Here is a 41,777-nt window from a genome sequence, read left to right as displayed (position 1 = left end):
AACGTTTCGCACGTGCGTGCGCCGGCGAGCCCTCCCCGACCACGACAATTGTGCTCATCAGTACATCGGTGCCGCGAGGGCGGTGGAGGCAGCCAGCGCTTCACCGTCGGCAAGAATCTTCCTCCCCGGTGTGAAGTGCGCGGGGATCCGCTGCCAGCCCATATTGGTCCCCTGGTGCGGGTAGCGCTCGAGCTTGTCTCGCTCGATCGTGTAATCGGGCATGCGCTCGAGAATTTGAGAGAGCAGCGACTTCGCCATCAGCCGACCGAGGTGAGAACCAGAGCATCGGTGAACTCCGATGCCGAATGCGGTGTGGCGGTTGGGCCACCGATCGATGTCGATGTCATCGGGATTCTCGAACAACGCTTCGTCCCGGTTCGCCGACGCCCAGGACAGCAAGACTCTGTCGCCCTTCTTCATCGGGCATCCCTTGAATTCCACATCGTCGGTGACGGTTCGAGCGAGAGCCTGAGTCGGCGAGAAGTAACGCAGGAATTCTTCGACGGCGTGGTCCATGAGTGACGGATCCTCGATCAACCGCTGACGAACATCGGTGTGATCGGCAAGCCATACGAGGGTTTGACTGACCAGCGACGCGGTGGTGCCTGTCCCGCCCGCGACCAGTAGTTCGACCATTCCGAACACCTCGACGTCGTCGAGCACTCGCCCGTCGACCTCCTGCTGCACTAGGTAGCTGATGACATCGTCGGTAGGGTTCTCGCGCCGATCCGCGATGATCGAACGCATCTTGGCCGAGAGGTAGGGGAAGTCGACCTTCATCGCATGCTCGTAGTGCTCGCTGCCGGGGACTCCTGCGAGAGCCTCGTGGTGCGCGGAGGCGTACGTCTTCCAGTCCTCGATGCCGAGCCCGAGCCAGTCGACGGTGACGATGGCGGGCACGCCGATGACCGACGTGAAATCGCACTCGCCCTCTTCGATCACGCTGTCGATGAACGCCGTCGTGTGATGCTCGACGAGATCCTTCATCTTCTCCACAGCTGCCGGAGAGGTGATGGGGTTGACGATCTTGCGGTACTTCCGGAACTCAGGCGGGTCGAGCTCGATCGGAATGTGAAAGTGCATCGGAGTCTTGGGGATGACCACCGACAGTCCCTCGCCGCCGTATTCGTTTCGCGCCGAAGAGAACGTGTCGTCGTCGCGTGAGGCATCGAACACGGCGTCGTAGTCGGAGAGCACCCAGTAGCCGCCGTGCGCTTCCGACCAACCGCGCTTCTCTGCGTTTCTCAGCTTCCGGTAGGAGCCGACGGGGTCCGCGGAGTGTTCCTGCGAGTTGTGGTCGAAGTGAATGACCGGGCAACGGCCGCTTTCCGTCATGTCTTTCAGTCCTCCTACAGGCGAAATCTGATGTAACCGTTTCGAGCGATGTCCTGATAATGGTTATACTAGATTCACCTGTTGTCAACATCACAACAGTGGCAGCATAGGTACGCGGTCACTGAGGTGGCCAGAATCGAGCAGAGCCTCGAACAGTTTTCGAAGGAGGAATCGTGAACGTATCGGTCGACGCGAACCAGTGCCAGGGCCACGGACTGTGCCAGATGACATCGCCCCAGGTCTTCGCCTTGCGCGATGAGGACGGGCACGCGTATGTGCTGCCCGAGGGACAAGAGCCGAACCATCTCGGCGAGGCCAGGGCAGGCGCGGACAGCTGCCCGGAGCGCGCGATTTCGGTCGAGTAGCGCGGCTGCGCCGCTCGTGAGTGGAAGTGCGCAGCAGGGGTCGCACTTCCATTCACGTGCGTGGGGTGTCTACAGCGCGCGATCCCACTGAATGACCGAGCTCATGACGCCCGGGAACTTGCGCTCCGCATAGCGGACGTACTCGTTGATGTGCTGCGCCATCCGCTCCTGCGAGAGCTCGGGATCGCGCACCAGAAGAGAGTCGTAGATCGATTGATGAGCAGTCAGGATTGCGGCGCGACGCGGTGCCGGGTAGTCGATGCCGATGATGGTGCCGTCCATGATGCCCAGCAGCGAATCGACCAGATACCCGAACAGTGGGTTGCCCGAAGACCAGGCGATGATGTCATGGAACTGCTTGTTCGCCTCGAGGAAGATGTACTGGTCGTCCAGAGAACCGCGCATCGTCTCGATAGTGCCGTTCAGCTCGACAAGGGATTCGTCCGAGATCCGCTCGGCAGCAAGCCTGCTGATCATCGGCTCCATCGCGACGCGAGCCTCGGCGATTGCTTTGAACGGCGCGTTCTTGAGCTGCATCAAGAGAATGACCGTGCTCGCCAGGTGCTGGGCATCGGGATCGAGCAGAACTGGACCGCCCTTGGGACCAGGCTTGAGCGCGATGACACCCTGAAATTCGAGAAGCCGAAGCGCTTCGCGGAGCGTGCCGCGGCCGATCTGATACTTCTCCAGCATGGCCTTCTCCGGAGGAAGAAGGTTCCCGACGGTGAGGCCTTGCCGCAAGGTGTCGCGGATTATCTGCTGCGCGATCACCATCGCCGCCTTCGGGGCACGATTCGTCACGGTCATGAGTGCAGTCCTCCCAGCTGAGCGCGGACTCGGCATGCAGTCCGCAATCGCCTCGCAAATCGAGGCAAATGATTATAACAATATAGTCTGAGCTGGCCTTACATGCCGAGTTCGCTATCCGAATTGGACACTTTTCAACCCCGACGTCGACCGAGAAGGAAATCCCATGCCCGACGTAATCATCGAAAGTACACCGGCGACCCTGTGGATCAGGCTCAACAGGCCTGAACGACGGAACGCATTCGATCCCGAGATGTCTGCGGCGATAGCCGATGCACTCGACGACGCGTCGGCTTACCGCTCTGTCGTGATCACCGGATCAGGGGGCAGTTTCTGCGCCGGCGGATCGCTGGCCAAGCTCAGCGAGCCGTCCCCCAAGGAGATGCGTCGGCTTTATCGCGGTTCGCTGAGGCTCTTCGACTCCATTCGAAATTGCCCGAGGCCCGTCATTGCCGCCGTCAACGGGGCCGCGGCAGGTGGAGGGAACGAGCTGATCGTGGCATGCGACTTTGCCGTCGCAGCTCGATCGGCCACGTTCGGGCAAACCGGCCCGAGGGTTGGCAGCGCACCGGTCACCGGAGCGACCAACGTGATGGGTGTGCAGATCGGAGAGAAGCGGGCCAAGGAAATGGCCATGCTGTGCCGTCGGTACTCGGCCCAGCAGGCGCTGGACCTCGGCCTGATCAACGAGGTGGTCGACGACGACCGACTCGAAGCGACGGTGCAGTCCTGGTGCGACGAGATCTCCGCACTGAGCCCTCGCTACCTCGAGATCACCAAGACGAGCTCGAACCTATGGTGGAACGCCGCCCGGGACTCGTTCTCCTCGGGCCTGGGCATGTTGAATCAGGCAGTCGGCAGCCCGGACATGATCGAGGGCGCGACGGCCTTCCTCGAGAAGAGAAAGGCCGTCTTCCCCGATCCGCAGTGATCTACTTTTCCGACAGCAGGACTTCTTCGGTTCCGTTCCATTGCACGAGAGCACCGTCGACGCGCATGTCGTTGCCGTCGAAGGTGATCTCTCCTTCGGCACCGGTGAAGCCCTCGGCCACCAACTGTTGCAGTCCGTTCTGAATATCTTCTCGAGACGCTCCACCCGACTTGTCGATGGCGCGGGCGATCATCCACGCGGCGTCGTATCCTTCTGCCGCGTAGTTGTTCGGATTTTCACCGTCGTACTCGGCTCGGTAGGCCTCGACGAACTCCTGCGTCGCGGGATTCGTTCCGTGATAGGTGAAGTCGGTCGGCCAGGTCATGCCGGCACCCGCTGGGCCTGCAGGCGTGAGATTGCCTGCGCCAGAACCGGTATGTGTGATCAGAGTCCCGTCGAAACCAGCTTGTCGAACCTGCCCGACGGCGGTTGCATTCTGGGCGCCTGCCAGCATGATCGCGATTCCGTCGGGATTGGACGCGAGAATCTTCGCGATCGGGGCGGTGAAGTCCTGCGTGGTGTTCTGAACCCCGGACGTCGCGGTCACCTCGAATCCATATTCCTCGGCCATCCCCGGGATGACCTGCTCGGAGAGCTCGGTCAGAGTCGGATTGGCGCTGTTGTACAGAATTCCGAGCGTCTTCGCACTCTGGCTTTCCAGGTACTCACCCGCCTGGTCGTAATAGGTCGCCATGGGAGCCGTCGCGCGATAGGTATGGTCGCCGACGAGGACGCCCTCGCTACCGGACTGAGTGAAGACGATGGGAATTCCGGCAGCCTGCGCGAGCGGTGCCACGGCAATGGACTGGCTACTGGTGACGGTACCCAATATGGCAGCGACCTGCGGATCGACGGTTGCCTCGGTCACCTGGCTGGCGGCAGTCTGCGCATCACCCGCGGCGTCGCGGCTGTCGAGCGAAATCCTCGAATCCCCCAGGAACTGTTGATCGTTGACCTCCGCGATAGCCAATTCGATACCTTTGAGCTGATTCGTGCCCGCGAGAGACAGCGGACCGGTTTTGTCGGTGACAGAGAACAGCGTGATGTCGCCGGGCATCTCGCCCGACGCGGTCGCTCCCCCTCCCCCGCCGCTGCACCCCGCGACGGTCAACACCAGAGCGACGATCCCCACCGGGCCGCGTAGCAATCTCATCCGAAACCTCATTTACTCATAATCATGCGCATAGACTGGACACCACCATGATGCGGGTTCGGACAGCGCATGTCCTGATTACCGTGAAATCGCAGGGAGGCAACAGAATTGAATGGTATCGAGCTTGCCGAGCGCCTCGACCGAATCGAATCCCGGGCTGCTATCCAAGAACTTCCGGTCCTCTACTGCCTCGTCATGGACGAACGAAACGTCGACGGAATCCGTGCGATCTTCTCCGAAACAGCAACGATGCGGTCCATCGACGGGGTCTTCACGGCCGAGGGTCGCGAAAAAATCGTCGAGACGTTCCGGAGCCGGTTCGACTCCCTCGGCCCGACCAATCACTTCACCCACGGCCACATCGTCCGATTCGACGACCATGATCCCGATCTCGCCTACGGCTCGCTCGGGGGGCACGCCGAACTCGTTCGCAATTCGGTTCCGATGGTCGTCGCCCTGCGCTACCGAGACATCTACCGCCGGTACGACGGCATCTGGCAATTCGAGGATCGCCTCATGTCGTACATGTACTACCTCCCCGTCGGAGAATACGAAGCCGGCCTGGGTGATTCGAAAAGCATGCGCGCATACGGCGATCATCGATCCGCTGATTGGCCTGACGCCCTCCACGACGGCGACGGCAGTTGGTTGGCTCGCTACTTCCCAGTTCCGACTCCCGGCGGGACCTCACAGCCGTAACCTCGCCTAGACGGCACCGGGCGCTGCAACAGTCTGCGAGACAGAGATTTCCACAGCTTTCGGCACATCCCAGCGGTCACGCCCGAGTATCGCGACCGTGGTGCACAGCGCCACGAATACGACACCTGCAACGGTCATCCCTGCCCCAGTACCCCACGCCGTCGACACCGCGCCTGTCCCGAGCGCGAGCACAGCAGTGAGCCCGTAGCAGAACGACGCGAATCGCGAGGCGGTGCGACCTTGTTCGACTGCCGACAAACCGCGGGTGAGAATACGCAGACCGCAGGCGTAGGCGAAGCCCTGACCGAGGCCCCAGCACACACACCCGGCAATGACCAACGGCAGACTCGCCAGCACCACTCCCATTGCGCAGAGAACAGCTCCGAGACCGATCAGAGCCAGCGACTGCACGGGGCGAAGCGCTGTCCGGAGTGCTGCGAAAGCGAACGGTGACAACCACGCGATCGACAACAGCACAACTGGCGCGAGAGCCCCGACAACCAGCGACTCGCTACCCGTCTGCTCACGTACCGCTGTCGGCAGAATCCCGACGGCTATGCCGCCGATCGCCCAGCCTGCCAACCCGATTCCATATCCGGCGGCACGCGCCCTCGGGTCGACGGGAGGTTCAGACTCGGGGGTGCCGCCGACCACCGGCTCGTGCAACGCGACTCGCAAAGTCTCGCGAGCCGAGTAGAGCGCGATCACCAGGACTACCGCCACCACCGTGAGCAGAGTCATGTGAACGAGATACACCGTGACTGTCGGCCCTGGAAGATACTCGGCCACCACAGCTCCCAGAATCAAACCGACGAACGATCCGAAAATGGCCCCGGAAGACGCGATGGTCCGACCCTTCTCACCGCGTGCTGCGACGACAATGGTGGCGGTCGCTCCGGTTGCCACGCCGACGCAGGTGCCCGTCAGGAATCGCCCGACGAAAAGGAATACGACATTCTCGCCCCCGGAGAGCAGCGACAGATCGGCTACGACGCCGCCGAGCATCGCAGCAGGCAACAGCGCCCATGCATATCGGGTCAGCCGGGTCCGGGCCATGAGCGTGAACGTCATCACCAGTGCGACGAGGTAGACCGCGAACAGAGCCGACACGGCGAACGTCGACAAAGACATCCGATCGGCATACAGCGGAAGCAGCGGGCCAGGCACGTTCGACCCCACGACGAGCGAGGCGAAAGCGCCCGCCGCGGCCGCGCCCAGCATTCGCTTTCGGCGAGTCCCAACAGCGCCGGCCCCGGACGGTCGACTCACGGACGGTCGAGTGACTCGAGAGCCGCGCGCAGGGCATCGGGAATCGGGGCCTTGAGCCCGTCGTGGCCGCGCACCGCGTACTTGATTTTGCCGTAGGCAACCCGCTCGTCGCCGCGGGTGAACGGGAATCCGATGACGTAAGAGGTGGTTCCCAGATGTTCGAGTTCCATGCCGCAGACGATCTCGTCGAATACCCGGCAGGAGGTCAGATAGCTGCATTCGGACGCGAACCCGACGGTGCCCGCGCCGACCGTCTCCATCATGGTGTGACTGTCCAGACCATAGGTGTGCAGCCACACGCTGTAGGTGCGCTCCATCCACGGATAGTTCATAGCGAAATACGAGATACCGATCGCATCGCAGTCTCCGTAGGCGAGCGTGAACGTCTGGCTAGTCGGATGTTCGACCATCTTCGCACCTCTTTCTACCCTCATTGTCCAGCATCCAGCTCTTTACACTAATCATTATCATGGTTATGGTGACTGCAGTCACATCAAATAATGCGCATCAATTCAACAACGCACGTGCACAACAGCGTTCGTCTCGAAGAAGGAGCATCAATGAAGACCATCGGAGCCTTGATCTGGGAACCGGGCACTCGCTCGGGCTGGAGCGTCGAAGAAATCGAGATCGATCCACCCAAGAGCCGCGAGGTCCGCATCAAACTCGCAGCCTCGGGCATCTGCCACAGCGACGATCACGTCGACACCGGCGACATCCCGCTCGACTGGGCTCCCATCATCGGTGGACACGAGGGGGCAGGCGTCATCGAGGAACTCGGTCCCGACGTCACCGGCTTCGAGGTGGGCGACCACGTCGTACTCTCGTTCCTTCCCTCGTGCGGGCATTGCCAGATGTGCACTGTCGGCCGTTCCAACATGTGCGAGATGGGAGCAGGCGTTCTCGCCGGCTTCGCCCCCGACGGCACCCACCGCGTTCACGCCCGTGGTCAAGGCGTCGGACCCTTCTCCTTCCTCGGCACGTTCTCGCCCTACCTCGTCGCCAACATCGACTCGTGCGTCAAGATCGGCAAGGACATCCCGCTGGACAAGGCCGCGCTCATCGGTTGCGGCGTGCCCACCGGCTGGGGTTCGTCGGTGTACGCCGCCGAGATCACCCTCGGTGAGACCGTCGTGATCATCGGCACCGGCGGCGTCGGCATGAACGCCGTCCAGGGCGCACGCCACAAGGGCGCGAAGACAATCATCACCGTCGATCCCGTCGAGTACAAGCGCGACCAGGCCAAGCTGTTCGGTGCGACGCATTCCGTCGAGAACCTGGACCAGGCCAAGGAACTGGTCGACAGCCTCACCAACGGTCAGGGCGCCGACAAGGTCATCATCACCGTCGACATCGCCTACGGACACCTTCTCAATCCCGCCCAGGAAATGACCAGACGCGGCGGCACACTCGTCCTCACGTCGGCAGCGCCCGTCACGCAGCGCGACGTTCCGTTCGACCTGTTCACCTTCGCGATGTCCGGAAAGAGGTTGCAGGGCACGCTGTACGGCACCACCACTGCGCGGCGCGACATCCCGTTGATCGCGGACATGTACCGCCGCGGCGAGTTCATGCTCGACGAGTTGGTCACCAAGACCTACAAGCTCGAGCAGATCAACGAGGCCATCAAGGACATGCGCGACGGCAAGAACATCCGCGGCGTCATCATGTACGACGAGTAGGAGATCGAAACATGCGAGAAGACATCATCGCGGCAACACATACGTACGCACTCGGGTTGGACAAGTTCGATCCGAAACTCGCACTGAGTGCGTTCGCTGCAGACGCCGTATGGGACGCAACTCCGGTGGGCTTGGCACGCTACGAGGGACACGAACAGATACTCGACTTCTTCGAGCGCGATGCGGAGCAGATCGAGGATCAGTTCCACATCATCACCAACCACCTCGTGCACGTCGATTCGGACACCACGGCCCACGGAACCAATTACGTGTTCTCCGAGGGTCACACGAAAGGTGGCGCCGCGTTCAAAGCCATTGCGCTGAACGAGGACACGTATGTTCTGACCGAGGACGGGTGGAAGATTTCTTCCCGTGTGATCTCGCCTCTGACGCCGCCGCAGATGGACGGTTTCGAGGCCTGACAACAAGCGAACGTACGTGCGTGTGTGCTGATACTCAGAGCACACGCACGTACGTTTCGTGCTGGAACGGAACAACCATGGACCCGCTCGACACCCTGATCGCCAAGGATGCGATTCGAGACCTCGCCGGTGCCTATTCGATGGCCGTCGACGATCACGACATCGAGTCGGTACTCGAGATGTACATGCCCGATGCAACCTTCACGGTCGCAGGGAAGACCCTCACGGGCCACGAGGAACTGCGCGCGTTCTACGTCGACAGTATGGATCGCTACACCACGATGCTGCATACGCCCGAGATACACCTGATCACCGTCGACGATCCGCACCACGCAGCAGGCCGCATGACCGGACATGCCGAGCTGGCTGTCCGAGACACCTTGATGATGAGCGCTTTTCGCTACGCAGACCGATACGTCATGACCGATCGCTGGCGTTTCCAGCACCGCCGGGTGACGTTCATGTACGCGGTTCCGTTCGAGGCCATGGGTGCCAGCTTTCGCACCGACCAGCGCATCCGCTGGCCGCAGACCAGGTACGCCGGCGCGGATTACCCCGAGTCCGCGCCGACCTGGTTCACCTACCGAGACCGATAGCCGCCCCGGCCGTCACCGGGCATCTTGGTCGAATCATGGCTCACTGCAACGCGAACTGCCTCCACCTCGATGACGACGCGCTGCGGGCTGTTCAGCAGTATCGCGAACGCGTCCGGATCTCCGGGCGCGAGGTGGCGCGAGAACTCCGGGTAGAACCACGACTTCACTGCCTCGTCCGAATGCACGGTGGCGGTGCCGCGAACGGACAGCATCTGCCGCCCCGGCAACGTGGTTCCTGCATTGGAGATCACCAGCGTCACCCGCGGGTCACGGACCGCACCCCGCACGTGGGCGCGGCCCGCTGCCGCTGTCAGCCAGAAGCGATCGCGAGTGAACAGATAGCTCATGACGACCCCAGCCGGCCACCCGGCCTCGGTGGTGAACGCGAACGTGCACTCGGTCTGCGTCGCAATCAACGTCGAGCGGCCCTCGGCCGTAGCCCGGACCGACTCGAGGTTCTCGTTGTCGTCGATCCCCACCCTGCTCACGACGAGGCGGAACCGTACGGGACGAACGCCGACGTCGCTACAGGCAAAGCCATCACTCGGTCGACCAGAATGCGCTTGTGTGCCAATTTGAGCTCCCCGTTCACCTCGACCAGGGAGTCCGAGTACCTACCGAAGATGCGCGAGGTGTTCTCGGCATCGAACAGGGTGGCCTCGAAGTACGCATCGATGCGAACTCCACCGTCCTCCTCGCTGACCAGCGCGTTGGTCACGATGTGCCGCGAGACCTCGGTGTCGGATGCAGCAAATGCCCGATAGATGTCTAAAAATTCTTCCATTCCGTGCTTGGTCTCCGACGTCTGCGTAACACTGACGTCCGCCATCGCGAGACTGCGAAGGGTGTCGAGATCGCCTGCATCGGCGGCCCAGGCGTACCGGTAGAGAGCCTGCTGTGCGCGGTGGGCGAGGTCCTGGGTAGCGAGAGTGGTGGTCATGACATTCCCTTCACTTGACGTAGGCACCCGCATCGACGGGCAGGGTGACTCCGGTGATGTAGCGACCCTCGTCGCTGGAGAGGTAGAGCACGGCGTTGCTGATGTCGATGGATTCGATCCACGGGACCGGAAGTGTGTTGAGCGAGGCGAAACCTGCCATTGCCTTCTCTTGTGTGGGTTCCGGATCACCCGGCGCGAACATGGAATACGTTCCCGGATTCTGGATCATGATGGTGTCGACATTCGTCGGATGGACGGTGTTGACGCGAATACTGTACTGGCCCAGCTCGTTCGCCATCGTGCGCATCAGACCGACCATGCCGTGCTTCGCGGCCACGTAGTGCCCTACGTGCTGGACTCCCTTGAGTCCGCCGATCGAGCTGGTGAACACGATGGATCCGCCGCGGCCCGCCGCGATCAGTGCGGGGATGGCCACCTTCGCGGTGTGGAAGACACCGGTGAGGTTGACGTCGATCATGTCCTTCCATTGCTCGCTCGTCAGCTCCCAGGAGAGCCCGTAGGTTGCGATTCCGGCGTTGGCGACGACGATGTCGACGCGGCCGAGCTCGGCGACACCCTCGTCGAACACCGATTGCAGATGCTCCAGATCACGCACATCGGCGCGACGAGCGAAGATACGCCGGCCGAGCGCCTCGACCTGCTTCACCGTTTCCGCCAGCTCGTCCTCGGTGGCGAGCGGGTAGAACGGCGTGACGGTATCGATGTTCTCGCAGATATCCACCGCAATGATGTCAGCGCCCTCCTGCGCCAATCTGATTGCATGGCTGCGTCCCTGGCCGCGAGCGGCTCCGGTGATGAATGCAACTTTTCCTTCGAGGCGGCCTGGCATATTCACTCCTTCTCGAGCGTTACGGTTCCGGTGCCGGTCAGAACTTGGGCACCGTCGATCACGGTCAATGTCAGCGAGCACTCCACCTCGAATGCGTCCGAAGTTTCGTGGACTGCGGTGATGATGCCGCCTGCTTCCAGTCGGTCACCTTCGAATACGTTTCCGAGAAAACGAAAGCGGTAGTGGGTTATTCGGTCGACGCCACCGGCCCACGCACCAAGCATCGACAGGACATAGGCCATGTTCGACGGCCCCTGGTTGACGGTCTTGTCCCCCATACCGAGTTCGGCGACCGCTGTGCGGTCGAAGTGAATCGGGTTGGGATCACTCATCAGCGCCGAGAGCAGTTTCATCTTCTCGGGATCGACACCGTCGATGATGCGTGACGGAAGCACCTGTCCCACTTCGATGCTCATGCGGCCTGCTCCCGCCGCGGGAAGACGATCGAGTTGGTGGTGGAAGCCACAAGCGTTTCATCGGCATCGTGGACCTCCAACCGATATCCGACGATGTCGAACACCCCCGTCTTCTTACCGACTTTGCGAGCGGCGGAGACGATCTCACCGGTCACCGCATACGTCGCACCGATCAGCAGTGGGACGTGGACGACCGTATCGGTCTCGCCGAACATCGGGCCGTCCGCGTCGGTCGCAGAGAACACCGCGAACAGTTCGTCCCACGTCCACCCCATCGACCCGGTGGCGACCAGAAATACGAAGGTCGGGTGAGCCGCGCCGTCGTCGGCCGAGCACTCCATCGCGTCGAGAACGAGGCTTACCCACCACTTCTCCAACGTTCGGGTACCGCCTGGCATACGGGTACCGATGAGCGCGTGCAGTTCTTCCTCGGTCATACGGTGCGACCTGCGGCCTCCCAGTAGGGCGTCCGCAGATCACGTTTCATGATCTTGCCGGTGGGCGCCTTGGGTAGTGCGGTAACGAAATCGACCGATCGCGGTTTCTGGTACGACGCCAGGTTCTTCTTCGCGACGTCGATGATCTCCTGCTCGGTGGCATACGTTCCTGGTTTGAGCACGACGACGGCTTTGACGGCCTCGCCCCATTCGTCGTCGGGGATGCCGATGACGGCGCATTCCAACACCGATGGGTGTGCGCCGATGGCTTCCTCGACCTGAACACTGAATATGTTCTCGCCGCCGGAGATGATCATGTCTTTCGCTCGGTCGACGATGTAGACGTATCGGTCCTCGTCCCAGGTTGCGATGTCACCGGTCCACATCCAGCCGTCGCGCAACGTGTCCTTGGTGAGTTGGGGACGGTTCAGGTACCCGATCATGTTCGATTCGGAGCGCACGACGATCTCCCCGGGCGTCTTGCCGTCCCGTGGAACTTCTTCACCGAACGCGTCGACGATCCGAATGGTGGTAACGAATCCTTCACGGCCACAGGACTTCAGGCGGTGAGCATCGATACCTTTGACTGCGTTGAGATGATCCTCCTGCGAGAGGAAGGACATCGTCGTACCCTCGGTCTGTCCGTACCCCTGAATCAGGGTGCACGGGAACGAATCGAGCGCGGCACGCACGATGGTCGACGGCATCGGACCGCCGCCGTACTGAATGTTTCGCAGACTGGAGAGATCGTAGGACGCGAAGTTCGGAACCGCCATCATCCAGTTCAGCATCGTGGTGATACCCAGGAACGCCGATACCTTTTCGGTCTCGATTATTTCGAGAGCCTGCTTCGCCTCGAAGTTCACCAGGACGACGGGGCAGCCGTGCTTCATGTAGTTCATCGAAAGTACCACCGGGATGTGGTACATCTGCCCGGTCAGCATGTAGACATCGTTGGGGACGATGCGTTCTGCCACCGTCTGATTGAGCATTCCGTTGGCGGCACTGGTGTGGGTGTGGATCGCGCCCTTGGACTCCCCCGTCGTGCCCCCGGTGTACAGGATGAAGAACGGGTCGTCTCCGCCGATCGACGGCGTCCAGATCGGCTCGTCGGCACTCGACCGAGCAAGCAGCTCGTCGTAGCTGCCGTCGGAATCAGCACCGAATTCGAGCCAATGGTCGACGTTCACCGCGCGCTGGAGTTCCTGCTTCGTTTCCGACCACTCCGAGGCGGTGATGATCACCTTGGGGGTTGCATCCGCGATCAGACCGATGAGCTGCTTGACACCGAGTCGCCAATTGAGCGGCTGCAGAACGAGACCGGCGCGGCCGGCTGCGAAGTACAGCTCTTGGAACTCGACGCTGTTGCGGGTCAACACCGCGACCCGGTCGCCCTTCTCGAGCCCGAGTCCGCGAAGACCATTGGCCAGCCGTCGAACACGCGCGTCGAGTTGGGAAAAAGTGATGCGCCGATCGTTCGGCACGTCGAACACTGCCTGCCGGTCAGGCGTCAGTGCTGCCCATTTGGCGGGGATCAATCCCTGATTTTGCATGAAAGATTCCTAAGCTCGATACCGCAGGTCTGGCTCAGTACGGAAGGTCGAGAGCGATGTGACGCTTGGCGATCAACCAGGTTCCGTCGACCCGAACGAACTCGTCCTCGTATTTTCCGGTGGACAGGACAGTGAGCTTGCCGTCGGCGACCGAAATTATCGTCAGGTAGGCAACAACTTTCGCATGATCATCATCGACATCATCGATCAGGATATTCGTCGTGAGGTGGCGGCGCTGATCCGACTGCGAGTGCGCGGAGCCGTTCATCAACTCCATGATGGCGTCGATTCCGTCGAACGGGCCGATCAGATCACCGTCGGCGATTTTCATGGTCAGGACGGCATCCTTGGTGAACGACGCAACGATCATCTCGGGATGGTGATCGTCGTATCCGAGGCCGTATCGGCTGAGCGTGTTCTCGATTCCGGGGCGGGACGACATGAATTTTCTCCTCGAGTCGGGCGTGACGGCAATCACAACAAGGCCAATCATAATCATGAATCATGTTGCGTCAAGGGCGATTTGATTGCCGAACACATTGGCCGACACACGACGATTCCCGCCCGGCGTCGTGCACTACCGGACGGGAAATCGTGCTGCGGTGATCTCTAGAGCGTGCCGTCCTTGACGAGTTGCTTCGCCAGGGAGTCGAGGATGACCTCGGTCGAGCCCTCGTAGATCCGCATGGGTCGGGCTTCGCGGTACAGACGTTCGATGGTGCTACCGCGGGAGATGCCGTAGCGGCCCATCACCTGGACTGCGCGATCCACGACCCGGCCGGCAACCTCGGTCGCAGCAACCTTGGCCATCGACGACAGATGTAGATTTGCCCTCGCGTCGCGCGCCGAAGCGGCCGCGGCGCGATAGGTCAACGAACGCGCCATCTCGATGTCGGTCCAGCACATGGCCAGATGCTCGGGCACAGAGCCGAGACGAGACAGACTGACGCCGAACTGCTCTCGGCCGTTCGCGTGGCGCACAGCCTCCTTCAGAGCGGCCTCGGCAAGACCTACCGCCGCACCCGCAACCGACACCCGGAAGGTCGCGAGAGTTGCCAGAACCAGCGAGAAGCCTTTGCCCTGCTGGCCGATTCGGTGATCGAGGGGAACCCGTACGTCCTTCAGGATCACGTCACTCAACACGTGCGGAGCGATGATCTGATGCGGTCGTTCGGTGGTGACACCGGGCGTGTCCGCAGGGATCAGAACGAGGGAGTAGCCCTCGCCCTCACGGCCGAGGATGCTGTAGAAGTCTGCATCGCCACCGTTGGTGATGAAGGACTTGTGGCCGTTGACCACAAGCTCGCCGTCGACCTCTTCGATCGACGTCGTCAGCGCCTTGAGGTCCGAGCCGACATCCGGCTCGGTGAGGCCCAGGGCAGCAATGGCATCGAGATTCGCCACCCTCGGGAGCCAGTACTCCTGCATCGCAGGCGTTCCGCCGACAGACAATCCGTAGCTTCCGATGCCCTGCATGGCAAAGAGCGAATCGAGGTGTCCGCATTCAGCGGCGAGACGCTCACGGATCACTGTGACGGCAAGCGAGTCGACCTCCTCGAAGCGGCCGCCGAACCGGGACGGGACGGTCACGTCGGCCAACCCTGTCGCCTGAAGCCGCTTGCGTACGTCCACGTCGATGCCGTCGGACTCGTCGGCGCGCGCAGCGATATCGCGGACGGATTCTGCAAGCGCCCGCGCTTCGACCTGCAATTCGAGATACTTACTTGGGAGCTCGAACAGTCCCTGTTCCGATTCCGGCACTATGTCTCCATTCGTCAATCTATGATTACCATACTAAGGAATTGCCTGACGCGGTACAGATCCAGGAGAACAGATGCCCCAGTTCGACGCCCCATCCCAGTTCGATCTCAGCGGACGCGTCGCCCTGATCACCGGCGGTAGCCGTGGCCTGGGCAAAGCCATGTCCTTCGGCCTCGCTCAGGCAGGCGCCGATGTGATCATCGCCAGCCGCGACTTCGAGTCCTGCCGCACGACGGCCGAAGAAATCGAGAAAGCGACCGGGCGTCGCGCATTCCCTATCGCCGCCCACGTGGGCAAGTGGGACGCACTCGATGCGCTCGTCGACGCGTCCTACGAGCACTTCGGCAAAGTCGACATCCTGATCAACAACGCGGGCATGTCGCCGCTGTACGACTCGGTGGACACCATCTCCGAGGCACTGTTCGACAAGGTCCTCGGAGTAAATCTCAAGGGCCCGTTCCGCCTGGCCGCACTGGTCGGAACCCGGATGGCCCAGGGCGACGGCGGCTCGATCATCAATATTTCGAGCGCCGCATCGACCAAGCCCCGACCCGACGTGCTGCCCTACGCCGCAGCGAAGGCGGGCCTCAACGCCATCACCGTCGGTTTGGCGAAGACGTTCGGGCCGAATGTGCGCACGAACGCGATCATGGCGGGCACGTTCCTGACCGACGTTTCCAATGCCTGGGACATGGAGGCTTTCGGTAGGCGCGCCGAGACCTTCGCCGCCAAGCGAGGCGGCGACCCCAACGAAATCGTCGGGGCTGCTCTGTATCTCGCCAGCGATGCCTCCAGCTACACAACCGGATCCATCATCACGGTCGACGGGGGGATGTAGTCGGCGGCCCCGCCGGCCGACACCTGGAGCGGCTCAGGTCACGATCGCAAGCCCCGCCAGGCCATCGTTCCGCCATCGACGGGAACGTTGGTCCCCGTCATGAACGACGCCGCATCCGAGGCCAGGAAGCACGCAACCCGCGCGACCTCCACCGGGTCACCGAGTCGCGGGATCAGATGGGCACCGCTCATGTGGCGCTCTTGCTCCACCGGATCGGCGGCGGCATCGATGTGCCTCTGCGCCATGGTGGTCCGAAAGCTTCCAGGGCTGAAACTGTTGCATCGAACCTCGTTGGCCAGCGAGATCGCCGTGGTCCGCGTCAGCTGAATCACCGCTGCCTTGCTGACCGAATATGCGGGAGTCTTGTAACCCATCATCCCCGACACCGAAGCCGCATTGACGATGGACGGGCCGCGATCCGACGCCCGCAGATGTGGCGCAGCATATTTGGTCGCCAGCCACATCGACTTCACGTTGATGTTCATGACGGCGTCCCACACCTCCTCGGGGAGGTCGACGATGTTCGCCTGCTCCCCCGGCACGAAACCGGTATCGATGACGCCGACGTTGTTGACCAGAGTGTCGAGACCTCCTGCGGCAGCAATGGCAGCGTCGATCATGTCCCGGACTTGCTGTCCGTCGGCCATGTCGATCCGCAGCGCAACGCTCTTCGCTCCCGCCGCCGCGATCAGCGCTTCCGTCTCCGCGAGCAACTCCGGAGAGATGTCCGCGACAATCACGGTCTCGGCACCCTGCGCCGCCGCCTCGACGGCAATGGCCCGTCCGATTCCCGAGCCGCCGCCCGTCACCAGTACTCTTTTGCTCTTCATGGTCACTACTTACTGACGACTCCTCGCCCGGCCAGATCTGCCAGTTCCTCTGCACCCATCGACAACTCGGCCGCCAGAATCTCGGCAGTGTGCTCGCCGATGCTCGGCACGCCGTCGTACACCGGCCCGTCGTAGCTCTTCATGTGCAGGACGGGCCCTGGCATCAGCACTTTGCCGAGGACATCGTTGCCGGTGATCTCGACGAGTGTCCGTTCGAGGAAGTGCGGATCCTGCACCACATCGGAGGCGTCGTTGACAGCGGCGCTGACCACCTCGAATTTTTCCAGGGTCGCGAGGATCTCGGCACGCGGCATGGATGCGCACCACTCGATCACCATCTTCTGCACATCCTCGTTGTTGCGCAGTCGATCCGCGTTGGTTGCGTACCTCGGGTCCTCGATCACCTCGGGCTTACCCATGGCCGCGAACAGCCGCGTGGCAATGGTCTGATTCGATGCGGCTATCGACAGGAATTTCCCGTCGGATGCCTCGTAGATCCCGCGAGGCGAGGCCGCTCCGGTGGAATTTCCGATGCGCTGCTGGATCTCCCCGGTCGCGGTGTACTTCAGAAACATGTCGCCGACGATGAACATCAGTGGCTCGTAGAGCGCGACATCGACTTCCTCACCGAAACCGGTCTTCTCGCGTTTGAACAAGGCCATCGCCACACCCATCGCCGCGGACAGTCCGGCGATCGAGTCGGCAAAGCCGAACGGCGGAGACGTAGGCGGTGAATCGGGCCACCCGTTGACATTCGCGAAGCCGCTGGCGGTCTCGGCAACCGTGCCGAACCCCGGCAGCAGACGATTCGGGCCGGTCTGACCGAATCCGGAGACACGAGCCAACACCAAACCTGGGTTGATCTTCGACAGTTCTTCGAATCCGAGCCCCCATGCCTCGAGCCTGCCGGGCCGGAAGGATTCGATGACGACATCGGCTCCGGCAATGAGCCGCTTCACCAGCGCTCGCCCCTCCTCGTCACGCAAGTCGACGCCGACCGAGCGTTTGCCTGCATTCAAACGAGAGAACCCGAGCGAGAGTCCATCCTTCTGCGGAATCCACTGGCGCGCATAATCGCCTGATGCCGGGTCCTCGACCTTGATGACCTCGGCTCCGAAGTCGCGCAACATACGGCCGGCCGTCGGCGCGGCATACATGGTGCCGAGCTCGATTACCTTGATGCCAGCGAGTGGCCCTTCGGCGCTCATCAGACCCTCCACTGGATGTGCTTGACCTCGAGGTATTCCTTCATTCCCCACTCGCCGAGTTCGCGGCCCACTCCGGACTTGCCGTAGCCGCCGAAAGGAGCGTCGGGTCGCATCGAACCCCCGCCGTTGATCCACACGGTTCCGGCACGCACTTGCTCGGCAACGCGCCGTGCTTCGATCGGGTCGTCACAGTAGACGTTGGCGGCAAGGCCGTATTCGGTGTCGTTTGCCAGACGGATGGCTTCCTCGGTGTCCTTGAACGGGACTATCACGGCGACCGGTCCGAAAATCTCCTGCTGCACCGCGCGTGCACTGTGTGGAAGTCCGCCCAGTAGAACCGGATTGACGAACCATCCTTTCTCCGGAAGCGGCTTGGTGACCTCGAGCAGTTTGGTCCCACCCTCGGCGACCGAACCGTCGATGAACCCGTTGACGCGAGCCTGGTGGTCGGGCCGGATCATCGGTCCGATGTTGGTCGCCGGGTCCCACGGATCTCCCACGATCATCTGGTCGAACGCCGAGGCTCCGGCTTCGAGGAACTCGTCGTACACGCTGTCGTGCACGAGAAGCCGAGCCAGCGCCGCGCAGCCCTGGCCACCGTTGCGAGCCCAGCGAAGATGCATTTCGACGGCGATCTTCTTGACGTCGACGCCCGGGAGGACGATGTTCGGGGACTTGCCACCGAGTTCGAGCGTCACACCGGCGAGGTTGGCCGACGCCTGTTCCATGATCTTCGCGCCGACGCCGTCGGAGCCGGTGAAGGACACACGATCGACGCCGCGGTGCGATGAAAGCTGCTGTCCCACATCGGCACCACCGATGATGACGTTCATGACCCCCGGCGGTAGGCCGGCTTCTTTGATCAAGTCGCCCAGGAACAGAGTCGTCAGAGGCGTCCGCGGCGAAGGCAGCAGCACGACGGTGCAGCCTGCGGCAAGGGCCGCACCGAACTTGAATATCGCGAGATTGAGCGGGTAGTTGTACCCGGTGATCGCCGCGACGACGCCGACGGGCTGATGGACTACATCGCTCATCGTCGGAACAGGTTTGTCGTAAGCACCGAGATGAATGGTGCGGTCCGTCTTCGCCGCCTCCGCCGCCCATCGCAGGTGTTCGTCGACGGCCATCTTCACCTGGAGGTACGCCGCAAGCGACACCGGGCAACCGACCTCGTTGACGATGGACGGCAGCAGCCTGTCGGCGGCCTTCTCCAGCGCATCGGCGAAGCGGTGTATGTGTACGGCACGTTCTTCACCACTGAGGGCTGCCCACGCCGGGAACGCCTTTCGCGCGGCAGCGACAGCGCCGTCCACCTGGCTGCTCGACGCCCCCCCGACAGTGGCGATGACCTCTTCGGTGGCCGGATTGAACACCTCCCAGGTCTCACCCTGCGGCTGCGCATCGGTATCGCCGATCAGGAGTGTCCTGGTCCCCGGTACCCACTTCTGGTCGATCTCTGCCACGGCAGTCATCTCACGCACCTTCTTTCTGAAAATCTGCAGGGATCTTGGCCATCAGGCCGACTCTCTCGAGTACGCACACGATTTCGTCGCGCTGGTTGTAGCCGATGTGCTCGAACCACACGATGCCGGAATCATCACGGCTCTTGGACTCGCGCTTGTTCGTGATGGTCGTCTCGGCGCGCAATGTGTCGCCATGGAAGACCGGATTCGGAAAGGTGATCTTCTCGTAGCCGAGATTGCCGAGCGTGGTGCCCATCGTCAGCTCGGGCACGTGGAATGCGCCGATCAACGCCACAGTGAACAGGCTGTTGAACAGACGCTGGCCGTGGATCGTGCCCTTGCAGAACTCCGCGTCCAGGTGCAGCGGTTGGATGTTCATGGTGAGCGAGGTGAACATGACGTTGTCCATCTCGGTCACGGTGCGGGTCATCGCATGCTTGTAGTGCTTGCCGACCTCGAACTCCTCGAAATACAGGCCTCGCATTTACTTTTCGCCTCGCTTCATGATTGCTTCGGCCCGCTCCAACCACTGAACGGCCTTGTCGTAGTGCGCCTTGTCGATATGCAGACCGCGGTAGCGTAGTGCGCCGGTCCCCTGCGCCTCGGCCTTCTCGTATGCCTCTGCCAATCCGCGGTAGAACTCGATGTCCTGCTCGGACGGGCTGAACACGTCGTTGACGGTCTCGACGTGCGACGGGTGGATCGCGATCATGCCGCGGAAACCGAGCTGTCTGCCCTTGATCGCGAATTCCCTGAGCCCATCCAAGTTTTCGAGATCCTCCCACAGTCCGGTCAGCGCATGGATCTTCGCTTCCCGGCACGCGAGCAGCACCCGACTTCGCAGATAGAGGGTTTCGAGACCCTCGGGCGTCCATTCGTATCCCACCTCGCGGGCGATGTCGGCATGCTCGGCCGACGGTCCGATCATCGCGCCGACGCGCGGGGATGCCGTCGCGACCTCGAGGCAGTTGTGGATCGCCTTGACGGTCTCCACCGGAACGATGTACTCGAGTCCGTCGACGCCGTTGCGGGCCTCGAAATGATCGAGCAGGGCGTCGTATTGCAGCACATCGACCGCTTTTTCGATCTTCGGCGCGAACACGCCCGTCAGACCGGGAACGACAACGGCCTCGAGATCAGCACCGGTCAGCCGCGTCGCCAGTGGGTTGACGCGGACGAACAGCCCCACATCGGGATTCGTCTCGCGTACACGACGGATGGAATCGGCAACGATCGAACGAGCGGACTCCTTCTCCGCCGAGGGAACGGAGTCCTCCAGATCGAGAACGACGCAGTCGGCGCCCGACGCGACGGCCTTGTCCACCCATCTCGGCCGGTGGCCCGGTACGAACAGGATCGAGCGGTACGGCTGCATGTCACTCCCCTTCAGTAGCTGCGCGGCAGGCCGAGTACATGCTCGGCGGTGTAGTTGAGGACCATTTCCTGGCTGATCGGCGCGATCCGCATGAGCCGTGACTCGCGGAAGTAACGTTCGACGTGGAATTCCTTGCCGAATCCGAATCCGCCGTGAACCTGCAACGCGACATCCGCGGCGAAGAAGCCGGCCTCGGCACACAAGTATTTGGCGGCGTTCGCTTCTCGGCCACAGGGCAGCCCGGCGTCGACCATCCAGGCGGCCTTGTCGACGACGGCCGCTGCCGCATCGAGCCTGATTCGGGCCTCCGCAAGTTGGAAAGCGATGCCCTGATTCTTTCCGATGGGCCGACCGAAGACTTCACGGTCCTTGGCGTACTGGGTGCCGCGACGAAGGGCCGCCTCCCCGATTCCCAGAGCCGCGTTCGCGGCGATGACACGCTCGGCGTTGAGCCCGCCGAGGATGGTGCGGAAACCGTGCCCCACCTCCCCGACGACGTCCTCGTCGGCCACGAACAGTTCGTCGATGAACAGCTCGTTGGTGTCGACGGCGTTGCGGCCCATCTTCGGAATCGGCCGGATCTGGACCTTGCTGCGATCCATATCCGCGAACAGCAATGTCATTCCTGCAGTACGCTTCTCGCCCTCGACGCGCGCGCTGGTTCGGCACAGCAGAAGCATCTTTTCCGCTTCCTGCGCCTTGGTGATCCAGACCTTCTTGCCCGAGACCAGGAATCCACCGTCGACTTTCTTGGCAAAGGTCTTGATGTTGGTGGTGTCGGTACCGGCATCGGGTTCGGTGACCGCGAAGGACGTATGCAACTCACCGGTGGTCACTCGAGGCAGGTACTTCTTCTTCATCGCGTCGCTGCCGTGGTTGATGATCGGCTCGAAGCCGAAGATGCCGATGTGGACCGCACTGCAGCCGCCCATCCCTGCACCCGATGCCGAGATCTCACGTTCGACGATGGCCGCCTCGGTCACGCCGAGTCCGCCGCCGCCGTACTCCTCGGGGACGGTCAGCCCCAACCAACCACCCTCGGCCACAGCGTTGTAGAAGTCCCAGGGAAACTCGTGGCTATCGTCGTGTTCCATCCAGTAATCGTCGGGAAACGCCTTGCACAGCGTCTTGACGGCCGCTTTGATGTCTTCGTGCGTCGGGTCGGTCGAGTAGTCCATATCGTGCTCCTGCTCTAGGCGACCGGCACCGCAGTGCGATCGAAAGTGTCAGCGGTGATGCCCTCGTCGCGCAGAACTGCCTTGCGCACTTTTTCGGAGGGAGTTTTCGGAAGCGAGTCGAGGAATCGTAGGTACCGCGGCGTCGCGAAGGCCGGTATCTTCCCCGCGCACCAGTCGAGAATCTCTGCGGCATCTGCCTTTTCGCTGACCACGACGGCGGCGAGCACCTCGTCCTCGCCGGCTTCGACATCGGCAGGCACGCCGATGACGGCACATTCGACAACTGCCGGATGGCCGAGCACGGCCTGCTCGACCTCGTAGGAGCTGATGTTCTCACCGCGTCTGCGCAGTGCATCCTTGTAGCGGTCGACGAAGTAGAACCAGCCGTCCTCGTCCTTGCGTAGCGCGTCACCGGTGTGGAACCACAGGTTTCGCCATGCTTCGAGGGTCTTCTCGGGCATGCCGTAGTAGCCCATGCTGCACGTCCACGGCTGAACGGGACGGACGACGAGTTCCCCGACCTCGCCGACCGCTACTTCGCGATCGGTCTCGGGGTCCACCAGCCGGATGTCGAACCAGTCCGACGCCACCTTGCCTGCCGCGCCCGGCGGGATCTTCTCGCCGTACGGGGTGAGGATCGGGGCGCATGTCTCGGTCAGACCGAACGCGTTGACGAAGGCCTCGATGCCGTAACGAGTCTTGAACTCGTCGACGACGGTATCCGCGATGGGCGCCGCGTAGACCGCACGGAGCTTGTTGTCCCGGTCGTTTTCTCGTCGAGCCTGCTTCCACGCGAAGTCCATCATCACGCCCACGAAATTGGTGACCGTGACGCCGGAATCTCGAACCATGTCGATCCAACGGCTGGCACTGAATTTCGAGTGCACCACAGCGCTCGCGCCGGCGACGAGCGCCGGGTACACGGCCATGAACTGTGCGTTGCCGTGAAATAGTGGGGTCGTGGTCATGTAGCGATCGTCGGGGGTCAGCCGCGTCAGAGAGACGACCTCCTGCGCGAAGAAATACAGCTGCGAATGGGGCATCGCGACGCCCTTGGACGGCCCAGTGGTGCCCGAGGTGAAGAAGATCGCACCGAGGTCATGGGCGCGGGGCGACGCCGCGGTGACGGGCGTCCCCTTCTCCAAGTCGTCCCAGTTGTCCGCCTGCCAGCCGTGTTCGCGGAGCACGGCGATCGCCCTGTCGGCAGTTCCAGTGTCGATGACCCAGAACTTCTCGATCCCGCGCGCGTGCTCGGCGATGGAAACGAAGCGCTCGACGAACGTGTCGTCGATGACCGCCCACCGCGCACCGACGGTGACGATTTGGTGGCGCAGAAACTCACCCTCGTAATTGGTGTTGATCGGTACCTCGACGGTGCCGCCCACCGCAGCAGCGAACCAACTACGCACCAGCCGTGAGGAATTCATCGCCATGATAACGACACGATCACCCTGCTGTGCGCCTGCCGAGTGCCAGGATCCGGCAATGCGCTCCGCCGAACCGAGCATCTCGGAATAGGTGAACTCGAGGCCCTCCTCCGGTGTGAGCAAGAAGGGTGCGTCCGGGGTGGACGAGGCGTGGGTACGCAGGACGTTGTTCAGCGTCCACCCTTCCGGATCCACGAAGTTGGGGTGCAGATCTCGATAAGTCTGTGTCACTTGAAGTCCCGGAACGGTTCGATCGCCAGCATCGACGGCACAACGTCCTTACCGAGACGTTCGATGGCGGCGATGGTCTCGTCACCGTCCATCGTCGGCCACTGCGGACGCAGCAGGAGTGGGTCGACGGGCAACGTGGTCACGAGGTCGGTGAGCTTGCCGACGACATCGTCCGGTGTTCCGACGATGACGTGATCGGAGACCGACTCGGCGAACTGGTTCGCCAGATCGCGGCCGGCCATGACCTCGAGGCCCTTGGCGGCGTAGGTGAGATAGCGTCCCTGCGCGACGCGGGCGTACTCGACCATCGCCTCTTCCTTGCTGTCCGCCACGAGGACGTTGCGGCGAAGTGGCTGCACCCCGAATTCTTTTCCACGTGCCTCGAATAGATCCTTGACGACGCGGTAGCGCTCCTCGACCTCGTGCTTGGGGGTCTCCGGCGGCACCGCGTAGGCGTCGCCGTACTTGCCTGCCCGCCGAACGCCGCCCATCGCATGGGCACCGATCCAGATCGGGACGTGCGGCTGTTGAACAGGGTGCAGGTGGGGCTTGACGCCGTCGAGCTGGAAGTACTTGCCCTCGAAGGTGACCTCGTCCTGAGTCCACAACTGCTTCATCACTTGGAGGGACTCGTCGAAACGCCCGGCGCGCTCCTTGTACGGGACCTGCAGGTAGTCGAATTCCTCGGGGCGGTAACCCAACCCGGCACCGAAGATCAGACGACCCTCGGTGACGACGTCGAGCGTCGCGATTTCCTCCGCGAGCATCACCGGGTGGTACAGCGGCGCGATCATGATCTGTGTGACGAGCTTGGTCGTCGGCGCGACATGTGCAGCCAGACGAGCGAGCAAAGGGACCGGCTGAAGCCAGCGTAGGTCGCCGTAGAGGAAGTGCTGACCGATGGCGATGTAGTTGAAACCGTTGTCCTCAGCGCTCTCGACGATGCGGAGGATGTCCTTGAACTGCTGCGCCGGCGTCACCGACTTCGGCACGTCGCTGAGCAGTAAGCCGACCTGAACCATGAAAAGTCCCTTCGAGAAGTATGAAAAAGAGAGTGCTTACTGCGCGGTGAGTCCGCCGTCGACAGGAATGGTGACGCCCGTGATGTAGCTGGCATCGTCGCTGTTGAGGAATGCAATCACCGATGCGATCTCCTCGGGCTCGGCACCGCGGCCCAGTGGAATGGTCGCTACGAAGTCCGCTGCCAGGGCGGAGACGTCCGAGCCGGGCTCGCGGCCGAAGAATTGCGCGAGCATGGGCGTCTTGACCTGACCCGGGCAGATGACGTTGACGCGGATGCCGTCCTTGGCACCGTTGAGCGCGAGGGCGCGACCGAAGGGAACGAGCGCTCCCTTGGTCATCGAGTAGATCGGGCTGAACGGTGACCCGATGAGCGCCGACGTCGACGAGGTCAGCGTGACCGACCCTTTGCCGCCTGCTTTCTTGAGCAATTCGAAACCGAGTGTCGTCGAGTAGTAGGCGCTCTTGACGTTGACATCGATGTTCTTCTGCCACGCAGCGTCGTCCACATCGAGGCCTCCGGGACCGGGCATGCCGACCTGCGCGTGCAGTGCGTGTAGAACGCCCTTCTCCTCGTCGATTCTCGCGAACAGTGCACGGAGATCGTCGTTGTTCGTGGCGTCGACGGTCACGGCTGTTGCCTGACCACCCTCGGCTTCGATCTCCGCCGCTACTTTCGACGCCGACTCCTCGCTGAGGTCGGTGACGTAGACGAACGCTCCTTCGGACGCGAGGCGGTGGCTGATGGAACGGCCCATCCCGGACCCACCGCCGATGACCGCTGCTATGCGACCTTCATAACGCTGCATTTCTTGTACTCCTTCTCGAGTTACTGCGCTGTTCAGGCTCGTTGGTCGAACGAACGTCCCAGCAATTCGGACACTATTCGAGTTCGCTGCATGGTCGGGGTTCCACCGGCAAGCGCCCAGCCATGTGCGTCCCGGTGCATCCGTTCGATGCCGAATTCTTCGGTGTAGCCGTTGCCGCCGTGCAGTTGCATCGCAAGATCGGTTACTTTTTTCGCCATTTCGTTGGCGGTGCACTTTGCCAGCGAGACGTGCAGGGAGTTCGGAAGCTGCTCGCCATCGGTCACCGAGGCTGCAGCCCGCTGGAGCAACAACCTGGCTGCATCGACCTGTAGTGCCATGTCGGCAATGGTCATCTGCACGGCCTGGAACTCGATCAGCGGTTTGCCGAACTGCATCCGCTCCTGCACGTACCGAATCGATAGGTCCAATGCAGCCTGGCCCAGCGCAAGACTCATGGTCGAATTACCGAGACGCTCGATCGAGAAGGCGGTGAACAGTGTGCGGAAACCACCGGGTTCGACAACGATGTTCTCAGCGGGAACGACGACGTCATCGAAGTAGATGTCCGCAGAAGGAATGCCACGGAAGCCCATGAGCTTCTCGCGCGCACCGTAGCTGACGCCCTCACGATCGGCCTCGACCAGAACGGCCCCAATGCCCTTGGCACCCGGCGCGTCGCTCATACGCGAATAAACAAGGTAGACGTCGGCCTCGGAACCGTTGGAGATCCAGCGCTTGTTTCCGCTGACACGGACAGTGTCACCGTCGATGGTCGCTTTGGTCGTCATATCTGTCGCTGCCGACCCTGCGTCGGGCTCGGAGATGGCGACCGCCATGGTGATGTCGCCGGCGATGATGCCGGGGAGGAATCGTTCCCGCTGCTCTTCGGTGCCGATGCGGGCGATGACCTGAGCCGGGCCGGTATTTGCCTCGAAGATTTGGAACGCCGCAGGCCTGCAATGGTAGGCAAACTCTTCGATGACGTTGAGCGCCTGCTGCAGGGGTGCTCCTCCGCCACCGAAGCGCTCCGGAAGCGCAATACCGAGGAACCCGAGCGAACCGAGAAACTTCCGCTCCTCCACCGGGAACGCCGTTCTCTCCGCGTCCCACTGCGCAGCTTTGGGCGCGTAGCGCTCGGTGGCAACCTTCGCGGCTACCTCTTTGATGGCGCGTTCGTCGTCGGTCAGGATGCTGGCAGACATGGCCACCCCTTTCATGTTCATGATTATACTAATACGATGTGACCTACGGTACAACCATCCTCGCAGGTTCCGCTAGGTTCATGCTAAACATAATCATGAATATCTCGTCACGCTTTCAATAATCTGCTTCAGGAGGTCTTCATGACACGCGCAGTGATCGTCGACGCCGTTCGGTCCCCCATGGGAAAAGGCAAGATCGGTGGTGGCCTCTCGCATCTGCACCCGGCGGACTTGCTCGGCCGAATACTGCGCCAGGTCGTGGATCGATCGGCACTCGACGCCGCTCTCGTCGACGACGTCATCATCGGATGTGTCGGTGGCAATGGTGAACAATCGGGCACTCCTGGACGCCAGGCCGTGCTCGCTGCGGGCTTCCCAGTGCATGTTCCGTCGGTGACGGTCGAGCGCAAGTGCGGGTCGGGGCAGCAAGCTGTGGACTTCGCCGTTCAGGGCATCGTCGCCGGGGCTTACGACATTGCCATCGCGGGCGGCGTCGAGTCGATGAGCCGGGTGCCGATGGGCAGTGCCCGCGGAGATGCCGACCCCTTCGGCGAGGGCGTCCGCGAACGCTTCCCGGTACTGGTTCCGCAGGGCGTGTCTGCCGAACTGGTAGCCCAGAAGTGGGGAATTTCTCGGACCCAGCTCGACGAGTATTCCGCGCGTTCACACGAACGTGCCTCTACCGCTCGTGATTCCGGGTGGTTCGACAACGAGATCGTGCCCATCGGCGAACTGACGACCGATGAAACCATCAGGACCGGCACCACGGCGGAAAAACTCGGCGGGTTGAAGCCAGTCTTCGGGACCGATGAACGGCGCGCGCAGTTCCCGGATCTCGACTGGTCCGTCACCGCCGGCAACGCATCTCAGATCACCGACGGAGCGTCCGCACTGCTCGTCATGAGCGAGGAGCGGGCATCGGAGCTGGGTCTGCGCCCGCGCGCCCGAATCGTCGCCTCCGCTGTGGTCGGCGACGATCCACTGTTGATGCTGACCGGTCCCATTCCCGCCACCGAAAAGGTATTGAAGAAGGCCGGTTTGACGCTCGGAGACATCTCGGCCTTCGAGGTGAACGAGGCTTTCGCATCGGTTCCTCTCGCGTGGGCCATTGAACTCGGCGTAGATCAGGAGCTGCTGAATCCGGTGGGCGGCGCAATTGCCCTCGGACATCCCCTCGGTGCCTCGGGCGCACGGTTGATGACCACCATGATCAATCATCTCGAACGCACCGGCGGCCGCTACGGCCTGCAGACCATGTGCGAGGCCGGCGGTATGGCCAACGCGACCATCATCGAAATTCTGAAGTAAGGAACCCGATTCATGGATCTCACCAATTCCTCAGCCGTCGTCACCGGCGGTGCATCCGGCCTCGGACTCGCAACCGTCAAAAGATTCGTGGCCGCGGGTGTGAACACCGTCATCGTCGACCTCCCGCAATCCGCAGGCAAGGACGTTGCCCAGGAACTCGGCGATCTGGTGCAGTTCGGACCGGCCGACGTCGCTGATCCCGAGGCCGTCGACGCCGCCCTCGATCTCGCCGAATCGCGTGCTCCCCTACGCTCGGTGGTGCACTGCGCAGGCCGCGGCGGCACCGTCCGAGTGGTCGAAAAAAGACGGCACCCCAGGATCGTTGGAGCTCTACACCTCGTTGATCCAGACCAACCTGATCGGCAGCTTCAACGTACTGCGGCTCGGAGCTGCCCGTATGGTCCGCAACGAACCGGTCGACGGTGAACGCGGAGTTGTCATCATGACCGCGTCCGTCGCGGCTTGGGAAGGCCAGATCGGTCAGATTCCCTACGCTTCGGCCAAGGCCGGAGTCGTGGGAATGACCCTCGTCGCGGCCCGCGATCTATCTCGAAAACTGGTTCGCGTCAACAGTATTGCGCCAGGAATTTTCGATACCCCCATCCTGTCGCGCTTCTCGCAGGAGATTCGCGACGGACTTGCCGCCCAGATTCCACACCCCGCTCGCCTGGGCGACGCCGACGAGTACGCCAAACTTGCCCTGCACATGATCGACAACGCGATGATCAACGGTGAGGTCATCAGACTCGACGGCGCAATCAGAATGGCACCGCGATGAGCGCCGGCGAAGAGCAGAATGCACCGATGAGCGCCGGCGAAGAGCAGAATGCACCGACGAATGCACCGGTTCGCGTGGAGCAGATCGACGGGGTTCAGGTTGTCACGATCACGCGCCCCGAGGTGCGCAACGCGATCGACACTGCCACTGCACAGGCCATCGCCGATGCCATGGACGAGCTCGATGCTCGCGACGACCTTGTAGCCGGGATCATCACGGGTGAGGGCAAAAGCTTCTGCACCGGAATGGATTTGAAAGCCTTTCTGGCCGGCGAGAAGCCGTCGATACCGGGTCGCGGGTTCGCGGGTGTCGCTGAAACTCCCCCGGCCAAACCACTGATCGCCGCCGTCGAAGGACACGCGATCGCCGGGGGTTTCGAAATCGTGCTCGCTTGCGACCTGGTGGTGGCGTCGGATACTGCTGTGTTTGGGTTGCCCGAGGTCAAGCGCGGTCTGCTGGCAGGTGGCGGCGGTTTGCTCCGACTCCCCGACCGAGTTCCGCGGGCACTCGCTGTGGAATGGTGTCTCACAGGCGATTTCATCAGCGCGGAGGAAGCCTCGAACGCGGGATTGATCAACCGACTCACTCCGGCCGGAGAAGCACTGTCGACGGCCTTGGAACTAGCCAAAAAGATTGCGAAGAACGGCCCGCTGGCTGTGCGCGCGACGAAGGAAATCATCACCAAGGCCCGTGACTGGTCCAACGACGAGCAGTTCGCGGAGATGTGGAACATCTACGAGCCGGTGCGGTCGTCCGAGGATGCACGGGAGGGCGCGTCGGCGTTCAAGGAAAAACGGGCACCCCTGTGGAAGGGCCGCTGACGGTTCGGCAGTAGAAACTCTTTTCGGTGGACATCCCTGGATATCAATGGATGTCCACTGGCAGGGCGTCGTCGGAACCGTCGCGATCGAGCTCGGAGTTCTCATCCACTGTCGCACATCTGGATCGGCCGAAACTCGAACTGTGGAGGCGAGAGATTTCGAAACGATCTGTTTCTCACGCCTGTGCCGAGGAGAAGTCGACGGTGAGCAGATGTCCGACGACGAGATCAAGGCATTCGTGAGCCTGCTTCTCGTCGCCGGAGGCGAGACGACCGACGAGGCAATCTCCAGTGCATTCAGCGGCGGAGCACGCCACTCGCAATCGGTCGTACGGAAGTCGGTCACTACTTGATCAAGACACCTGCATCCACCGGGACCGAAATCCCTGTGACGTAACGGGACTCGTCCCCCGCCAAGAACAACACTGCGTTGCTGACGTCGTCGACCTGCACATAAGGAATATCCAACACATGCATGTCATGTAGGAGCGGTACTACCTGCTCGCGAGTCGGTGCTTCCTCATCGGGCAGGAACAGTTTGTAAATTGCGTCGTTGAGCAACATCCGGGTGTCGACGTTCGTCGGATTGACCGTGTTCACCCGGATATTTTGCGGGCCCAACTCGTTAGCGAGACTCTTCATCAGCCCCACCACACCATGCTTGGCTGCGGTGTAGTGCGCGTTGTAGGGCAGTCCTTTCATACCGGCGACCGAGCTGATCAACACCATCGAGCCGCCCTTGCCTCCCGCCAGAATGTGCGGCGTCGCAGCAGTCGTGGTGTTCCACACTCCCGTCAGATTGGTCTCGATCATGTTGTGCCAATTCTGCGCCGATAATTCATGGGTGGTTCCGCTTCCAGCGATGCCCGCATTGGCGACGACGATGTCGAGTCTGCCGAGTTCGGCAACACCGGCATCGACAGCAGCTTTCATTCCTTCGAGGTCGCGTACGTCTGTCTTCGACGCCACGATTTTTCGGTCCAATCGCTCCACCAGTCGAACAGTCTCGGCCAGATCCTCCTCGGTTGCCAGGTCGTAGCCGACAGTGTCGACGTCGGTGCACGCGTCGACGGCGATAATGTCTGCGCCCTCCGCCGCGAAGCGGAGTGCATGATTTCTCCCTTGGCCACGCGCTGCACCGGTGATCAGAACCACGCGGTCTTCGAATCTGCTCATGCGCCCAACGCCTCCTCACCGAGGAACGCAGAGACCACGGACGAGTGGGACCTGGCCTCCTCGGCACTACCCGAGAACACCGATTCACCGCGGTTGACCACAACCACATCGTCGGCGACGAGCAATCCTGCTTCCGCGTTCTGTTCGACCATCAGGACGCCGAGACCTCGATCCGCGATCTCGCGGACGCTGCCCATGACGGTGTCGACGATGGCAGGAGCAAGGCCCATGGACGGCTCGTCCATCATGATGTATTTCGGATCCGACATGAGACCTCGGCCGAAGGCCAGCATCTGCTGCTCGCCCCCGCTGAGCAATCCGGCCGGGCCATCCTTGCGCTCGCGCAGAATCGGGAACAGGTCGTACGCGAGTTCTGTGTTCCGTGTTCGCTTCTCGGGGTTCGACGAGTATCCCCCGATCCGAAGGTTTTCCGCCACGCTGGGCGAAGCGAACACCTGTCGGCCCTCCGGGACCAGCGAGATGCCACGTTTGACGACGCGATGCGCTTTCACGCCCAGTAGCGACTCGCCGTCCAGCTCGATCGAGCCCGCGGTGGGTTCGACGAGACCTGCAATGGTTCGCAGAGTCGTACTCTTGCCCGCGCCGTTGGCTCCGAGCACCAGCGTGATTCGGCCCGGCTCGACCGTGAGGCCGATGTCGGTGACCGCGCTGACCTTGCCGTACCGAACATGAAGATCACTGACTACGAGCATTCTGGGCACCTCGCTTTCCGAGATAGGCTTCTTGCACGCTGGGTTCACGAACCACGCTCTGCGGCGTGCCCTGCGCGATGAGAACTCCGAAATTCATGGCTATCAACGTGTCGCAGGTATCGACCATCATTTGCACGTCGTGCTCCACGAGTAGCTGGGTCAACCCCTCTTCACGCAGTTTCTTCAAAAGCGAGGACACATCCTCACGCTCGGTCTTGTTCATGCCCGCGGTGGGCTCGTCGAGCAGAAGGAGTCTGGGAGACATCGCAATTGCGCGGGCAATCTCGACGCGCCTCTGCAGACCGTACGACAACTCTCCGGGCCGGACGTCCTCGAGCCCGGCCAGCCCGGTTCGTTCCAGCGCCTCGAAGACCGCGTCCTTCGACCTCTTCAGCAAGGCCTTCCGTCCGAGCATCAGCTCACGGAACCCACCCTGCTCGGCACCCAGATCCGCACCGAGGGCTATGTTTTCCCGCACCGTCAGATCCGGTAGCAGCCGAACCGTCTGGAATGTGCGCGCGATTCCGCGCTTGGCGACTTCCTGCGCTGACACCCTGGCGAACGATTCACCCTCGAACGTGAGGGTGCCTCGAGTGAGCGGAGTCAATCTCGTCACGGCTGCGAGCAAAGTGCTCTTACCGGACCCGTTGGGACCCAGGATGCCGACGATCTTCCCGCGGGTGATGTCGAAAGAGATGCCGTCTACCGCTTTGATACCACCGTAATGCACTGCTACGTCGTTGATCCCGAGAACCACATCGGCAGTGGATTCGGTCTGCGCGCTCTCACGTGATGCTGCATCGGCCGTCATGATCGGTCTCCTGTCTTCGCCAGATCGAGCTCCTCGGTGCCGCCGCCGGGTTCTTCCCCAGGTGTCTCGCTCGCTCTCCGTTTTTCCTTGGACTTCCGGATCAGATCGAGGACGGTTCCGTAGATTCCTCCGGGTACGTACACGGCAGCGATGGCGACGATGATGCCGTACACGATTGCCTGGTATCGCCCGACGATTTCGAGGTAGTACGGGAGCCAGGTGAAGATGACGGCTCCGATGACAATGCCCAACCACGATCGTCCGCCACCGACGATGATGATGGTCAGCCCCAGCACGACGAGCGGAAATCCGATGCTCTCGGGTGCCACAGTCGTCCGCAGCAACACATTGATGGCCCCGCCGAGCGCACCGATGAATCCGCTGATCACGAAGGACGAGATGCGGTAGCGAGAAACGTTCACGCCCATCGAGGACGCCAGTTCCGGATCCTCGCGAACCGCGTCGATGCGACGCCCCATTCTACCTCGCTCGCTGAGCGCCAACAGAGCGACGACGAGCACGGTGATGGCGATGATGTGGCCGATTGTCAACTGCGGGAATGCAAGTGCACCGAAGAGACCCACCGATGCACCGGTGAAGCTTCCACCGTTGTGAGCAACGACGGTAATGATCAGGTCGAACGACACGGTCGCCATAGCAAGATAGAGACCGTTGAGTCGCTGTACGAGCAGAGCGAGCAGGAACCCGATCAGTCCGCACACGATCATGATGGCGGCGATGGCCACGAACGAGCTGAACCCGTAACGAATGACGAAGATCGCAGCGCCGTAGGAGCCGATTCCATAGAACCCGGCTCCGGCGAACGAGAACACCCCCATGCGTAGTTGGACCTGAATGCTCAGCGCCAGCAGCAGAACGGTGAACGTGCTCTGGAACAGAACGATGTGAGAGAAGTAGAAGTCGTTCATACCCGTCGCACCTCCTTTCGTCCGAAGAGACCCTGAGGACGCAGCAGTAGGACGAGGAAGATCATGCCGAAGCACACGGCGTCGACCCAGCCGCCGCCCGTGAATCGCAGCACCAACGACTCCGACAGCGCCAGGATGTACGCCCCTGCAGCAACCCCAGCCGTACTACCCACACCGCCGAGAATGATGACGGCGAAAGCCTTGATCAGCAGCGTTTCACCACTTTCCGGAGTTATCGCACCGAGGTTGAAGGTCAGCAGCGCACCTGATAGACCGGCGAGACCACCGGCGAACGCCATGGTGGACAGTGAGAGCTTCCGTCGGTCGACGCCCATCAGCGCTGCTGTTTCGGCGTCGACGCCGATGGCGCGCAGAGCGAGTCCTGACATCGACTTACGCAGCCAGATCGCCATACCGACCGTGAGGATCACGGCGGAGAGCACGATGATCAGGCCCGTGTTCGAGATGCGAAGTCCGAAGAACGAGAACACCTTCACCGCGTAGGAGCTGTTCGAGAAGCCGAACGGCTCGGACTTGGTGACATACTGCGCGATGGCAAGGGGAATGGCGGCGACGCCGATTCCACCGATCAAGATCTGCAGTTCGGCGATCCTGTGCGTCTTGGCTCGCCGCAGAATCGGTTGGAAGGCAAGTACTTCTATTGCCGCCGACAGCAGGGCACCCACCACGACCGAGACTGCGATGACTCCGATCATCGGCAGCTGCTGGTCCTTGACTACCAGGTGTCCGACGAATCCCGCGAACATGAAGATCGCACCGTGAGCGAAATTGAGGATCCCGACGGTACCCCACACCAAAGACATGCCGAGACAGAACAGGACGTAGATCGATCCGAGAATTGCCGCGTCGACGAGAGTTTGCGCCATGACGTTCAGATCACCTCATCTCGTGAGTGGTCCGTGAATTTCATTCCGCCAGCAGTCCTTCCGAGGTTCCATCCCATTCGACGACAACTCCGTCCACCCGTTGGTCGTTGCCCTCGAACGTGACGGGGCCGACCGCACCATCGAAGCCGGCCGCGGCCACGGCGTCGAGACCGTTCTTGATGTCCTCGCGTGATGCGCCGCCGGACTCCTTGATTGCGCGGGCGATCATCCACGCTGCGTCGTAGCCTTCTGCTGCGTAGTTCAGGGGGTTCTTGCCGTACTCGGCGTTGTACGCCTCGACGAACGCCACCGATGACGGTGCAGTCTGTAGGTAGTTGAAGTCGGTGGCCCAGAACATTCCGGCACCGGCAGGTCCGGCGGGCGCGAGGTTGCCTGCTCCTGCAGCGGGATTGCCGACGGCAGGCCCGTCGAATCCGGCCTGACGCAATTGCGACATCGCCGTCGAGTTCTGCGCGCCGACGAGGAGAAAGACGACCGCATCCGGCTTCTCGCCGACGATTTTGGTGATGGTCGACGCGAAGTCCTGGGTCGTCGACTGCACGCTCGTGCTCGACAGAATTTCGAGGTCCTCGCTCTCCTGCATGGCGGGGAGCTGCGTCTCGGCGATCTCGGCGAGGGTGGGCTGACCTGCGTTGTAGAGCACGCTGATCCGTTTGGCCCCCAGCGTCTTCAGGTGATCGATGGCCTTGGGGAAGTAGGTTTCCTGCGGCGCGGTCGAGCGGAATGTGTAGTCGCCGATGACGACGCCTGCGCTACCGGATTGAGTGAAGACCACCGGCATCTTCGACGACTCGGCAATCGGTGCGACGGCAACACTCTGCGGGCCGGACACCGTGCCGAGAATTGCGGCGATGTCCGGATTCGCGATTCCCTGAGTGACCTGGCTTGCGGCGGTTTGTGCATCGCCCGCGGTGTCGCGACTTTCGAGCTTGATGGTCGAGTCCCCGAGAAACTTCTGCTCGTTGATCTCCTTGATCGCCAGTTCGATGCCTTCGAGCTGTGAGCCACCCACGTACGCAATGGTGCCGGTCTTGTCGGTCGTCGACAGGAGGGTGATCTCGGCAGGCATCTCTCCCGATGCGGTGGAGCCGGACGGGCCACCACCACTGCACGCGGCGACCGACATCATGGCTCCGGCCATCCCGAGCAGCGCCAGTTTGCCGGGGCCAGTGGTGAGCTTCATCGTTCCTCCTATTTCATGGCAATGATGCGCATGATTGAGTGATCGGTGTCACGTTAGGGGTAAAACGCGAAGTTGTCCAGATCACATTCGGCCGTCCGCTCAGGACACCCAGGAGCAGACAGCTCGAGGTAGTTGCGGCGAATCATTATCAGTGATTAAGTGAGCTGCATCACCTAATCGAAGAGGTTTACCTCGCGATCATCATCGAAGGAGTCATGTCTTGGCACTCGACGACGCCACCGCCGCCTTTCTCGCGCAAGCTGCTGAGGGGGGTGGCAAAGCGCTGCACGAAATGACGCCCGGTGAAGCCCGCCTGATGAACGACAGTTTCATCGACCTCTACGGCCCCGGTCCCGACATGGACAGCGTGGAAAACGTGACGGTCGTCGGCACGGATGGCCACGACATCGACGTCCGGGTGCTCACCCCCTCGTCCGAACCGCGCGGTGTGCTCGTGTACTTCCACGGCGGCGGCTGGGTCGTCGGAAACCCTGATCAGTTCGATACCCTCGCTCGCAAGATCGCCATCGAGACCGGCTGCGTCGTCGTACTCCCCGACTACCGACTCGCACCGGAACACGTCTATCCGGCTGCAGCCGACGATGCGTGGGATGTACTGCAGTGGAGCGCATCCCGGTTCGACGCCGGACTACCGTTGATGGTCGGAGGCGATAGCTCGGGCGGTAATCTGGCCGCCGTCGTCGCCCAGCGTTCGGTGCGCGAGAACGGGCCGAGGATTGCGCTGCAAGTTCTGGTCTATCCAGTGACCGACCACGATTTCGACAACGCTTCGTATGCAGACGCATCCAACCAGTTGATGCTCGACCGTACCGCGATGATCTGGTTCTGGGACCTCTACACCCCCGAGGCCGGGGTGCGGACCAACTGGGACGTATCCCCGCTACACGGCGACGTGACCGATGTTGCACCGGCAGTCATCCTCCTCGCCGAGCACGACGTGCTGCGCGACGAAGGCCGCAAGTACGCCGACAAGCTCAGCGCTGCAGGCATTCCAGTGGACATCAAGGTCTTCGACGGTCAGATGCACGGCTTCTTCCAGTTCGTCAACATCCTCCCCGGTGCCCACGACGGCATCTCCTACGTGGGCAACGCCGTTCGTACCCACCTCGACACCGTGAGCGCGTGAAAGGAACATCATGACAACGGATGCAATCGTCGTCGGTGCCGGCTTCTCCGGTATCTACATGACGCACAAGCTCGAGCAACTCGGATTGTCGGTGCGCGGCTTCGAGGCGGCAGAAACCGTGGGCGGGACCTGGTTCTGGAACACCTATCCCGGCGCCCGATGCGATGTCCTCAGCGTGGAGTACGCGTACACGTTCTCGCAAGACCTCATCGACGAATGGGAATGGACCGAACGCTACCCAGCGCAGCCGGAGATCCTCCGCTACATCGATTTCGTCGCCGATAGACTGGATGTCAAGAAGCACTTTCAGTTCAACGTGCGCGTCGAATCCGCAGTGTGGGACGAGGACACCTCGCTGTGGACGGTGGGTACCGACTCGGGCGAGTACGTGAGCGCGAAATACTTGATCACTGCTGCCGGATGTCTGTCGACGTCCTCCACACCGGACTTCGCCGGCCTCGACGCGTTCGAAGGCACAACACTCCATACCGCTGCCTGGCCACGAGAGGGCGTCGACTTCGCCGGCAAGCGCGTCGGTGTCATCGGTACGGGATCCTCGGGTGTGCAAGTGATTCCGAAGATCGCCGAACAGGCAGCGCATCTCACGGTGTTTCAGCGATCACCTGCGTTCAGTCTCGACTGCGGCAATCGACTCTTGACCGAGGACGAGAAGCGCTCGTTCAAGGAGCTCGTCGAGGACTACAAGGTTGCGTCCAAGGCATCCGGCGGCGGCCAACCCGTCGACACCCTCGAAGTCAACACGTTCGATCATTCGGAGGAGGAGCGCGCAGCGGTATTCGAGGAGAGGTGGAGTCGCCATCGCGCGATCGACATCATCGCGGCCTACCCTGATCTGCTCAGCAATCGTGCGGCCAACGACACCATCGCCGAGTTCTTCCGCGGGAAGATCCGCGACGTCGTCGACGATCCCGAGATAGCCGAGACCCTCTCCCCACGTGAGCATCCGCTGGGTGCCAAGCGAATTACGCTGGACACCAATTACTTTCAAACCTACAACCGCGACAACGTCTCTCTCGTCAGCGTGAAGAACGCGCCGATCGAAGGACTCACCCCGACGGGACTGAAGACAGCCGACGCCGAATACCCACTCGACGTCGTCGTGTTCGCCACCGGGTTCGACGCCATCACCGGACCACTGATGAACATCGACATCCGTGGTCGCAACGGAAAGACGCTGCAGGACAAGTGGGCCGACGGTCCGGTCACCTACCTCGGAATCGCCGTCGACGAGTTCCCGAATCTGTTCACCCTCACCGGACCGGGAAGCCCCAATGTATTGACCAACATGGTCTGCGCTATCGAGCAGCACGTCGAGTGGACTGCGGACGCTGTCGCGCATCTGGAATCGGTCGGTGCCAAGACATTCGAGGCCGACGAGACAGCCGCGAAGGAATGGACGGCCCGCGCCGTCGAGCTGGCCGACATGACGCTCTACCCGGAGGGCAACTCCTGGTACACGGGTGCCAACATTCCCGGAAAGCCTCGCGTGATCATGTCCTACGTCGGTGGACTGAACGTCTTCCGCGAAACCTGTGACAGCGTCGCCGCCGACAACTACACGGGCTTCACCACCACAAAATAGGAGTTTCGTAGATGTTCCGCATCACCATCGCGTACAACCACCCGGACGATCCCGATGCCTTTCTGGCCCACTACCGGAGCGTGCACGCACCGTTGACCGCGACCATGCCCGGAATCAGCTCGTTCGAGTGGGGTGTGTCCGAAACCCTCGACGGTTCGGTACCCGCCCACTTCGTCGTCGGAAATTTGAACTTCCCGTCGAAGGACGAGGCCATCGCGGCTCTCGGATCACCCGAGGGCAAAGCCGGCGGCGAAGACATGGCCAACTTCGCAGGCGCTGGATTCGTCATGGACATGCACGAGGTCGAGGTCGCCTAGGTGCGGCTCCGCCGCAGTGTGCGGTTGAGTGCCCCAGGCGGCACTCAACCGCACCACTACCTCTTACAGACCCAGGTCGACGAGCCCGAGGAGCGAGCGATATTCGAGCCCCTCGGCTGCGATGACCTCATCCGCCCCGGTCGCGCGGTCCACCACCGTGGCCACCCCGACGACCGTCGCGCCGGCATCACGAAGAGCCTGAACGGCGGTGAGGGGCGAATTGCCGGTCGTCGTCGTATCCTCCACCACCAGAACGCGCTTACCGACGATGTCCGGTCCCTCGATCTGACGCTGCATGCCGTGCGCCTTCGCTGCCTTGCGCACCACGAACGCATCGATCGGACGACCATCGGCATGCATGATCGCCATCGCGACCGGATCTGCACCCATCGTCAAACCGCCGACAGACGCGAAGTCCCAATCGGCGACCAGCTCGCGCATCAACGAACCGATCAGCGCGCCCGCCCGATGATGCAGAGTCGCGCGCCGCAGATCCACGTAGTAGTCGGCTTCCTTGCCGGAGGACAACGTGACCTTGCCATGCACGACGGCAAGCTCTTTCACCAAATCGGCCAGTTCCTGCCGGTCCGAATTCGCGGCGCTCTCGGCCATGATCGGGTTCCTCTCGTCGCACCACGGATCTTCGATGGTGGGTACGAACTTACCCACCGACCGAACCGATAGTTCCTGCCGGCTCCACTCCCGTCCTACGTGAGAGCCCGCTACGCGACGGCCTGGGCCGACCGCTGCTCGTCCGGCATTTCCCTCGTCTCCACGAACGGTTCGGGCGCGATCACCGAACGAGACTTCGCAACGATCGAGGACGGAAAGGTGCCGACTGCCTGGGACAGCCGGTAGGCAGTGTCGTTGTAGACCCGCACCGCACCCGCGATTCGACGCTCGGTGACGATCAGTTCCCCGGCCGGGCCCTGGAACGCCCAGTTGCCCAACACGTTCCTGCCCGCGTCGGCCTCCGCGAGAACAGTGTGAAATGCGGCGGACAGTGCGTTCTCGGCAGCAGCCTGCGCCTGCAGACCCATGCCGCGCTCACGCACCGCCTTGGACCAGGAGCGCGCACCCCCGAGCTGACGCAGCGACTCGGCGGACAGCCCGGACGCTTCGGCGGCGTCGAGGAACGGGACCAACTGCTCGTGACGCCGCTCGAGCTCGACGTCGACCAGCCGCAGACTCTGCACCGTCTGCTCGCGGTACCGACCGAGGCGACGGGCCGTGCTCGCGAAATAGATGACCACCGCAATCAACAGCGCGAGGACTGCAACGACCACGACAGACACAACCAGAGAAACCGTCACGAGGTACGAATTTAGCCGCGTGAGCGCCTTCGCGCCCGTTAACACGCCCGAAAAGGATCAGGGCTGATTGCGCCGACGCTCCGAATCGAACGGTATCGGACGCGACGCCGGCGGACGTGGCACCGGACGCGACGAATTCGCCGGCCGCGTGGCCTGCGGCCCCGCCGCATCAGGCCTGGGCGGACGGGGCCTGCCGTCCGGTTGCTGAGAACCCGCATCCTGGGGACGAGCTACCGGAGGACGTACCACCTGAGGGCGAGGTTCCGATGCCCGTGGCGGTTGGACCCGCTGCTCGGAACTTCGCGGCACCTGGACACGGGATTCCGGCGTCGGCGGCTGATCGTGCTGCGACTGTGGCACTCCTGCCTGCCGATCGCGCACCTCCTTGACCAGCGGCCTGCCCGGATCACCGCGATCACGGCCGGGCTCGCCGCCGCCCGCACGCGCGCCGTAGATCGCGCTACCGCGCATCGGCGGCAACACGTGCAGCATGCCGGACAGTCGCGCCACCGCGTCGATGGCTGCATCCCAGTCGCGGCCCGAACTGGTCAACGGCAACGATCCCAGCGTCCAGTCCTTCTCACTCCACAGCAGCTGCAAATTCTCCGGGATGGACTCGGTGAAGGACGCCATCCGCTGGTCGCACACACGACGAGCGATGTCGACGTCGGTAGCGAACACCACGCGCGGGCCGATGGACCCGAGCAGTTCCATGTCCTCGTCGCGCGGCGGCGGTGTCGACCTCGGCCGCAGATCGATATCCACATCCGAACCCACCGAACGCTGCACGGCCACGATGGTGCCCGTCTCCTCGACGTCGAAGAGAACGAACTCCTCGCCCCTGCGAACGCCGGTCACCACCCCGAGAGCGACGTCGAATTCGGGCTTGGACAACGCCGCTCGAGAGAACCCGGTGACCAGTTCTCGATCGTGCGGTCGATAGTCGTACCCCTGCGCCTTGGCCCACATCTGCCGCACACGGCCGGACCGATCTCGCTTGGACCTATCGATGTAGAGCAGAGCCACTGCACCTATCAGTGCAATCGCCGCAAGGCCGAACCACATTGCCGTCATCGCGAACCACCTTAATCGACATCATCACCATCAACACCCACCACCGCCAGGTCCTGTGAACGGTCCCTACGAGTACTCGGTTCGCCTATCCGCCGAAGTTCGGAGTTTCGATGATGACGTTCGCGCGAATCGTTCCGTCCTGGACCGACTCACCCTGCACCACGATTGCCGCGCCCACCGTCAAAGACGCGACGTCGCCGCCACTGAGCGAGATGATCTGGGTCTGCGGGGTGGTCTGCACCGTCACCGGAGCGCCGTCGAGGCCGTCGATGATCACCGTCGAACCATCGTTGGCGGTGATCGTCCCTACGGCCGAACCCAGCTGACCGAGAATCTCGGGAATTCCCCCTGGGATCAGCCCCGGGGTGGTGGCGGTGCCCGGTTCGGTGGGCTGCGGGGTCGACGTGGGCGCTCTGGTGGTGGTCGGCCGAATGGACGTCGACGGTGCGGCGGCAGTGGTGCTGGAGTCGTCCGATCCGCCACTGAGGAATGAAATCCCGAAAGCGACGACGATGGCGAGCACGACGAGGCCGATCAGCGCCAGAACCCACGGGCGGGGCCCCTGGCCGCCGGAATCGGCCGCGTTCGGGTCCTCCGAGGGCGGCGGAGCGCCGTATTGCTGGGGCTGCCCGAACTGCTGAGTGTGCCCGAACTGCTGGGTCTGGCCGTAGGCCTGGTTGGCCGCTGCCTGCTGGTCGGGGTCATAGGTCGGAAGTGCCTGGGTGGGCTGATAGCCCTGCGGATAGGCCTCCGGGTCCGGGTTCTGATTGCCGGGGTTGTGGTAGCCCGGGTTCTGATTGCCGGGGTTCTGGTAGCCCGGGTTCTGATAAGACGGATTTCCATAGGCCTGCGTCGGATACACCTCGGTGGGATGAGCACCGCCGGGATAGTGGCCGTCAG

At 62.3% G+C, this 41,777-nt stretch carries 46 protein-coding genes and 1 pseudogene; 14 read left to right on the top strand and 33 right to left on the bottom strand.

The genetic code is table 11. The annotated features are described in order from the left end of the window. Window positions 1-57: 57 nt before the first annotated feature. Window positions 58-1,335, bottom strand: a complete 1,278-nt coding sequence (locus RHODMAR_RS07915; protein WP_008713204.1) for a cytochrome P450 — start codon at window positions 1,333-1,335, stop codon at window positions 58-60. A gap of 173 nt (window positions 1,336-1,508) precedes the next feature. On the opposite strand from RHODMAR_RS07915, the gene RHODMAR_RS07910 reads away from it, so the two are divergent. Further along, on the top strand, window positions 1,509-1,700 hold the full coding sequence (locus RHODMAR_RS07910) for a ferredoxin (protein WP_042938387.1): 192 nt from the start codon (window positions 1,509-1,511) through the stop codon (window positions 1,698-1,700). A gap of 69 nt (window positions 1,701-1,769) precedes the next feature. Here the strand turns inward: RHODMAR_RS07910 and RHODMAR_RS07905 are convergent, their stop codons facing one another. After that, window positions 1,770-2,507, bottom strand: coding sequence for a FadR/GntR family transcriptional regulator (locus RHODMAR_RS07905; protein ID WP_008713202.1), 738 nt, complete (start codon window positions 2,505-2,507; stop codon window positions 1,770-1,772). Window positions 2,508-2,673: 166 nt separating this feature from the next. Between RHODMAR_RS07905 and RHODMAR_RS07900 the strand changes: the two genes are divergently transcribed. Next, a complete protein-coding gene (locus tag RHODMAR_RS07900; protein WP_008713199.1) occupies window positions 2,674-3,438 on the top strand; it encodes an enoyl-CoA hydratase/isomerase family protein in 765 nt (254 codons plus the stop codon). A 1-nt stretch (window position 3,439) separates the two neighbouring features. Here the strand turns inward: RHODMAR_RS07900 and RHODMAR_RS07895 are convergent, their stop codons facing one another. Continuing rightward, the gene (locus RHODMAR_RS07895) at window positions 3,440-4,591 is read right to left on the bottom strand and encodes an ABC transporter substrate-binding protein (RefSeq protein ID WP_008713197.1); all 1,152 of its coding nucleotides are present in this window, start codon (window positions 4,589-4,591) and stop codon (window positions 3,440-3,442) included. Window positions 4,592-4,699: 108 nt separating this feature from the next. Here RHODMAR_RS07895 and RHODMAR_RS07890 point away from each other — a divergent pair, with 108 nt between their 5' ends. Further along, window positions 4,700-5,290 carry a nuclear transport factor 2 family protein gene (locus RHODMAR_RS07890; protein WP_008713195.1) on the top strand — a complete coding sequence of 197 codons (591 nt, stop codon included), beginning with the start codon at window positions 4,700-4,702 and terminating at the stop codon, window positions 5,288-5,290. A 6-nt stretch (window positions 5,291-5,296) separates the two neighbouring features. Here RHODMAR_RS07890 and RHODMAR_RS07885 read toward each other — a convergent pair whose 3' ends face one another. Together RHODMAR_RS07885 and RHODMAR_RS07880 are read right to left on the bottom strand one after the other, a co-directional pair. Then, complete coding sequence (locus RHODMAR_RS07885) at window positions 5,297-6,559, bottom strand: MFS transporter (protein WP_042938385.1); 1,263 nt, start codon at window positions 6,557-6,559, stop codon at window positions 5,297-5,299. Then, a complete protein-coding gene (locus RHODMAR_RS07880; RefSeq protein WP_008713192.1) occupies window positions 6,556-6,969 on the bottom strand; it encodes an acyl-CoA thioesterase in 414 nt (137 codons plus the stop codon). The genes RHODMAR_RS07885 and RHODMAR_RS07880 overlap by 4 nt, the downstream gene beginning before the upstream one ends. Before the next feature lie 150 nt (window positions 6,970-7,119). Here RHODMAR_RS07880 and RHODMAR_RS07875 point away from each other — a divergent pair, with 150 nt between their 5' ends. From RHODMAR_RS07875 to RHODMAR_RS07865, 3 genes are all read left to right on the top strand, one after another. Then, window positions 7,120-8,241, top strand: a complete 1,122-nt coding sequence (locus RHODMAR_RS07875) for an NDMA-dependent alcohol dehydrogenase (protein ID WP_008713190.1) — start codon at window positions 7,120-7,122, stop codon at window positions 8,239-8,241. Between the two features lie 11 nt (window positions 8,242-8,252). Further along, window positions 8,253-8,663, top strand: a complete 411-nt coding sequence (locus RHODMAR_RS07870) for a nuclear transport factor 2 family protein (protein WP_008713187.1) — start codon at window positions 8,253-8,255, stop codon at window positions 8,661-8,663. 77 nt (window positions 8,664-8,740) lie between these two features. Beyond that, the gene (locus tag RHODMAR_RS07865; RefSeq protein WP_008713185.1) at window positions 8,741-9,259 is read left to right on the top strand and encodes a nuclear transport factor 2 family protein; all 519 of its coding nucleotides are present in this window, start codon (window positions 8,741-8,743) and stop codon (window positions 9,257-9,259) included. On the opposite strand, the gene RHODMAR_RS07860 is transcribed toward RHODMAR_RS07865, so the two are convergent. From RHODMAR_RS07860 to RHODMAR_RS07825, 8 genes are all read right to left on the bottom strand, one after another. Next, entirely contained in the window at window positions 9,244-9,747 is a 504-nt protein-coding gene (locus tag RHODMAR_RS07860; protein WP_042938384.1) for a pyridoxamine 5'-phosphate oxidase family protein, read from the bottom strand. The genes RHODMAR_RS07865 and RHODMAR_RS07860 overlap by 16 nt on opposite strands. Then, window positions 9,744-10,199 carry a nuclear transport factor 2 family protein gene (locus RHODMAR_RS07855; protein ID WP_008713181.1) on the bottom strand — a complete coding sequence of 152 codons (456 nt, stop codon included), beginning with the start codon at window positions 10,197-10,199 and terminating at the stop codon, window positions 9,744-9,746. Before RHODMAR_RS07855 ends, RHODMAR_RS07860 begins: the two co-directional genes overlap by 4 nt. A 10-nt stretch (window positions 10,200-10,209) precedes the next feature. Continuing rightward, a complete protein-coding gene (locus RHODMAR_RS07850) occupies window positions 10,210-11,049 on the bottom strand; it encodes a mycofactocin-coupled SDR family oxidoreductase (RefSeq protein ID WP_008713180.1) in 840 nt (279 codons plus the stop codon). A 2-nt stretch (window positions 11,050-11,051) separates the two neighbouring features. Next, window positions 11,052-11,465, bottom strand: a complete 414-nt coding sequence (locus RHODMAR_RS07845; protein WP_008713178.1) for a MaoC family dehydratase — start codon at window positions 11,463-11,465, stop codon at window positions 11,052-11,054. Further along, window positions 11,462-11,902 carry a hypothetical protein gene (locus RHODMAR_RS07840; RefSeq protein ID WP_008713175.1) on the bottom strand — a complete coding sequence of 147 codons (441 nt, stop codon included), beginning with the start codon at window positions 11,900-11,902 and terminating at the stop codon, window positions 11,462-11,464. The genes RHODMAR_RS07845 and RHODMAR_RS07840 overlap by 4 nt, the downstream gene beginning before the upstream one ends. After that, complete coding sequence (locus RHODMAR_RS07835) at window positions 11,899-13,455, bottom strand: class I adenylate-forming enzyme family protein (protein ID WP_008713173.1); 1,557 nt, start codon at window positions 13,453-13,455, stop codon at window positions 11,899-11,901. Before RHODMAR_RS07835 ends, RHODMAR_RS07840 begins: the two co-directional genes overlap by 4 nt. 34 nt (window positions 13,456-13,489) lie before the next feature. Further along, window positions 13,490-13,897, bottom strand: a complete 408-nt coding sequence (locus RHODMAR_RS07830; protein WP_008713172.1) for a nuclear transport factor 2 family protein — start codon at window positions 13,895-13,897, stop codon at window positions 13,490-13,492. Window positions 13,898-14,064: 167 nt separating this feature from the next. Next, on the bottom strand, window positions 14,065-15,216 hold the full coding sequence (locus RHODMAR_RS07825; protein WP_008713170.1) for an acyl-CoA dehydrogenase family protein: 1,152 nt from the start codon (window positions 15,214-15,216) through the stop codon (window positions 14,065-14,067). 73 nt (window positions 15,217-15,289) lie between these two features. On the opposite strand from RHODMAR_RS07825, the gene RHODMAR_RS07820 reads away from it, so the two are divergent. Then, window positions 15,290-16,054, top strand: coding sequence for an SDR family NAD(P)-dependent oxidoreductase (locus RHODMAR_RS07820; protein ID WP_008713169.1), 765 nt, complete (start codon window positions 15,290-15,292; stop codon window positions 16,052-16,054). Window positions 16,055-16,092: 38 nt separating this feature from the next. Here RHODMAR_RS07820 and RHODMAR_RS07815 read toward each other — a convergent pair whose 3' ends face one another. From RHODMAR_RS07815 to RHODMAR_RS07770, 10 genes are read right to left on the bottom strand one after another with little or no spacing between them, the layout of a single operon-like run. Next, window positions 16,093-16,884, bottom strand: coding sequence for an SDR family NAD(P)-dependent oxidoreductase (locus RHODMAR_RS07815; RefSeq protein ID WP_042938393.1), 792 nt, complete (start codon window positions 16,882-16,884; stop codon window positions 16,093-16,095). A 5-nt stretch (window positions 16,885-16,889) separates the two neighbouring features. Further along, on the bottom strand, window positions 16,890-18,092 hold the full coding sequence (locus RHODMAR_RS07810) for a CaiB/BaiF CoA transferase family protein (RefSeq protein WP_008713166.1): 1,203 nt from the start codon (window positions 18,090-18,092) through the stop codon (window positions 16,890-16,892). Next, window positions 18,092-19,564: an aldehyde dehydrogenase family protein gene (locus RHODMAR_RS07805; protein WP_008713164.1), complete on the bottom strand. Its 1,473-nt coding sequence runs from the start codon at window positions 19,562-19,564 to the stop codon at window positions 18,092-18,094. The genes RHODMAR_RS07810 and RHODMAR_RS07805 overlap by 1 nt, the downstream gene beginning before the upstream one ends. Window position 19,565: 1 nt before the next feature. Beyond that, the gene (locus RHODMAR_RS07800; RefSeq protein WP_008713162.1) at window positions 19,566-20,039 is read right to left on the bottom strand and encodes a MaoC family dehydratase; all 474 of its coding nucleotides are present in this window, start codon (window positions 20,037-20,039) and stop codon (window positions 19,566-19,568) included. Beyond that, window positions 20,040-20,930, bottom strand: a complete 891-nt coding sequence (locus RHODMAR_RS07795) for an HpcH/HpaI aldolase/citrate lyase family protein (RefSeq protein WP_008713160.1) — start codon at window positions 20,928-20,930, stop codon at window positions 20,040-20,042. It abuts the gene before it with no gap. An 11-nt stretch (window positions 20,931-20,941) separates the two neighbouring features. Next, entirely contained in the window at window positions 20,942-22,108 is a 1,167-nt protein-coding gene (locus tag RHODMAR_RS07790) for an acyl-CoA dehydrogenase family protein (RefSeq protein WP_008713159.1), read from the bottom strand. Between the two features lie 14 nt (window positions 22,109-22,122). After that, on the bottom strand, window positions 22,123-23,766 hold the full coding sequence (locus tag RHODMAR_RS07785; RefSeq protein WP_008713157.1) for an AMP-binding protein: 1,644 nt from the start codon (window positions 23,764-23,766) through the stop codon (window positions 22,123-22,125). Next, the gene (locus RHODMAR_RS07780) at window positions 23,763-24,788 is read right to left on the bottom strand and encodes an LLM class flavin-dependent oxidoreductase (protein ID WP_008713155.1); all 1,026 of its coding nucleotides are present in this window, start codon (window positions 24,786-24,788) and stop codon (window positions 23,763-23,765) included. The genes RHODMAR_RS07785 and RHODMAR_RS07780 overlap by 4 nt, the downstream gene beginning before the upstream one ends. A 36-nt stretch (window positions 24,789-24,824) precedes the next feature. Continuing rightward, window positions 24,825-25,595 carry an SDR family NAD(P)-dependent oxidoreductase gene (locus tag RHODMAR_RS07775; RefSeq protein ID WP_008713153.1) on the bottom strand — a complete coding sequence of 257 codons (771 nt, stop codon included), beginning with the start codon at window positions 25,593-25,595 and terminating at the stop codon, window positions 24,825-24,827. 32 nt (window positions 25,596-25,627) lie between these two features. After that, the gene (locus RHODMAR_RS07770; RefSeq protein ID WP_008713151.1) at window positions 25,628-26,818 is read right to left on the bottom strand and encodes an acyl-CoA dehydrogenase family protein; all 1,191 of its coding nucleotides are present in this window, start codon (window positions 26,816-26,818) and stop codon (window positions 25,628-25,630) included. Window positions 26,819-26,938: 120 nt separating this feature from the next. Between RHODMAR_RS07770 and RHODMAR_RS07765 the strand changes: the two genes are divergently transcribed. The 4 genes and pseudogenes from RHODMAR_RS07765 (at window position 26,939) to RHODMAR_RS28640 (ending at window position 30,056) form a co-directional block, all read left to right on the top strand. Continuing rightward, window positions 26,939-28,105: a thiolase family protein gene (locus RHODMAR_RS07765; RefSeq protein WP_008713149.1), complete on the top strand. Its 1,167-nt coding sequence runs from the start codon at window positions 26,939-26,941 to the stop codon at window positions 28,103-28,105. A 12-nt stretch (window positions 28,106-28,117) separates the two neighbouring features. Further along, window positions 28,118-28,883: pseudogene (locus tag RHODMAR_RS07760) on the top strand (SDR family NAD(P)-dependent oxidoreductase). Window positions 28,884-28,909: 26 nt separating this feature from the next. Then, on the top strand, window positions 28,910-29,704 hold the full coding sequence (locus tag RHODMAR_RS07755; RefSeq protein ID WP_042938392.1) for a crotonase/enoyl-CoA hydratase family protein: 795 nt from the start codon (window positions 28,910-28,912) through the stop codon (window positions 29,702-29,704). A 211-nt stretch (window positions 29,705-29,915) separates the two neighbouring features. Further along, window positions 29,916-30,056, top strand: a complete 141-nt coding sequence (locus RHODMAR_RS28640) for a hypothetical protein (RefSeq protein ID WP_198289415.1) — start codon at window positions 29,916-29,918, stop codon at window positions 30,054-30,056. On the opposite strand, the gene RHODMAR_RS07745 is transcribed toward RHODMAR_RS28640, so the two are convergent. From RHODMAR_RS07745 to RHODMAR_RS07720, 6 genes are read right to left on the bottom strand one after another with little or no spacing between them, the layout of a single operon-like run. Further along, window positions 30,049-30,879: a mycofactocin-coupled SDR family oxidoreductase gene (locus RHODMAR_RS07745; RefSeq protein ID WP_008713139.1), complete on the bottom strand. Its 831-nt coding sequence runs from the start codon at window positions 30,877-30,879 to the stop codon at window positions 30,049-30,051. The two genes, RHODMAR_RS28640 and RHODMAR_RS07745, sit on opposite strands and share 8 nt — an antisense overlap. Then, entirely contained in the window at window positions 30,876-31,592 is a 717-nt protein-coding gene (locus RHODMAR_RS07740) for an ABC transporter ATP-binding protein (protein WP_008713137.1), read from the bottom strand. The genes RHODMAR_RS07745 and RHODMAR_RS07740 overlap by 4 nt, the downstream gene beginning before the upstream one ends. Continuing rightward, window positions 31,576-32,403, bottom strand: a complete 828-nt coding sequence (locus tag RHODMAR_RS07735; protein ID WP_008713136.1) for an ABC transporter ATP-binding protein — start codon at window positions 32,401-32,403, stop codon at window positions 31,576-31,578. Before RHODMAR_RS07735 ends, RHODMAR_RS07740 begins: the two co-directional genes overlap by 17 nt. Continuing rightward, complete coding sequence (locus RHODMAR_RS07730; protein WP_008713134.1) at window positions 32,400-33,332, bottom strand: branched-chain amino acid ABC transporter permease; 933 nt, start codon at window positions 33,330-33,332, stop codon at window positions 32,400-32,402. Before RHODMAR_RS07730 ends, RHODMAR_RS07735 begins: the two co-directional genes overlap by 4 nt. Then, entirely contained in the window at window positions 33,329-34,219 is an 891-nt protein-coding gene (locus RHODMAR_RS07725; protein WP_008713132.1) for a branched-chain amino acid ABC transporter permease, read from the bottom strand. The genes RHODMAR_RS07730 and RHODMAR_RS07725 overlap by 4 nt, the downstream gene beginning before the upstream one ends. A 40-nt stretch (window positions 34,220-34,259) precedes the next feature. Next, window positions 34,260-35,423 carry an ABC transporter substrate-binding protein gene (locus RHODMAR_RS07720; RefSeq protein WP_008713129.1) on the bottom strand — a complete coding sequence of 388 codons (1,164 nt, stop codon included), beginning with the start codon at window positions 35,421-35,423 and terminating at the stop codon, window positions 34,260-34,262. Between the two features lie 220 nt (window positions 35,424-35,643). On the opposite strand from RHODMAR_RS07720, the gene RHODMAR_RS07715 reads away from it, so the two are divergent. From RHODMAR_RS07715 to RHODMAR_RS07705, 3 genes are read left to right on the top strand one after another with little or no spacing between them, the layout of a single operon-like run. Then, the gene (locus tag RHODMAR_RS07715) at window positions 35,644-36,570 is read left to right on the top strand and encodes an alpha/beta hydrolase (RefSeq protein WP_008713126.1); all 927 of its coding nucleotides are present in this window, start codon (window positions 35,644-35,646) and stop codon (window positions 36,568-36,570) included. Window positions 36,571-36,580: 10 nt separating this feature from the next. After that, complete coding sequence (locus tag RHODMAR_RS07710; protein WP_008713124.1) at window positions 36,581-38,173, top strand: flavin-containing monooxygenase; 1,593 nt, start codon at window positions 36,581-36,583, stop codon at window positions 38,171-38,173. 11 nt (window positions 38,174-38,184) lie between these two features. Further along, the gene (locus tag RHODMAR_RS07705; RefSeq protein ID WP_008713122.1) at window positions 38,185-38,490 is read left to right on the top strand and encodes an EthD family reductase; all 306 of its coding nucleotides are present in this window, start codon (window positions 38,185-38,187) and stop codon (window positions 38,488-38,490) included. Window positions 38,491-38,553: 63 nt separating this feature from the next. Here the strand turns inward: RHODMAR_RS07705 and pyrE are convergent, their stop codons facing one another. The 4 genes from pyrE to RHODMAR_RS07685 all read right to left on the bottom strand — a co-directional run. Further along, window positions 38,554-39,102 carry an orotate phosphoribosyltransferase gene (gene pyrE, locus RHODMAR_RS07700; protein WP_008713120.1) on the bottom strand — a complete coding sequence of 183 codons (549 nt, stop codon included), beginning with the start codon at window positions 39,100-39,102 and terminating at the stop codon, window positions 38,554-38,556. 110 nt (window positions 39,103-39,212) lie between these two features. Then, entirely contained in the window at window positions 39,213-39,803 is a 591-nt protein-coding gene (locus RHODMAR_RS07695) for a LemA family protein (protein WP_042938382.1), read from the bottom strand. Window positions 39,804-39,860: 57 nt separating this feature from the next. Beyond that, window positions 39,861-40,877, bottom strand: a complete 1,017-nt coding sequence (locus tag RHODMAR_RS07690) for a hypothetical protein (RefSeq protein ID WP_008713115.1) — start codon at window positions 40,875-40,877, stop codon at window positions 39,861-39,863. Window positions 40,878-40,962: 85 nt separating this feature from the next. Beyond that, window positions 40,963-41,777: hypothetical protein (locus RHODMAR_RS07685; RefSeq protein WP_051047870.1), on the bottom strand; the 815-nt coding region annotated here is incomplete at its 5' end.

The organism is Rhodococcus sp. AW25M09 (genome assembly GCF_000333955.1).
Taxonomy (GTDB): domain Bacteria; phylum Actinomycetota; class Actinomycetes; order Mycobacteriales; family Mycobacteriaceae; genus Rhodococcoides.
The sequence above is the reverse complement of the archived record's forward strand: the minus strand, read 5'-3'. Positions and strand labels throughout refer to the sequence as shown.

Coding starts and splice junctions, on each gene's coding strand:
- RHODMAR_RS07830 (WP_008713172.1), bottom strand. CDS start 13,897: ATGTCGTCCCGCCCCGGAATCGAGAACACGCTCAGCCGATACGGCCTC.
- RHODMAR_RS07800 (WP_008713162.1), bottom strand. CDS start 20,039: ATGCGAGGCCTGTATTTCGAGGAGTTCGAGGTCGGCAAGCACTACAAG.
- RHODMAR_RS07710 (WP_008713124.1), top strand. CDS start 36,581: ATGACAACGGATGCAATCGTCGTCGGTGCCGGCTTCTCCGGTATCTAC.
- RHODMAR_RS07725 (WP_008713132.1), bottom strand. CDS start 34,219: ATGGCGCAAACTCTCGTCGACGCGGCAATTCTCGGATCGATCTACGTC.
- RHODMAR_RS07745 (WP_008713139.1), bottom strand. CDS start 30,879: ATGAGCAGATTCGAAGACCGCGTGGTTCTGATCACCGGTGCAGCGCGT.
- RHODMAR_RS07720 (WP_008713129.1), bottom strand. CDS start 35,423: ATGAAGCTCACCACTGGCCCCGGCAAACTGGCGCTGCTCGGGATGGCC.
- pyrE (WP_008713120.1), bottom strand. CDS start 39,102: ATGGCCGAGAGCGCCGCGAATTCGGACCGGCAGGAACTGGCCGATTTG.
- RHODMAR_RS07730 (WP_008713134.1), bottom strand. CDS start 33,332: ATGAACGACTTCTACTTCTCTCACATCGTTCTGTTCCAGAGCACGTTC.
- RHODMAR_RS07735 (WP_008713136.1), bottom strand. CDS start 32,403: ATGACGGCCGATGCAGCATCACGTGAGAGCGCGCAGACCGAATCCACT.
- RHODMAR_RS07845 (WP_008713178.1), bottom strand. CDS start 11,465: ATGAGCATCGAAGTGGGACAGGTGCTTCCGTCACGCATCATCGACGGT.
- RHODMAR_RS07770 (WP_008713151.1), bottom strand. CDS start 26,818: ATGAACATGAAAGGGGTGGCCATGTCTGCCAGCATCCTGACCGACGAC.
- RHODMAR_RS07775 (WP_008713153.1), bottom strand. CDS start 25,595: ATGCAGCGTTATGAAGGTCGCATAGCAGCGGTCATCGGCGGTGGGTCC.
- RHODMAR_RS07895 (WP_008713197.1), bottom strand. CDS start 4,591: ATGAGATTGCTACGCGGCCCGGTGGGGATCGTCGCTCTGGTGTTGACC.
- RHODMAR_RS07915 (WP_008713204.1), bottom strand. CDS start 1,335: ATGACGGAAAGCGGCCGTTGCCCGGTCATTCACTTCGACCACAACTCG.
- RHODMAR_RS07810 (WP_008713166.1), bottom strand. CDS start 18,092: ATGAGCGCCGAAGGGCCACTCGCTGGCATCAAGGTAATCGAGCTCGGC.
- RHODMAR_RS07905 (WP_008713202.1), bottom strand. CDS start 2,507: ATGACCGTGACGAATCGTGCCCCGAAGGCGGCGATGGTGATCGCGCAG.
- RHODMAR_RS07840 (WP_008713175.1), bottom strand. CDS start 11,902: ATGACCGAGGAAGAACTGCACGCGCTCATCGGTACCCGTATGCCAGGC.
- RHODMAR_RS07780 (WP_008713155.1), bottom strand. CDS start 24,788: ATGGTTCAGGTCGGCTTACTGCTCAGCGACGTGCCGAAGTCGGTGACG.
- RHODMAR_RS07790 (WP_008713159.1), bottom strand. CDS start 22,108: ATGGACTACTCGACCGACCCGACGCACGAAGACATCAAAGCGGCCGTC.
- RHODMAR_RS07855 (WP_008713181.1), bottom strand. CDS start 10,199: ATGACCACCACTCTCGCTACCCAGGACCTCGCCCACCGCGCACAGCAG.
- RHODMAR_RS07795 (WP_008713160.1), bottom strand. CDS start 20,930: ATGCAGCCGTACCGCTCGATCCTGTTCGTACCGGGCCACCGGCCGAGA.
- RHODMAR_RS07765 (WP_008713149.1), top strand. CDS start 26,939: ATGACACGCGCAGTGATCGTCGACGCCGTTCGGTCCCCCATGGGAAAA.
- RHODMAR_RS07870 (WP_008713187.1), top strand. CDS start 8,253: ATGCGAGAAGACATCATCGCGGCAACACATACGTACGCACTCGGGTTG.
- RHODMAR_RS07740 (WP_008713137.1), bottom strand. CDS start 31,592: ATGCTCGTAGTCAGTGATCTTCATGTTCGGTACGGCAAGGTCAGCGCG.
- RHODMAR_RS07900 (WP_008713199.1), top strand. CDS start 2,674: ATGCCCGACGTAATCATCGAAAGTACACCGGCGACCCTGTGGATCAGG.
- RHODMAR_RS28640 (WP_198289415.1), top strand. CDS start 29,916: ATGTCCGACGACGAGATCAAGGCATTCGTGAGCCTGCTTCTCGTCGCC.
- RHODMAR_RS07815 (WP_042938393.1), bottom strand. CDS start 16,884: ATGAAGAGCAAAAGAGTACTGGTGACGGGCGGCGGCTCGGGAATCGGA.
- RHODMAR_RS07865 (WP_008713185.1), top strand. CDS start 8,741: ATGGACCCGCTCGACACCCTGATCGCCAAGGATGCGATTCGAGACCTC.
- RHODMAR_RS07755 (WP_042938392.1), top strand. CDS start 28,910: ATGAGCGCCGGCGAAGAGCAGAATGCACCGACGAATGCACCGGTTCGC.
- RHODMAR_RS07880 (WP_008713192.1), bottom strand. CDS start 6,969: ATGGTCGAACATCCGACTAGCCAGACGTTCACGCTCGCCTACGGAGAC.
- RHODMAR_RS07820 (WP_008713169.1), top strand. CDS start 15,290: ATGCCCCAGTTCGACGCCCCATCCCAGTTCGATCTCAGCGGACGCGTC.
- RHODMAR_RS07805 (WP_008713164.1), bottom strand. CDS start 19,564: ATGACTGCCGTGGCAGAGATCGACCAGAAGTGGGTACCGGGGACCAGG.
- RHODMAR_RS07850 (WP_008713180.1), bottom strand. CDS start 11,049: ATGCCAGGCCGCCTCGAAGGAAAAGTTGCATTCATCACCGGAGCCGCT.
- RHODMAR_RS07690 (WP_008713115.1), bottom strand. CDS start 40,877: ATGACGGCAATGTGGTTCGGCCTTGCGGCGATTGCACTGATAGGTGCA.
- RHODMAR_RS07705 (WP_008713122.1), top strand. CDS start 38,185: ATGTTCCGCATCACCATCGCGTACAACCACCCGGACGATCCCGATGCC.
- RHODMAR_RS07875 (WP_008713190.1), top strand. CDS start 7,120: ATGAAGACCATCGGAGCCTTGATCTGGGAACCGGGCACTCGCTCGGGC.
- RHODMAR_RS07835 (WP_008713173.1), bottom strand. CDS start 13,455: ATGCAAAATCAGGGATTGATCCCCGCCAAATGGGCAGCACTGACGCCT.